The following is a 57671-nucleotide window of genomic DNA, read 5'->3' on the forward strand; positions in this document are numbered from 1 at the left end:
GCGGCCCCAGGATTGATGCGCAACAGTTGAAATTGCTGGGGCTGCTTTGCAGCCCTTTCGCGACACAAGGCCGCTCCTACAGGGAACGCGCCAGTATTTAGAATGGGCTAGAAACCCACTGTCGCCGACAGCAGGTAGGTACGCGGCGTGGAGAGCGTCAGCCCCGGCTCGCTGTCATCCGAGGCCCCGGCCGAACTCCAGTAGCGGTCGTCCAGCACGTTCTCGACACTGGCACGCAAGGTCACCTGAGTGGCATCCACCTTGAACGCATAACGCGCGCCCACGTCATAACGCTCCCAACCGTCGATCTGCTTGCTGTTGTTCTGGTCCAGATACTGCGAGCTCGAGTGGATGCCCCGCGCCGTCAGGGTCAGGCCGTTCACCCCAGGCACGTCCCATTCGGCGCCAAGGTTGACGTTGTACTCGGGCGTGGCCGGCGCGCGGTTGCCATCGTAGGCGCCACCGATGGTGTCGGTCAGTTCGCTGTCGATGTACATCACCCCGCCCAGCACGCGCACGCCTTGCACGGGCTCGCCGAACACGCTCAGTTCGATACCGCGGTTGTCGCGCTTGCCATTGGGGCCGAACACCCGCGACGTGGGGTTGGTTTCGTAGGCGGGCTGGCGGATGCGGAAGGCACTGGCGGTAAAGGCGACCTGGCCCAGGTCGTACTTGGCCCCCACCTCGACCTGGCGGCTGGTGAACGGCGGAAAGATCTGGTCTTCGTTGACCGATGTCGACGGCGCGATCTTGCCCTGGCTCAGGCCCTCCATGTAGTTGGCATACAACGACAGCTGGTCGGTAACCTTGAGCAGCACACCGCCCGAGGGCGATACCTTCTCTTCATCGTAGGCGGTATCCCCCTTGATACCGTCGCTCCAGTCATCCACCTGCACCCGCTGCCAGCGCGCGCCCAGGGTCAGCAGCAGGCGGTCGTCGAAAAAGCCCAGGGTGTCGGCCAGGGCCACGCCGGAAAAGCGGTTTTCCGTGTACACCTCAGGGTCGATGCGGGTTGGCGTGCCCGGTGTCGGCGTGGCCACCGGGTGGTAGAGGTTACTGGGCGCCGAGGCGTAGCGGGCGCCACCGTTGGTGAAGTCCATGTAAAAGTAGGTGGCGGCCAGGTTCAGTTCGTGGCTGACCGGCCCGGTATGGAACCAGTTGCGCACGCCGGCCATGGCGGTACGCACGGTTTCATCCCGGGTGAAGTCGCGCGGCTGCACGGTGAAGTCGCCGGCATCGTTGCTGATGGACACGTTGTGGCGCAGGAAGTCATGGTTGCTCTTGCGCGCACCGACCGCGCCATAGGCCAGCAGCGACTCGCTGATATCGTACTCGGCATGCAGCGCACCGAAGGTGTCGTTGGTGCGCGCCTTGCTCCAGGCCTGGGCGTAATTGTGGCGTACGTCGTTGGCATCCGGCACCTTGGCGTTGGCACCGATCAGCACCCGCTCCTGCGGTGCATCGGTGTCGCGCTCGGTATGGCCGAGGTCTGCCGAAAGCCGCAGGCGCTCGCCACGAAAGTCCAGGCCCAGCACCGCCATTTCGCGCTCGACACGCTGGTGGTCCCATTCGGTATCGCCTGCCTGTTTCACGCCATTGAAACGCACGCCGAACTGCTGGCCTTCGCCAAAGCGCCGGCCAATGTCCACCGCACCGCCTGCCTGGCCCGCCGAAGCATAACTGCCGGTAAACTCGGTGAGCGGCTGGTCGCCGGCCCGCTTGGGCTGCACATTGATGCCGCCGCCGACACTGCCTCGCGGCGAAATGCCGTTGATCAGCTGGCTGGGGCCTTTGATGATGTCGACCCGGTCGGCCATTTCCATGTCGATCGAGTAGGTCGGCAGGATGCCGTACAGGCCGTTGTAGGCCACATCGCTGTTGAACAGGCTGAAGCCGCGAATGGTGAACTGCTCGAAGCGCCCACCCGCCGGGTTGGTGGCGCGCACCGATGGGTCGCTGGCGATCAGTTCGCCCAAGGTCCGCGCCTGCTGATTCTTCACCAGTTCGCTGGTGTAACTGGTGATGCTGAACGGGGTTTCCATGAAATCGCGCGTGCCGAGCAAGCCCTGTGAACCCTGACGGGCCACCTGGCCACCGGCATAGGGCTGCGTTTCGTTGCCTGCGGCCAGGCCACCGACGATGCTGGTCGGGGCGATTTCCAGCGCACCACTCGCCTGGGGGGCCGGCATCAACGTGAAAGCACCCTCGCCCACCGGCAGCAACTGCAGGCCACTGCCGCGCAGCAGCTGGGTGAAGCCTTCGTCGACACTGAAGCTGCCGGACAAGCCATTGCTCTGCCGGCCGTTGACCAGCGCCGGGTCCAGCGACAGGCTGACCCCGGCCTGGTCGGCAAACTGGGTAAGTGCCGCACCCAGGCTTGCGGCCGGCACCTGATAGCTGCGCCGGGCAGGTTCATCGGCCCAGGCCGGTGCACACAACAACAGGCTCATGGCGAACAACGGATGTGCCGCACGCGCCAGTGGGCGCAGGCGGCAGGACATGACAACAGGCATTGAACAAGGCTCCCCTTTATTTGCTCCTACCGGTAATGACCGGTGAGTGAAAAAAAGGGGACAGCCTCATGCGCGATTTTCTTGCGCGGCCAGGCTCACCCAGTAACGCGTGCGCGTGTGCACCTGCAACGGCAGGCTGGCGGCGAGCAAGGCCAGCACCCGGTCGGTGTCGTCGAGGCGGAAGGTACCGGTCACGCGCAGGGCCTCCAGTTCGGGCGCCCAGCGCAGCACGCCGGGGCGGTACCTGCGCAGCTCGTGCAGCAGCTCGCCCAAGGGGCGGTCCTCCAGGCGCAGCACGCCTTCGCGCCAGCCCAGCGGCCAGGCGTCCAGGCCGGTGACAGGGCCAACTCCGGCCACTTGCAGGCTGGCTTGCTGCCCGGCCTGCAGCAGCAGTGCCGGGCCTTGCCTCGGCTGCAGGTTGGCCGTGCCCTTGAGCACCGATACCCGGCAAGCCTGATCGACCAGGCGCAGGCACACCTCGCCGGCATCCAGCGCGACCTGGCCATAGGGCACCTGCAACGTCAGGCTCAGGTTGCCGGGCAACCTGACTGCCACTTCGCCACGCAGCAATGTCAGGCGACGCGCGCCCAGGTCGATATCCACCGCACTGTCGGTGTTCAACTGCACGAATGTGCCATCGCTCAGCAGCACCTGCCGGCGCTCCCCGACCGCGGTGTGCATGTCGGCGGTCCAGGCCTCCAGCGGCAGCTCGCGGCTTGCCAGCCAGGCCGCCGGCAACAATGCCGCCACGCCCAGGGCCTGCTTGAGCAGCGCCCGGCGGCCGCTATCCGGGCGGTCCAGGGTGGCCATGGCCAATGCGCCGGGTAGCGCGGAAAAGCGCTGGCGCAACAGCAGTGCCTTTTGCCAGGCGTGTTCGTGCAAGGTGCTGCTGGTGCGCCATTGTTCCAGGCGCTGCAGGTCACCCTCGCTGGCAGTGCCAGAGTCCACCAGCGCCAGCCAGCGCGCGGCGGCCTGCAGTGCCTCGCGGGTTTCGGGGGAATGGCTGGTCATTACAGTTCGGCCAGCAGGCAATGCTCGTAGGCCTGCGCCATGTAGCGTTTGACCGAGCGCTCGCAAACGCCCAGGCGCTTGCCGATCTCGGCATAGCCCAGGCCCTCCAGCTGGCTCCAGAGAAAGGCCTTGCGTACCGGCGCCTTGAGGCCGTCGAGCAACTCGTCGAGGGCTTGCAGGGTTTCCAGCAGCAGCCAACGCTGCTCTGGCGAGGGCACATGCTGCTCGGGCAACTGCGCCAGTGCATCGAGGTAGGCTTGTTCCAGGCTGCGCCGTTGGTGGAAGTTGCTCAGCAGGCGCTTGCCCACGGTCAGCAGGTAGGCACGCGGTTCGCGAATGTCTGCCAGCGGCTGGGCGCTGGTTAGGATACGCAGGAAGGTATCCTGGCTGAGGTCGGCGGCATCCCAGGCATTGCCCATGCGCCGCCGCAGCCAGGTTTCCAGCCAGCCACGATGTTCCCGGTACAGGGCAGGCAGGCTATGCTCCGGTGGCGGCGCGGCGTCGATCATGGGGAAGGCCCTGCGGTGGCGTAAATAAGATTAATTCTAATTTACACCATGCCGCAGAACCAAGCGGTTTGTTACCTGTCAGGCAATCGCCGCATCCACCAGCACCTGCGCTTCCTGCACCAGGCGCTGCAGGTGCGCCTCGTCGATGAAGCTTTCGGCGTAGATCTTGTAGATGTCCTCGGTGCCCGAAGGGCGCGCGGCGAACCAGCCATTGGCAGTCATCACCTTCAGCCCGCCAATCGCCTGGCCGTTGCCCGGTGCATGGCTGAGGATCTGCACGATCGGCTCACCCGCCAATTCGGTCGACTTCACCTGCTCCGGCGCCAGCTTGCTCAACAAAGCCTTTTGCCGGGCATCGGCCTTGGCTTCGACACGGGTGGCGAACGGCTTGCCCAGCGCCTCGGTCAGGTCGGCGTAGGCCTGGCTCGGGTTGCGCCCGGTGCGGGCAGTCATCTCGGCAGCCAGCAAGGCCGGGATCAGCCCGTCCTTGTCGGTGGCCCAGACCGAGCCATCGCGGCGCAGGAACGAAGCCCCCGCGCTTTCCTCGCCACCAAAGCCCAACGTGCCGTCGAACAGGCCCTGGGCGAAGAACTTGAAGCCCACCGGCACTTCGTACAGCTCACGGCCCAGGCGCTGGGTGACGCGGTCGATCAGGCCGCTGGAGACCACGGTCTTGCCGACGGCGGCATCGCTGCGCCATTGCGGGCGGTGGCGGTACAGGTAGTCGATGGCCACGGCCAGGTAGTTGTTCGGCTGCAGCAGGCCATCGGGGGTGACGATGCCATGGCGGTCGTGGTCCGGGTCGCAGGCGAAGGCCACGTCGAAGCGTTCGCGCAGGCCGATCAGGCCCTGCATGGCATAGGGCGAGGACGGGTCCATGCGGATCTGGCCGTCCCAGTCGACGGTCATGAAGCGGAAGGTCGGGTCGACCTCGGTGTTCACCACTTCCAGGTCCAGCTGGTAATGCTCGGCAATCGCCGACCAGTAGCGCACCCCTGCCCCGCCCAGCGGGTCGACGCCCAGGCGCAGCTTGGCGCCGCGGATGACGTCGAAGTCGATGACGTTTTCCAGGTCGGCCACGTAGTTGCTCACGTAGTCGTGGCGCTGGGTGGTGGATGCTTGCAGCGCCCGGGCATGGTCCATGCGCTTGACGCCCGCCAGGTCAGCGGCCAGCAGTTCGTTGGCCTTGGCCTCGATCCACTTGGTCACGTCGCTGTCGGCCGGGCCGCCATTGGGCGGGTTGTACTTGAAGCCACCACTCTGCGGCGGGTTGTGCGATGGGGTGATGACGATGCCGTCGGCCAGGCCCTGCTCGCGGCCACGGTTATGGCAGAGGATGGCATGGGAAACAGCCGGCGTCGGCGTGTATTCGTCGTCCTTGGACAGCATTACCTGCACGCCATTGGCTGCCAGCACTTCCAGGGCGCTGGCAGTAGCCGGTGCCGACAGTGCGTGGGTGTCGGCGCCGATGAACAGTGGGCCATCGATGCCCTTCTCCTGGCGATACAGGCAGATGGCCTGGGTAATGGCCAGGACGTGGTACTCGTTGAAACTCAATTCAAGCGAAGTGCCACGGTGCCCCGAGGTGCCGAAGGCCACCCGCTGGGCCGCCACGGCAGCGTCGGGGCGGCCGGTGTAGTAGGCGGTGAGCAGTCGGGGAATATCGACCAGCACGCTGGCCGGAGCCGGCTTGCCTGCCAAAGGACTGAGCGTCATGCAGAAACCTCGAGTTCAACGGATGTTGGTGTTGGAGCGTGCAGTTTACTGAGAGTTGCTTTGCCGCGCGATGGGCGGCAGCAAAGAAACATCAGGCCACGTAGCCCGCTTTTTGTAGGAGCGGCCTTGTGTCGCGATAGGGGTGCGAAGCGCCCCCAGGATCTTCGCGCCTCCAGGAATTGTCGGGGCCGCTTTGCGGCCCTTTCGCGACACAAGGCCGCTCCTACATGGACCGCGCATGCCGCTCATCTGCCTCATGACGGTCTAGAGTAGAAGCCATGCACCCCGCAAAAGAGGCCCCATGGCTTTCCACCGCCTGACCCACACCCACCCACGCCTGAGCATCGCCACCGTGGTCGGCCTGCTCGGCGCCTGGCTGATCCCTGCCGGCGACAGCGTTCAGCACATCCTCGCCGGCTGGAACCTTGGCGTGTGGCTTTACCTGCTGCTGGTGCTCTACCTGAGCTTGAGCGCCAATGCGGAAAAGGTGCGCAAGATCGCCCGTGTCGAAGACGAAAACGCCGGCCTGGTCCTGCTTACCGTGTGCATCGCCGCCATCGCCAGCCTCGCCGCCGTCACCTTGCAACTGGTGTCCAGCCGTGGCCTGCAAGGCACGGCGCTGGCCCTGCACTACCTCTATACCGGCCTGACCGTGGCTGGCTCCTGGCTGCTGATCGGCTGCATTTTCAGCCTGCACTACGCGCGGCTGTTCTATACCGGACAAAATCACGAACCGCCGCTGCGCTTCACCGATGGCGAACGCAACCCCGATTACTGGGACTTTCACTACTTCTCGTTCACCATCAGCATGGCCGTGCAAACCTCCGATGTGGGCGTCGCTGGGCGGGGCCTACGGCGGGTAGTGCTGGCACATTCACTAGTGGGGTTCGTATTCAACACGGCGATCCTGGGATTCACCATCAACATCGCTGCGGGGTTGCTCGGCTGATTGCACCGCTCGTCCGAAAACATCGTGCGGAGATGTCGATCAAAGTGGCAGAACCTGGCGGGTTATCTGCCCTCAACGTGCCGGGAAAACGTTTGCCTTGCGGGCCTGCGCCAGATGCCCTGCATGACAAGGATGTGACCGCTGTCATGCATTAGCACATTTGTCGTATTTGCAGCCGAGAATACTCCGTAGCAGGTGCTATGGTTACTTTCCCGGCGGCCGCATCGATGTGGCCACCCGCTCACCACGTCCAGGTACGGACAAGGAGGCTGGCATGAACAAGATGACGTTCCCCAACGCCTGCCAGGTGATGCGCTGGCATTTCCACCCGCTGGGCTTCGAAGCCAGCATGGATGCGCCGCGCAGCATGGTCGCGCGGCTGTTCGACCGCGCCACCGGCGAAACCCTGCTGGCGATTGCCGGCATTCCCTGCTCGGCGATCATGGCCGCCGCCGATGTAGAGCGCATCATCGAGGCCGTCGAGGCGGAGATGGATACCTTCATGCCCGCCTTCGCCTTGCGCGACGCGGTCTAACCCACTGCGGTACTTTCCTGGCGCATGGCCTGCAACTTGCCCATGAACTGCTCGGCCGGCACCGGCTGGCCCAGCAGGTAGCCTTGCAGCGAATCGCAGCCCAGGCGGGTCAGGAAGTCCTGCTGCCTGTCAGTCTCCACCCCTTCAGCGACGATGCGCAGGCCCAGCGCCTGGCCCAGCGCCACGATTGCCGAAACGATCGCCGCATCGTCGCTGTCCTGCTCCAGGTCGCGCACGAAACCGCGGTCGATCTTCAGCTCGTTGGCCGGCAGGCGCTTGAGGTACATCAGGCTGGAATAGCCGGTGCCAAAGTCATCGATGGACAGGTCCACACCCATGTCGGACAGCCGCTGCAGCACCGTCAGGCTGGCATCGGCGTCGTGCATGGCGGTGGTTTCGGTAATTTCCAGGGTCAGGCAGTTGGCCGGCAGGCTGTTCTGTTGCAGGGCCCGGGCCACGCTCTCGACCAGCCCGGCATGGCAGAACTGGATGGCAGACAGGTTCACCGCCATGCGCCAGCCGTGGTGCCCCTGGTCCAGCCACTGGCGCATCTGCCGGCAGGCCTCGATGAGCACCCATTCGCCAATGGGAATGATCAGGCCGGTCTTTTCCGCCAGGCCGATGAAACGGTCGGGCAGCAACAGGCCCTGCTGCGGGTGCTCCCAGCGCAGCAAGGCCTCGGCACCGATCGGCTGGCAATTCTGGGCGTCGAACTTGGGCTGGTAGTGCAGGCGGAACTGACGCTGCTCCAGGGCCTGGCGCAGGTCCTGCAGTAGCTGCAATTGCTGGCGGGCGTTGCTGTTCATCGACACGTCGAAGAAGCTATAGCCATTCTTGCCGGCGCTCTTGGCGTGGTACATGGCGGCGTCGGCATTGCGCAACAGCTCGTGCTGGTCCTGGCCATTGCCCGGGTACAGGACGATGCCCAGGCTCGCCGTCAGCTGCAGGTCATGCTCGGCCACGCGGAACGGCCGAGATACCAGGTTGACCTGCTTGACCGCCACATCCATGGCATCGTTCGGCTCGCGCAGCTGCACCAGCAGCACGAATTCGTCACCGCCGATGCGCGCCAGCGTGTCCTGGCTGTGCAGGTGCCCGCGCAGGCGGGTCGCCACCGCCTTGAGCAGCAAGTCGCCGACGTGGTGGCCGAAGGCATCGTTGACGGGCTTGAAGCCGTCCAGGTCGATGAACATCAGGGCAAAGCAGCCGCCCTGCTCCGCTACCTTGGCGATGGCCTGCTCGATGCGGTCGGCCAGCAGAGTACGGTTGGGCAGGTCGGTGAGGGTGTCGTGCAGGGCCAGCTGGGTCAGCTCCTGGTTGGCCAGGGTCAGCGAACGGGCCAGCTCGGCGGTGCGTGCCTCCAGGCGGGCATCCAGCACCGAGGTGAGCAAGGCCACCGCCAGTACCGCCAGGGTGGTGATCAGCACCAGGTAGACCAGGCCGTCGCCTTGCAGGCCTCCCCCGGCCAGCGCACCGCAGAAGCTGCCTTCGGGGAAATTCGCCGCGGCCATGCCGGTGTAGTGCATGCCGACGATGGCAAAGCCCATCACTACTGCCGCCAGGCCGCGAATCTGCCGCACATAAGGGGTGTGCGCGCGCAGACGGAAGGCGATCCACAAGGCCGCTGCCGAGGCGCCCACGGCAATCAGCAGCGAGGCCCCGAACAGCGTCGGGTCATAGTCGATGCCCGGCAACATGCGCAGCGCGGCCATGCCGGTGTAGTGCATGCAGGCGATGCCGGCGCCCATGATCAGCGCACCAAACGCCAGCTGCTGCCACGGCAGGCTCGGCTGGCTGACCAGCCACAAGGCAAAGCCCGAGGACAACACGGCAATCAGCAGGGAGAACGCGGTCAGGGCAAGGTCGTAGCCCAGGTCGATGGGCAGGCTGAAGGCGAGCATGCCGATGAAGTGCATCGACCACACGCCGATGCCCATGGCCAGCGCGCCACCCCCCATCCACAGGCAGGCAGCCCGGCCTTTGGCCGTGGCGATGCGGCCGGTCAGGTCAAGGGCGGTATAGGACGCCAGGATCGCCACGCACAGCGAAATCAACACCAGCGAAGAGGAGTAGCTACCGGTCAGCATTGGGAGTTCCAGCGACGGGACGGGAGGCCCGGAAAAAGCTGACGATTGTACTCAAGCTTAGGCGAAACGCACGGGGTTTTTGCGAATGGGAATGGATCCAAAGACTGCGAGAGCCTGGACGGATGCGCGGTAGCTGTAGGAGCGGCCTTGTGTCGCGATCGGGCTGCGAAGCGGCCCCAGCGATCTGTGCTTGTACACAGAGTTCTGGGGCCGCTCTGCGGCCCGGTCGCGACACAAGGCCGCTCCTACAGGGGGACGCGTCTACGGGTCGGTTCAATCCTGCTCGGCGAAGGCTTGCCCGGCATCCCAGCCACCACCCAGCGCGGCAACCAGCTGCACGCTTGCCACCAGGCGCCCCTGCAGCAGGTTCAACACACTGCGCTCGTTGCTCAGCGCCGTGGTCTGCACGTTGACCACATCCAGGTAGCCGATCAGCCCGGCGCGGTACTGGTTCTCGGTCAGGCGCAGCGACTCGCGAGCGGCATCCAGTGCCTCCTGGCGCACCACCGCCTCATCGCCATACACCTTCAACTGCACCAGCAGGTTTTCCACTTCCTTGAAGCCGTCGAGCACGGTCTGGCGGTACTGCGCCACGGTCTGGTCATATACCGCCACCGTGCGGTCCACCTCGGCACTGCGCTTGCCGGCGTCGAACAAGGTCAGCGCCAGCTGCGGGCCCACCGACCAGTAGCGGTTGGGCAGTTCGATCCAGTTGCTGAAGCTGCTGCTGGAGTAACCGCCACTCATGCTCAGGCTCAGGTCCGGGAAATACGCCGCCCGCGACACGCCGATGTTGGCGTTGGCAGCCATCACGTTGCGCTCGGCCGCAGCGATGTCCGGGCGTCGCTCCAGCAACTGCGAAGGCAAGGCCACCGGAATTTGCGGCAGCGCCGGAATGGCCTTGCTGTCGGCCAGGGCGAAGTCCGCCGGGGCCTTGCCCAGCAACACGGCAATGGCGTTCTCGAACTGCGCGCGCTGCCAGATCAGGTCGATCAGGTCGGCCTGGGTGCTCTTTAGCTGGGTACGCGCCTGGGCCACCGCATCCGGGCCGGCGACGCCGGCGCGGTACTGGTTTTCGTTCATTCGCAGGGAACGCTCATAAGCTGCCACGGTGGCTTCCAACAGGCGCTTCTGCTCGTCGATCACCCGCAACTGCAGGTAGTTCTGCACCAGTTCCGACTGCTGGCTGAGGCGGATCGAGGCCAGGTCGGCCAGGCTGGCTTCGGCACTGGCTTCGTTGGCATTGAGGGTTTCGCGCAGCTTGCCCCACAGGTCGATTTCCCAGCTGACGCCGAGCTGGGCGTTGTAGGTGTTGCGAATGCCGCTGCTGTTGTTGGACAGGCTCGAACTGGAGCTGCCGGTGCCCTGGGCCGAGCGGTTCTTGCTGACGCTCAGGTCCAGGCTGGGGAACAGTGCCGCTCGGCTGCTGCGCACCAGCGCCTGGGCCTGGCGGTACTGGGCCTCCGATTGCGCCACGGTCTGGTTGCTGCGGTTGAGCTCTTCGACCAGCGCATTGAGCCCGGCATCGCCGTAGATTTCCCACCAGGCGCCGCGGGCAATGGCATCGGACGGCGTGGCCTGGGTCCAGCCTTCGGCATGCTTGAACTGCGCCGTGCTGCTCAGCTCCGGGCGGTGGTAGTCCGGGCTCAGGGTGCAGGCGCTGAGCAAGGCGACGCACAACCCGGCGCCGAGCAGGCGCGAGCCACGCCCACGGGTCAGCGTCTGCAGGGCGCGGTGAAGTGGGGTCTGGGCAAAAGTCATAGCGGGGTTTCCAGGGCGGCGTCGGTGCGCACGCCACGCCAACGGTTGAAACGGTGACGCAGGCGGTCCAGGTACAGGTAGACCACCGGTGTCGTGTAAAGGGTGAGGATCTGGCTGAACACCAGGCCGCCAATGATGGTCAGGCCCAGTGGCTGGCGCATTTCCGCGCCTTCGGCGCGGCTCAGCAGCAGCGGCAAGGCACCGAGGATGGCCGCCAGGGTAGTCATCAGGATCGGCCGCAGACGCAGCAGGCAGGCCCGGCGGATCGACTCTTCCGGTGTCAGGCCCTGGTGGCGCTCCAGCTGCAAGGCCAGGTCGATCATCAGGATGGCGTTCTTCTTCACCACGCCGATCAGCAGGAACAGCCCCAGCAGCGAGATCAGGCTGAACTCGCCGCCGGTGACGTACAGCGCCAGCAAGGCACCGACGCCGGCCGAGGGCAGTGTCGAGAGGATGGTCAGCGGGTGAATGTAGCTTTCGTAGAGGATGCCCAGCACCAGGTAGACCAGCACCAGCGCGCCAAGGATCATCAGCGGCTGGCCTTCCTGGGTCTTGGCGAAGGCATCGGCGGTACCACCAAGCTTGGCGATCACTTCCTCGGGCAAGCCCAGCTTGGCCACCGCACGCTCCAGCGCCGCCATGGCCTGGTCGGGGCTGTAGCCTTCGGCGACGTCGAAGGCGATGCTTTCGGCGGCGAACTGGCCTTCGTGGCTGACCCGGTCGTTGGCCAGGCTGTTCTCGTAGTGGGCGATGGTCGACAGCGGTACGCGGGCACCGTCGGCGGTAATCACCTGTACCTGCTCGAGGGTGCTCGGGTCCCAGGCGTACTTCGGGTTGATCTCCAGCACTACCTGGTACTGGTTGAGGCTGTCGTAGATGGTGGAGATCTGGCGCTGGCTGTAGGCGTTGTTCAGCACCGTGGTGACCATGTCCATGTCGATGCCCAGGCGCTTGGCCTGGTCGCGGTCGACCACCAGGGTCACCTGCTGGGTGCCGGCACCGTCGCGGGCGTCGATGGCCGTCAGTTGCGGCAGTGCACGCAGCGCCGCCACCACTTTCGGGAACCATTCGCGCAACGCCGTCAGGTCACCGCTCTGCAGGGAATACAGGTACTGCGAGGAGGTCTGGTCGCGGCCCCCGCCGCCCAGTTGCAGGTCCTGGTCGGCCATCAGGAACAGGCGCCCGCCAGGTACCTTGGGCATTTCCTTGCGCAGGCGCTCGATCACCTTCTGCGCGTCGATCTTGCGCTCGTTGATCGGTTTCAGGCGCACCAGCACCATGGCGTTGTTGGTGCCACTGTTGCCGCCGATGAAGCCGGCAACGCTCTGCACCGCCGGGTCGGCCAGCAAGGCGCGGCGGTAGATTTCCATTTTCGGCTGCATCACGCTGAACGACAGGCCGTCGTCGCCACGGATGAAGCCCATCAGCTGGCCGGTGTCCTGCTGCGGCATCAGCGTCTTGGGCACCACCACGTACAGGGCGATGTTGATGCCGATGGTGGCCAGCAGGCTGATCAGCGTCAGGCGCTTGTGGCGCAAGGCCCAGCCCAGGCTGCGGTCATAGGCATCGACCATGCGCTGGTGCAACTGTTCGCTCCAGCGCTGCAGGCGGTTCGGCTCGGCCTGGTGCGGCTTGAGCCAGCGGGCGCACAGCATCGGCGTCAGGGTCAGCGACACCACCAGCGACACGATGATCGCCGCCGCCAGGGTGATGGAGAACTCCTGGAACAGGTTGCGCACGATGCCGCCCATGAACAGGATGGAGACGAACACCGCCACCAGCGACACGTTCATCGACAGCAAGGTGAAACCCACTTCCTTGGCACCCAGGAAGGCCGCCTTCATCGGCGGCTGGCCGTCCTCGATGTGCCGAGAGATGTTCTCCAGCACCACGATGGCGTCGTCCACCACCAGGCCGGTGGCAAGAATAAGCGCCATCAGCGACAGGTTGTTGAGCGAGAACCCGCACAGGTACATGACCGCGAAGGTGCCCACCAGCGACACCGGCACCGCCAGGCTGGGGATCAGCGAGGCGCGCAGGCTGCCGAGGAACAGGTAGACCACCAGGATCACCAGCACCACGGCGATCAGCAGGGTGTGCTCGGCTTCCTTGAGGGTTGCCTTGATCACTGGCGAGCGGTCCATGGCCACGTTCAGTTGCACGCTGGCCGGCAGCAGCGACTGCAGGGCCGGCAGCTGCGCCTTGATCTGGTCGACCGTTTCGATGATGTTGGCGCCGGTCTGGCGGTTGACCACCAGCAGCACCGCGCTCTGGTCATTGAAGAAGCCGCTGTTGTAGCGGTTCTCGACGCCGTCGGTGATGGTCGCCACGTCGGACAGGCGCAGGATGGTGCCGTTCTGCTGGCGGATCACCACGGGCTCGTAGTCCTTGGCGCTTTCCAGCTGGTCGTTGGCACGCACCTGCCAGTTGCGCTCGGCGTCCTCGACAAAGCCCATCGGCCGGCGCTGGTTGGCGTTGGACACCGCAGTGCGCACTTCATCCAGCGACAGGCCGTACTGGTTGAGCAATTGCGGCTCGACGGCAATGCGCACCGCCGGCAACGAACTGCCGCCGATCTGCACCTCCCCTACCCCGGGCACTTGGGCCAGGCTCTGCGACAGGATGGTGTCGGCCAGGTCGTACAGCTGGCCCTTCTGCAGCACGTCCGAAGTCAGCGACAGCACCATGATCGGTGCCTGCGACGGGTTGATCTTCTTGTAGGTGGGCATGCTGCGCATACCGCTGGGCAGCAGGTTGCGGGTGGCGTTGATCGCCGCCTGCACCTCGCGCGCCGCACCGTCGATGTCGCGGCCCATCTCGAAGCCGATGATCACCCGTGTGGAGCCCTGGTTGGAGCTGCTGGTCAGGGTGGTCACGCCGGCAATGCTGCCCAGCTTGCGCTCCAGCGGCGTGGCCACGGTGGAGGCCATCACCTCCGGGCTGGCGCCGGACAGGTTGGCCGACACCACGATCACCGGGAAGTCCATCTGTGGCAGCGGCGCCACCGGCAGCAGGCCGAAGCTGACCCCGCCCAAAAGCATGATCGCCAGGCTCAACAGCATGGTCGCCACCGGGCGACGGATGAAAGGACCGGACAGGTTCATGCCTCGGCCTGCTTCACGTCAGTGGCCGGGCGCCAGCGGCGGGCCAGGCGGTCGAAGTACAGGTAGATGACCGGGGTGGTGAACAACGTCAGCACCTGACTGACCAGCAACCCGCCGACCATCACCAGGCCCAGCGGCTGGCGCAGCTCGGCGCCGGAACCGGTGGCGAGCATCAGCGGCACGGCGCCGAACAGCGCGGCCAGGGTGGTCATCAGGATCGGCCGGAAGCGCAGCAGCGCCGCCTGGTAGATGGCATCGCGCGGGCTCATGCCCTGCTGGCGCTCGGCCTCGAGGGCGAAGTCGATCATCATGATCGCGTTCTTCTTGACGATGCCGATCAGCAGGATGATGCCGATGATGGCGATCATGCCCAGGTCGTTGCCGCTGATGAGCAAGGCCAGCAAGGCGCCGACCGCTGCCGACGGCAGGGTCGAAAGAATGGTCACTGGGTGGATGTAGCTCTCGTACAGCACGCCCAGCACGATGTACATGGTCACCACCGCCGCCAGGATCAACAGCAAGGTGCTCGACAGCGATGCCTGGAAGGCTTCCGCCGCGCCCTGGAAGCGGGTTTGCACGCCCAGCGGCATGCCGATGTCCTTTTGCACCTGCTCGATCACCTGCACCGCCTCGCCCAGCGAAGCGCCGTGGGCCAGGTTGAACGACAGGGTCACCGCCGGGAACTGGCCGATGTGGGAAATGGCCAGCTGGGCCTGGCGCTGTTCGATGCGCGCCAGCGCCGACAGGCGCACCTGGCCGCCATCGGTGGCCTTGACGTGGATCGACTCCAGCGCCTGCGGGCCGATCACCGCCGCATCCTGCGACTGCAGCACCACGCGGTACTGGCTGGCCTGGGTGTAGATGGTCGAGATCTGGCGCTGGCCGAAGGCGTCGTACAGGGCGTTGGTGATCTGCGACACGCTGATGCCCAGGCGGCTGGCCATGTCGCGGTCGATCACCAGGTACACCTGCAGGCCCTTGTCCTGCAGGTCGCTGGCCACGTCGGCCAGTTCCGGGCGCTGCTGCAGCGCCTGCACCAGCTTGCCGCTCCACTGCGCCAGCAGGTCGGCGTCCGGCGACGACAGGCTGAACTGGTACTGGGTACGACTGACCCGGTCTTCGATGCTCAGGTCCTGCACCGGCTGCATGAACAGGCGGATGCCCACCAGCCGGTCGACTTGCGGCTGCAGGCGGTTGATCACTTCGCTGGCAGTGACATCACGCTCGCCATGGGGCTTGAGGTTGATCAGCAGGCGGCCGCTGTTGAGCGTGGCGTTGTCGCCATCGACACCGATGTAGGACGACAGGCTCTGTACCGCCGGGTCCTGCAGGATCACCTTGCTCAGGGCTTGCTGGCGTTCGCTCATGGCGGCGAACGAGGTGGACTGCGGCGCTTCGGAAATGCCCTGGATCACCCCGGTGTCCTGCACCGGGAAGAAGCCCTTGGGCACCACCATGTACAGGAATACGGTGAGCGCCAGGCTGGCTACGGCCACCAGCAGCGTCAGCGGCTGGCGCTTGAGTACCCACTGCAGGGCGCTGCCGTAGTGCCTGATCAGCCAGTCGATCCAGGCGCCACTGGCGCGGTAGAACCGGCCCTGTTCCTCTTCCTTGGGCTCGCGCTTGAGCAGGCGCGCGCACATCATCGGCGTGAGGGTCAGCGACACCACCAGGGAAATCAGGATGGCCACCGCCAGGGTAATGGCGAACTCGCGGAACAGGCGGCCGACCACATCGGCCATGAACAGCAGCGGGATCAGTACTGCAATCAGCGAGAAGGTCAGCGAGATCAGGGTGAAGCCGATTTGCCGGGCGCCCTTGAGCGCAGCCTGCATGGGCGTCTCGCCCTCCTCGATGTGCCGGGAGATGTTCTCCAGCATGACGATGGCGTCGTCCACCACGAAACCGGTGGCGATGGTCAGGGCCATCAGCGTCAGGTTGTTGACCGAGAAGCCGGCCAGGTACATCACGCCGAAGGTGCCGATCAGCGACAACGGCACGGCGATCGACGGAATGAGGGTGGCACTGAAACGGCGCAGGAAGACGAACGTGACCATTACCACCAGGGCGATGGCGATCAGCAGTTCGTGCTGCACGTCCTTGACCGCGGCGCGGATGGTCTGGGTGCGGTCGGTGAGCACCGAAACATCCAGGCCGGCCGGCAGGTTGTCGGTGATCGAAGGCAGCAGGGCCTTGATGCGGTCGACCACTTCGATGACGTTGGCGCCCGGCTGGCGCTGGATGTTCAGCAGCACCGCATGGTTTTCATTGGCCCAGGCAGCCAGGCGCTCGTTCTCCGCGCCGTCGACGATTTCCGCGACGTCCTTCAGGCGCAGCGGTGCACCGTTGTTGTAGGCCAGGATCAGGTTGGCGTACTCCTCAGGGGAGCGCAGCTGGTCGTTGGCATCGAGCATCGACACCCGGGTCGGGCCGTCGAAGTTGCCCTTGGGCTGGTTGACGTTGGAGGCGCCGATCAGGGTGCGTACGTCCTCCAGGTTCAGGCCGTTGGCGGCCAGGGCATCGACGTTGACCTTGATCCGCACCGCCTGGCGCTGGCCGCCGGCGATGCTGACCATGCCCACACCGCTGATCTGCGCGAGCTTCTGGGCCACGCGGGTATCGACCAGGTCGTTGAGCTTGGGCAGCGGCATGGTCTTGCTGGAGATGGCCAGGGTCAGCACCGGGGTGTCGGCCGGGTTGACCTTGTTGTACACCGGCGGCGCCGGCAGGTCGCTGGGCAGCAGGTTGCTGGCGGCGTTGATCGCGGCCTGCACCTGTTGCTCGGCAACGTCCATGTTCATGTCGAGGTTGAAGCGCAGGGTCAGCACCGAGGCGCCGCCGGAGCTGGTCGAAGCCATCTGCTCCAGGCCCGGCATCTGCCCGAACTGGCGTTCCAGCGGTGCGGTAACGGCGCTGGTCATGACCTGCGGGCTGGCACCGGGGTAAAGGGTCATGACCCGGATGGTCGGGTAATCCACCTGCGGCAAGGCGGAAACCGGCAGCAGCTTGTAGGCGATCAGGCCGGCCAGGACGATGGCCAGCATGCTCAGCGTGGTGGCAACCGGCCGCAGGATGAACAGACGCGAGAGGTTCATGCGCCCGCCTTGCCTGCTGCGCTACCAGGCTGTGCTTTACCGGGCTGCACATCACCAGTGCTTGCCGAACCCTTGGCCTCCTGGCCTTGCAGGTGCTGGCCCGGGGTGGTCGGCACCCGCGAGCTGTCTTCGACCACTTCCACCTTGGTGCCTTCGCGCAGGCGGTCGGTGCCTTCCAGCACCAGGCGGTCGCCGGCCTTCAGGCCTTCGAGGATGACGCTGTTCTCGCCGTCGCTGGCGCCCACCTTGAGCTTGCGCACATTCACCTTGCTCTCGGCGTTGACCACATAGGCGAAGGTGCCGTCGTTGCCGAACTGGATGGCCGCCGCCGGGGCCATGGTCACCTGCTTGAGGGTGTCGGCCAGCAGGCGCACGTTGACGAACTGGTTGGGGAACAGGGCCAGGTCCTTGTTTTCGAAGCGGCCCTTGAACTTGAGGGTGCCGGTGGTGGTGTCGATCTGGTTGTCGATGCTGCCCAGCACGCCGGTGGACTGCAGCTTGCTGTCACTGCGGTCCCAGGCCTCGACCGGCAGGCTGGCGCCGCTGCGGTAGCGTTCCAGCACGGTGCTCAACTCGGTTTCCGGCAGGGTGAAGGCGACGCTGATCGGCTCGGTCTGGGTGATCACCACCAGCGCGGTGGTGTCGTTGGCCGCCACCAGGTTGCCCAGGTCGAGCTGGCGCAGGCCCACGCGGCCGTTGATCGGCGCGCGGATCTGGGTGAAATCGAGGTTCAGGCGGGCGTCGTTGACCTGCGCCTGGTTGGTCTTCACCAGCCCCTGGAACTGCGCCACCTGCGCTTCGGCGGTGTCGAGGGTTTGCTTGGCGATGCTGTCTTCGGCGTACAGGCCTTTATAGCGGGCCAGGTCGACCTGGGCGTTCTTCAGCTGCGCCTGGTTCTGCGCCAGGGTGCCTTCGGCCTGTTGCAGGGCGATGCGGTACGAGCGCGGGTCGATCTCGGCGAGCAGGTCGCCGGCCTTGACCTGCTGGCCTTCTTTGAAGTGGATCTTGACCAGCTCGCCAGCCACGCGGCTGCGCACGTTGACGGTGTTGGTCGCGGTGACTGTGCCCAAGGCCTTGTAGTAAAGCGGGAAGTCACCCACCCGCACCGGCTCGACGCGCACCGGCACCGGGTCGCTGGAGCCGCCGAAGCCCGGGCGACCGCCCATCATGCCCATGCCCTTGCCACCGCGCCCGCCACCGGCTTCTTTAGGCGCAGGCGCCGCTGCGGGCCACAGCCACCAGGCCAGTGAAGCCACCAGCAGCAGGATCAGCAGGCCTACGAGCCAGCGACGAGGGGAACGGGAATTGGACGCTTGCATGGGTTGAACGAACCTTGTTCGGAATGACGACTTGGGGAGGATGAACGATAAGCACTGGCATCGTTTTAGCAAAGCGCCTTTACCAGAGGTTTACCTTTGCCTGACGTTGCCAAGGGGTTGAACTTTAAATGAAAACGGCCCGGAACGCGTTCCGGGCCGTTTACAGGGTGTTGCTTGGAGCGGTGGCGGGCTGAAAGGTTTCGGTTGCCTGTGCCGGCCTCTTCGCGGGTAAACCCGCTCCCACAGGGATATCACAGCTTTTGAAACCTGTGCCGTACCTGTGGGAGCGGGTTTACCCGCGAAGAGGCCGGTACAGGACTCAGCCGACCTACCCCACAACCCTTACTTCAGCACCGCCAGCGCTGCATCGTAGTTCGGCTCATCAGCGATTTCGCCAACCAGCTCGCTGTGCAGCACCTTGTCGTTTTCGTCCAGCACCACCACGGCACGGGCAGCCAGGCCGGCCAGCGGGCCATCGGCGATGGCCACGCCGTAGTTTTCGAGGAACTCGCGGCCACGCAGGGTCGACAGGTTCTTCACGTTGTCCAGGCCTTCGGCGCCGCAGAAGCGTGCCTGGGCGAACGGCAGATCGGCAGAGATGCACAGCACCACGGTGTTGGCCACATCATTGGCCTGGGCGTTGAACTTGCGCACGGAGGTAGCGCAGGTCGGGGTGTCGACGCTCGGGAAGATGTTCAGCACCTTGCGCTTGCCGGCGTAGTCTTTCAGCGACTTGTCAGCCAGGCCTTCACCTACCAGGGAGAAAGCCGGAGCCTGGGCGCCGGTTTTCGGCAGTTCGCCGTTGACCTGAACCGGGTTGCCTTTGAGAGTCACTTGAGCCATGACGAAATCCTTATGCGGGGTTTGAAAAGGACACTGAGTTAAGCATGAAGGCGGCCGGGTGCCTATGGGGGCAGGTGAAATTGTTCTGTTGCCGGACAATTCTTGTGGACAAAAAAATGCCCGGGTGGCAACAAGCGACCCGGGCATTACTGTTGCAGATGGCGTATCAGCCCAGCAGGCCGTATACCACCGAGGTCAGCGCAACCAGGCCGACTACCACCACGAACACGTTGGAGGCAGCACCGCTGTACTTGCGCATGGATGGCACGCGGCGAATGGCGTACATCGGCATCAGGAACAGCAGCACCGCGAGGATCGGGCCACCGAGCGACTCGATCATGCCGAGGATGCTTGGGTTGAGGGTGGCGACGATCCAGCACACCACCAGCATCAGCGCGGCGACCACGCGGTCCAGGGCCTTGGCGCTCGGGCGAGCACCGGCCTTGGTGATGATGCCCTTCAGGCCTTCGCTGGCGCCGATGTAGTGGCCGAGGAACGACTTGGCGATGGCCACGAAGGCGATCAGCGGTGCAGCGAACGCGATGGTCGGGTTGCTGAAGTGGTTGGCCAGGTACGACAGGATCGACAGGTTCTGCGCCTTGGCCTCGGCCAGCTGGGCGCTGCTCAGGGTGAGCACGCAGCTGAACACGAAGAACAGCACCATCACCACCATCAGCAGGTGGGCACGGCGCAGGATCTGTCCGCTACGCTCATCGGCATGCTCGCCGTAGCGGCGCTTCTGGTCGACGGCAAAGGCGGAGATGATCGGCGAGTGGTTGAACGAGAACACCATCACCGGAATTGCCAGCCACAGGGTGTGCAGGAAGGCCGAGGCCGGTGGCACCTGGGTGGCGCTGTCGAGAATGCCACCGGTCCAGTGCGGCACCAGGTACAGGCCCAGCAATGCCAGGGCGACGATGAACGGGTAGACCAGCAGGCTCATGACCTTGACCGTGGCCTGCTCCCCGCAGCGCACGATGGCCAGCAGGCCGAGGATCAGCACGAACGACAGGATGGCCCGTGGCGGCGGCTGCATGTGCAGCTGGTGCTCCATGAAGCTGGACACGGTGTTGGTCAGCGCCACGCTATAGATAAGCAGGATCGGGAAGATCGCGAAGAAGTACAGCACGGTGATCGAGGCGCCGGCGGTAATGCCGAAGTGCTCCTTGACCACTTCGGTGATATCGCCGTCATTGCGCCCGGAAAGGACGAAACGGGTCAGCCCGCGGTGAGCGAAATAGGTCATCGGGAAGGCCAGTATGGCCAGGATCAGCAACGGCCAGAAGCCGCCAAGGCCGGCGTTGATCGGCAGGAACAGGGTTCCGGCGCCGATCGCTGTGCCGAACAGGCCCAGCATCCAGGTGGTGTCGTGACGCGACCAGCTGCCGAGGGTGGCGGGGGTCGATTCTGCAAAGCGTTGTTCAACGCTTGGGGCCTGCTCATTCATTCCGGGTGAAGCTCCACTCGCAAGACTGCAACAGGCTGAGAATGGCGAAATAGACGTTTCGCCCAACTCAACCGAAAAAGGGAGCGCGATTGTGCACGGAAAGGTTGCACTTGCGAAGCCCTTTTCCGAGGAGCGGTTGCACTTGTCTTTACAAGCGGGTTGTGCCGGTGGACTGCAGGAGGGATTTGGGAGGTGTAGGAGCGGCCTTGTGTCGCGAAAGGGCCGCAAAGCGGCCCCGGCAATATTCGCGGCGAAGCTGCAAACGTTGGGGGCGCTGCGCCCCCCTTTCGCGACACAAGGCCGCTCCTACAAAGGCCGCACCCCACAGAAGCGGCCTTGTGCGGTGTTACTTCTGGACGGCGGCGAAGGCTTCGGCAACCCGTTGCAGGTTGGCCGGGCGCAGGCCGGACATGCATACGCGACCGCTGTCGATCAGGTACACGCCGAACTCGTCACGCAGGCGGCGCACCTGCTCGACGCTGAAGCCGGTGTAGCTGAACATGCCGCGCTGGCGCAGGAAGAACTGGAAGTCCTGGCCTGGCAGCAGCACGGCCAGGGCATCGACCAGCGCCTGGCGCATGTCGAGGATACGTTTGCGCATCACTTCGACTTCCTCGGCCCACTGGGCATTGAGGGCGGCATCGCTGAGCACGCCAGCGACCAGCTGGGCGCCGAAGTTGGGCGGGCTGGAGTAGTTGCGGCGCACGGTAGCCTTGAGCTGGCCGAGCACGCTCTGGGCAGTGGCGTCATCGTCGCAGACCACCGACAGGCCGCCGACACGCTCGCCGTACAGCGAGAAGATCTTCGAGAACGAGTTGCTGACCAGGCACGGCACGCCGGCGCGGGCCATTTCACGGATGGCGTAGGCGTCTTCCACCAGGCCTTCGGCGAAGCCCTGGTAGGCGATGTCGAGGAACGGGATCAGCTGGCGTGCCTTGACCACTTCAACCACCTGTTGCCACTGGTGCTGTTCCAGGTCGGCGCCGGTGGGGTTGTGGCAGCACGGGTGCAGCAGCACCACGCTGTTGGCCGGCAGGGTCTGCAGGGTAGCCAGCATGCCGTCGAAGTCCACGCCACGGGTGGCCTGGTCGAAGTACGGGTAGGTGTGCACCTTGAAGCCGGCGCCTTCGAAGATGGCGCGGTGGTTGTCCCAGGTCGGGTTGCTGACCCAGACTTCGGACTGCGGGAAGTAGCGCTTGAGGAAGTCGGCACCGACCTTGAGGGCGCCGGAACCGCCCACGGTCTGCACGGTGGCCACACGCCCGCCGGTCACGGCTGGGTGATCGGCACCGAACAGCAGTGCCTGGATCGCCTGGCGGTAGCTGGCCAGGCCTTCCATCGGCAGGTACAGCGAGGCTTCGTGGTCCTGGCCGGCGATGCGTTTTTCCACCGCATCCACAGCCGCCAGTTGCGGCACCACGCCGGCCTCATCGTAGTACAGGCCGATACTCAGGTTGACCTTGTCGGCGCGCGGGTCGGCCTTGAAGGTTTCCATCAACGAGAGGATCGGGTCGCCGGCATAGGCATCGACATGTTTGAACACAGCGTGCAGCTCCTTGGATCAGGACAGTTCGAAAAGGCAGCCCTGAGCATACCCGGAGTGCGGGCTCAGGAACATCAACTATTGTGCAAGGTTGTCTATGCAACATTGCATGGCTGAGGATTGGTGCTGGATTCTTCGCGGGCATGCCCGCTCCCACAGGTACTGCACAGGTCTCGAGGGCGGTGATACCACTGTGGGAGCGGGCGCGCCCGCGAAGAGGCCGGGTCAGCCAAGCAGCTCTTTCAGGCCTTGCAACTCCTGCTCGGTCACCGCCACCCCCTCCTCCTCGGCCACCTCGCGCTCGCGGTAACGCCGCTCGCCCGGCATGCGCGTCAGCCCTACCGCCTGCATCTGCTCGACCAGTTCGCGGCTGCGCTGGGCAAACCGCTCGCCCTCGGCCTTGTTCGGGTCGATGACAATGATCAGCTGCCCGGTCCACGGCGTCTTCGCCCCCGGGTGCCCCGACCAGTCGAACTCCCAGGAAAAATGCCCGCCGGTCAGCGCCGCCGCCAGCAACTCGACCATCATCGACAAGGCCGAGCCCTTGTGCCCGCCAAATGGCAGCAAGGCGCCGCCTTCCAGAATCGCCTTGGGGTCGGTGGTCGGCTCACCATTGGCATCCACCCCCATGCCCTGCGGCAATTGCTGGCCAGCGCGCGCGGCAATCTGCACGTCGCCATGGGCCATGGCGCTGGTGGCCATGTCGAAGACGATCGGGTCATGTTCGGCGCAAGGTGCGGCAAAGGCGATGGGGTTGGTGCCGAACAGCGGCTTGCGGGCGCCGTGCGGCACCACGCAGGTCATGCTGTTGACCACGCTCAGGGCTACCAGGCCTTCGTCGGCGAATGGCTCCACATCCGGCCACAGCGCGGCGAAGTGGTGCGAGTTGTGGATCGCCAACACGGCGATACCAGCGTTGCGCGCCTTCGCCACCAGAAGTTCACGGGCCGCCGCCAGCGCCGGCTGGGCGAAGCCGCCTGCGGCATCGACGCGAACATAACCGGGCGCCACGTCGCTGACCTTCGGCTTGGCCTGGCCATCGACCCAGCCGCTGGCCAATGTCGAAACATAGCCGGGCATGCGGAACACCCCGTGGCTATGGGCACCATCGCGCTGGGCGCTGGCGCAGTTGTGGGCCAGCACCCGGGCCACGCTTTCGCTGCAGCCATGGCGCTGGAAAATGCTCTGCAACAGGCCCTGCAGCTCGGTAAAAGGCACACGCACGGTGCTGGTGGAAGGTGCGGACATCTGAAGCTCCTTGTTGGAATTGGAATGGCTACAGCGTTGCAACGACAAAAACTTTCCTGCATGTGACAGCTATCTGTCAAATGTTGACTTGATGACAGAAAACAGCCATTTTCTTTCGCAAGCCTTACCCCTGGAGCCGCAGCATGAGCCAACCGATCAAGCAACGCCTGGAAAACAGCCTCGAAGGGGCCGCTGCTTCGGGCCGCAAGATCGCCAGCTACATGCTCGCCAACCTGCATGAACTGCCGTTCCAGACCTCGGCCAGCATTGCCGTCAAGCTGGGCGTCAGCGAATCCAGCGTCGGCCGTTTCTGCCGCTCATTGGGTTATGCCCATCTCAAGGCGTTGAAGCAAGACCTGCAGAACGACCTGGGCGATGGCCCGTGGCTGGTGGGCGACCGCCTGCAAGATTACCGCCAGAACCAGGACGCCAGCGACAACGCCGGCAGCCTGGAACTGGAAATCGCCGCCCTGGTGCGCGTGCACGAGTATCGCCAGAGCAGCGCCTGGCACAGCGTCGCCCAGCGCCTGGCGAGCAAGCAGCGGGTGTTCATTGCCGGCTTCCAGACCGAGCGCGGCATCGCCATGTGCATGAGCCACCTGCTGCAGTACCTGCGCGATGGCGTGCAGCTGGTGGATATGAGTGCCGGGCACTTTGGCGAAGTATTGCTGGGCCGCGCCGAAGACAGCGCCCTGGTGGTGTTCGAAGCCCGCCGTTATTCCCGCCATGCCCTGCTGTTGTGCCAGAAGGCGCGCGAGGCTGGCATTGCGGTCACCCTGGTGACCGACCCCTTCTGTGACTGGGCCGATGCCAACGCCGACGAGGTGTTCCGCATCCCCACCGAGTTCAACCTGTTCTGGGAGTCCACCTCGACCATGCTGTCGTGGGTGCACCTGATGGTCAACGAGGTCTGCAAGAAGCTCGGACCGGATGTTGAAAAACGCTTGGAAGCAACTGCCGCTCTACATAACGAATTCGTCGGCTACACCTCGTGGTCGACGGGAAAACAACAATAGCAAGAGTGCAATGAGGTGCGAGATGAACAAGACCATGGCCTTGGTGGGTGCGTGCGCCCTGCTGCTGTCGGGTGCCGCCAGTGCCGAAACCCTGCGCTTCGCCACCGAGGGCGCCTACCCGCCCTTCAACTATGTCGACGCCAATAACCAGTTGCACGGCTTCGACGTCGACATCACCCATGCCCTGTGCGAGCAGATGAAAGTCGAGTGCACGCTGGTGGCCCAGGACTGGGAAGGCATCATCCCGGCGCTGATGGCACGCAAGTACGACGCGGTGGTCGCGTCGATGATCAATACCGAAGAACGGCGCAAGAAAATCGCCTTCACCGACCACTACTACCGCACCCCGCTGACCGTCGCCGTGGCCAAGGACAGCAAGATCAGCGACGCCCAGACCAACTTCGACGGCTACACCGTTGGCGCCCAGTCGTCGTCCACCCAGGCCATCTACGCCGAAGACGTCTACGCCAAGGCCGGTGCCGACGTGAAACTGTACCCGACCATGGACGAAGCCAACGCCGACCTGGCCGCGGGCCGCCTGGACGGGGTGATTGCCGACAAATTCCCACTGAACGAGTGGATGACCAAGAACGGCGGGGACTGCTGCAAGATCCTCGGCGACGTGGCCAACACCAAGGCCGATGCCGCCATTGCCGTGCGTAAGGACGACGAAGCCCTGCGCCAGCGCCTGAACACCGCGCTGCAGCAGATCGTCGCCAACGGCACCTACCAGAAGATCGCCAGCAAGTACTTCGCTTTCGATATCTACAACTGATCTTCAGGAAACTGCGCAATTTCTGTAGGAGCGGCCTTGTGTCGCGACAGGGCCGCAAGGCGGCCCCGGCAATCCCTGCTGCGGCATAGATCCTGGGGCTGCTCCGCAGCCCTTTCGCGACACAAGGCCGCTCCTACAAAAAGTCCGCGTTGCCCATCCTAGGGGTTCGTCATGCTCGATCAATTATCCTTGCTGTCCTTCGCCAGTGGAGGCTGGGGCCAGGCGCTGCTGGCCGGCGCGCTGGTCACCGTTTCCCTGGCCCTGGCCTGCCTGCCCATCGGCCTGCCGCTGGGCCTGGTGGTCGCCCTTGCAGCACGCTCGCGCAAGCGCTTGCCGCGCGCCTGGGCCACCACCTTCTCCACCGTGTTCCGTGGCCTGCCCGAACTGCTGACGCTGCTGATCATCTATTACGGCTGCCAGATCGCCGCACAGAAGATCCTCGCAGCCATGGGCTACCAAGGTGAGTTCCTGATCAATACCTTCCTCGCCGCAATGATCGCCTTCAGCCTGGTATTCGCCGCGTTCTCCAGCGAGATCTGGCTGGCAGCCTTCAAGACCCTGCCCAAGGGCCAGCTGGAAGCCTGCTCGGCACTGGGCCTGAGCAAGCGCACCGGCTTCTTCAAGGTGCTGCTGCCGCAATTGACCCGCATCGCCCTGCCCGGCCTGTCCAACAACTGGCTGTCGCTGCTCAAGGACACCTCGCTGGTCTCCACCATCTCGCTGGTCGACCTGATGCGCCAGACCAACCTGGCTGTCAGCGTGACCAAAGAGCCGATGTTCTTCTATGGCGTGGCCTGCCTGGGCTACCTGCTGTTCGCCGCCATTTCCGGGCGCGTGTTCGCCTTCATCGAACGGCGCAGCAACCGCCACCTGCAAGGAGCACGCGCATGAGCTTCGAACAACTGCTGGCGCTGGTCCTCGACCCCGACCTGCTGGACCGCTACGGCCCGCGCTTCCTCGATGGCCTGCTGGTAACGGCCAAGCTGGTGGCGATTTCCTTCAGCCTGGGTGCCGTGCTCGGCCTGTTGCTGGCCCTGGCGCGCATGTCGCGCAGCCTGCTGCTGCAGCGCATGGCCGCCGGCTACGTGTACTTCTTCCGCGGCTCGCCGCTGCTGGCCCAGCTGTTCCTGCTGTATTACGGCCTGGGCTCGCTCAAGGGCTTCTGGCAAGACGTCGGCCTGTGGTGGTTCTTCCGCGAGGCGTGGTTCTGCACGCTGCTGGCGTTCACCCTGAACACCGCCGCCTACCAGGCCGAAATCTTCCGCGGCAGCCTGATGGCCGTCGCCCCCGGCCAGCATGAGGCGGCGCGGGCGCTGAACCTGAAGCGCTCGACCACCTTCTTCAAGGTGATCCTGCCGCAGTCGCTGCTGGTGGCCATCGGCCCGCTGGGCAACGAACTGATCCTGATGATCAAGGCCAGCGCGATCGCCTCGCTGGTGACCATCTACGACCTGATGGGCGTGACCAAACTGGCCTTCTCGCGCAGTTTCGACTTCCAGATCTACCTGTGGGCCGCCGTGCTCTACCTGCTGATCGTCGAACTGGTGCGGCGCCTGCTGAAACACCTGGAAGCCCGCCTGGGCCGCCACCTGAACTGACCGAAGGATACGTTCCATGCATTGCCAGACCCTTGTCCTCGGCGCCGGCATCGTCGGCGTCAGCACCGCCCTGCACCTGCAGGCCCGCGGGCGCCAGGTGATCCTGATCGACCGCGACGAACCGGGCAGCGGCACCAGCCACGGCAACGCCGGGCTGATCGAGCGCTCCAGCGTGATCCCCTATGCCTTCCCGCGGCAACTGGGCGCGCTGCTGCGTTACGGCCTGAACCGCCAGCCCGATGTGCGCTACAGCCTGCTGCACCTGCCCAAGGCCGCCCCCTGGCTGTGGCGCTACTGGCGCCAGTCGGCCCCCGGGCGCCTGGCCGGGGCCGCCGCCGACATGCTGCCGCTGGTGCAGCGCTGCGTCGAGGAGCACGACGCATTCATTGCTGCCGCCGGCCTGGAAGGGCTGGTGCAGGCCAAAGGCTGGATCGAAGTGTTCCGTGACCCGGCGCTGTTCGAGCAGGCCAAGGCCGACGCCAAGGGCCTGAGCCGTTATGGCCTGCAGTTCGAAATCCTCGAATGCGGGCAATTGCAGGCCCGCGAGCACCAGCTGGACGCCAGCGTGGTCGGCGGCATTCACTGGCTCGACCCCAAGACCGTGAACAACCCCGGCGCCCTCACCCGCGGCTATGCCACCCTGTTCATGCAGCGCGGCGGGCAGTTCCTGCATGGCGATGCGCGCAGCTTGCGCCAGGTCGACGGCCAATGGCGGGTCGACAGCCGCCGCGGTCCGATCACCGCCAACGAGGTGGTGGCCTGCCTCGGCCCGCAGTCGGCCGACCTGTTCAGCGGCCTTGGCTATCAGATCCCGCTGGCGATCAAGCGTGGCTACCACATGCACTACAGCACCCGTGACGGCGCGCAACTGGAGCATTCCATCTGCGACACCCAGGGCGGCTACGTGCTGGCGCCAATGGCCCGCGGCGTGCGCCTGACCACCGGCATCGAGTTCGACGCCAGCACCGCGCCGGGCAACCAGATCCAGCTGGGCCGCTGCGAGGCCCTGGCGCGCAAGCTGTTCCCGGCCCTTGGCGAGCGCCTGGACGACACCCCCTGGCTGGGCCGCCGCCCATGCCTGCCCGACATGCGCCCGGTGATCGGCCCGGCGCCGCGCCACCCGGGGCTGTGGTTCAACTTCGGCCACGCCCACCACGGCCTCACCCTGGGCCCGGTCAGTGGCCGGCTGGTGGCCGAACTGGTCACCGGCGAACGCCCCTTCACCGACCCCGCGCCCTACAGCGCGACTCGTTTCGACTGAACCCCTGCGGGAGAACAACAAGATGACCGCACCACTGAGCCTTGCCACCCTTGCCCCCGAACCCGACCCACGCCCGGTGCTGATCCGCATCGAAGGCCTGAACAAGCACTACGGCGCGTTCCACGTGCTGCGCGACATCGACCTGCAGGTGCGCGAAGGCGAACGCATCGTGCTGTGCGGGCCGTCCGGCTCGGGCAAGTCGACCCTGATCCGCTGCATCAACCGCCTGGAAGTGGCCCAGCAGGGCAGCATCAAGGTGGATGGCATCGACCTGGCGGCCACCACCCGCGAAGCGGCGCAGGTGCGCAGCGACATCGGCATGGTGTTCCAGCACTTCAACCTGTTCCCGCACATGAGCGTGCTCGACAACTGCCTGCTGGCCCCCACCAGCGTGCGCGGGCTGTCGCGCAAGGACGCCGAGGAGCGGGCGCGCATGTACCTGAGCAAGGTCGGCATCGAAAGCCAGGCGCACAAGTACCCCAGCCAGCTGTCCGGCGGCCAGCAGCAGCGCGTGGCGATTGCCCGGGCGCTGTGCATGAAGCCGCGGATCATGCTGTTCGACGAGCCCACCTCGGCGCTGGACCCGGAGATGGTCGCCGAGGTGCTGGATGTGCTGGTGCAACTGGCCGGCACTGGCATGACCATGCTTTGCGTCACCCATGAAATGGGCTTTGCCCGCCAGGTGGCCGAGCGGGTGCTGTTCCTCGAGGGTGGGCAGATCATCGAAGACAGCCCGCCACAGGTGTTCTTCAACCAGCCGCGTACCGAGCGGGCCAAGGGGTTCCTGGCGCAGATACTGCACTGATTGAAAATGATGAAAGCTGGCGCGATATCTGTGTAGGAGCGGCCTTGTGTCGCGAAAGGGCTGCGCAGCAGCCCCAGGGTTTCAGCGCAGGTGCACAAATTGCCGGGGCTGCTTTGCAGCCCTTTCGCGACACAAGGCCGCTCCTACAGGTTCCGCGTGAGCCGAAGGAGTGAGCGACTCTGCCGGCCCTTCATTGCACCGCTGCAAAGACCCAACTGCATCGTTAAATATTATTGACCTTAACCCCCGCCAAACCCACGCCACCACAGGCCCGCATCGGTTTCAGCCCCCAAAAACCGGCGCATTCCCGGCCATCAAGCCCTGCTCCGTCGTTTGACATATCGAACGGCTCTGGCAAGCTATCTACAAGCCCCGACCGGAATCGTCGCCTCCGACGAGCCGGCAGTGCTCGGGGCTACAGGTTGCACCCATGGCCCCGCGCCGTGCACCTGCACAACAACGACAGGCCGAACCTGTCCCAAGGTGACATATGTCCAACAGCAACATTGGCAACAAGCAACCCTCCCTGCGCAAACCCGTCGTCCTGATGACCATGGGCAGCCAAGAGCGCAAAGGCCATGACTACCAGGTCATGACCCACAAATACATCACCCCGCTGGTCGAGTTTTCCGATTGCGTCCCGGTGCTGGTGCCCACCTGCTGCGGCATCGAAGACCTCGAGACCTATCTGGACATGGCCGACGGCGTGTACCTGACCGGCGCCGGCAGCAACATCGACCCGGCCCTGTACGGCCAGGAGAACGAGACCCCCGGCAAAGGCCAGGACCAGAACCGCGACCTGTTCGACATCCCGCTGGTCAAGGCCGCGATCAAGCGTGGCCTGCCGATCTTCGGCATCTGCCGTGGCATGCAGGAAATCAACGTGGCCCTGGGGGGCGACATCTACCAGAAGGTGTACGCCGAGCCTGGCTTCAACGACCACCGGGAAAACCCGGAAGACCCGGTCGAGGTGCAATACGCCCAGGTGCACGGCGTGAAGATCAAGCCGGACAGCTGGCTGCGCGACACCCTGGGTACCGACGAGATTCGCGTCAACTCGCTGCATGGCCAAGGCCTGCACAAGCTCGGCGCCGGCATCGAGGCCATCGCCCACGCCGAAGACGGCCTGGTCGAGGCGATCCATGCCCCGAGCATCTCGCCGTTCCTGTTCGCCGTGCAGTGGCACCCGGAGTGGCAAGCGGCGAAGAACCCGGATTCGATCAAGATCTTCCAGGCTTTCGGCGACGCTTGCCGGGCCCAGGTACGCAAGGCGCAGATCAAGCGCCAGCAAGCTGCCTGACCCCAGTTTCCTCTGCTTTGATCGCGGGGCGGCGCAAGGCCGCCCCCGTTTTCCCCGGTCACCCTCTGCTGGTCCCAGAACACTTCCCGTGGAAACGGGCGGCGGGCTTGTGCCTGTCTCCGCGATCTTTTTTTCCTGCCCCTCCAGAGATACGATGACTGATCGCGATTGGTCTGCCATCTGCGTCTCGTGCATCTGTTGTTGTCGCCTGTTCTGGCCTCTTCGCGGGTAAACCCGCTCCTACAGGGATCTCCGCAAATTTCAAGCGCGACGCGGTCCCTGTGGGAGCGGGTTTACCCGCGAAGAGGCCGGCACAGGCAATAACATTCCTTCCGCCCCTCCACAAAAAAATCTCTCAAGGGGACTAGTCATCGTACAAGTTGTACGATAACTTACCTCCAACGCAAAACAACACCCTTCACCCAAGCGCCACAGGATGCCAACAACAATGACTCCACAAGAACTCAAATCCATCCTCTCCCACGGCCTGCTGTCTTTCCCGGTCACCGACTTCAACGCCCAGGGCGACTTCAACCCGGCTGGCTACGTCAAGCGCCTGGAATGGCTGGCCCCGTACGGCGCCAGCGCCCTGTTCGCCGCCGGCGGCACCGGTGAGTTCTTCTCCCTGGCTGCCAGCGAATACAGCCAGGTAATCAAGACCGCCGTCGACACCTGCGCCAAGTCGGTACCTATCCTCGCCGGCGTCGGCGGCTCCACCCGCCAGGCCATCGAATACGCGCAAGAAGCCGAGCGCCTGGGTGCCAAGGGCCTGCTGCTGCTGCCGCACTACCTGACCGAAGCCAGCCAGGAAGGTGTCGCCGCCCACGTCGAAGCAGTGTGCAAATCGGTAAACATCGGCGTAGTCGTCTACAACCGCAACGTCTGCCGCCTGAACGCCGACCTGCTGGAAAAACTGGCCGAACGCTGCCCGAACCTGATCGGCTACAAGGACGGCCTGGGTGACATCGAGCTGATGGTGTCGATCCGTCGCCGCCTGGGCGACCGCTTCAGCTACCTGGGTGGCCTGCCGACCGCCGAGGTGTATGCTGCTGCCTACAAGGCCCTGGGCGTGCCGGTGTACTCCTCCGCCGTGTTCAACTTCGTGCCGAAGACCGCCATGGACTTCTACAACGCCATCGCCCGTGACGACCACGCCACCGTGGCCAAGCTGATCGACGACTTCTTCCTGCCGTACCTGGACATCCGCAACCGCAAGGCCGGCTATGCCGTGAGCATCGTCAAGGCTGGCGCCAGGATCGCCGGTTACGACGCCGGCCCGGTGCGTACTCCGCTTACCGACCTCACCGCCGACGAGTACGAAAAACTCGCCGCGCTGATGGACAAGATGGGCCCGCAGTAAGCGCCGCCCGCGGCCTGCCAGATGCCGCGCCCGGAGTGGGCCAGCCCCACTCCGGTTACAATTCGTGAGCCCGCACAAAAATAACTAGTGGGAGTACTACCAGCATGCAAGCGACGAAGAAGACGCATGTGCGCTACCTGATCCTGTTCATGCTGTTCCTGGTGACCACGATCAACTACGCTGACCGCGCCACCATTGCAATCGCGGGCTCCAGCCTGCAGAAAGACCTCGGCATCGATGCCGTGACCCTCGGCTACATCTTCTCCGCCTTCGGATGGGCATACGTGGCTGGCCAGATTCCTGGTGGCTGGCTGCTCGACCGCTTCGGTTCCAAGAACGTCTACGCCTTCAGCATCTTCACCTGGTCGCTGTTCACCCTGCTGCAGGGCTTTGTCGGTGGCCTGCCGGTGGCCTGGGCGGTGGTGACGCTGTTCACCCTGCGCTTTTTGGTCGGTTTTGCCGAAGCCCCGTCGTTCCCGGGCAATGCGCGCATCGTCGCGGCCTGGTTCCCGACCCAGGAACGCGGCACCGCCTCGGCCATCTTCAACTCGGCGCAGTACTTCGCCACCGCACTGTTCGCACCGATCATGGGCTGGATCGTGTTCAGCTTCGGCTGGGAGCACGTGTTCGTGGTCATGGGCGCACTGGGCATCGTGTTCTCCATGGTGTGGCTGAAGACCATCTACAACCCGCGCCAACACCCACGCATCAGCCCGGGTGAACTCGAGCACATCGAGCAGAACGGCGGCCTGGTGGACATGGACCAGAAGCGCGGCAACGACGGCCCGAAATGGGGCTACATCAAGCAACTGCTGACCAGCCGCATGCTGCTGGGCGTGTACCTGGGCCAGTACTGCATCAATGCCATCACCTACTTCTTCCTCACCTGGTTCCCGGTGTACCTGGTGCAGGAGCGCGGCATGACCATCCTCAAGGCCGGGTTCATCGCCTCGCTGCCGGCGGTCTGCGGCTTCATCGGTGGTGTGCTGGGCGGGGTGATCTCCGACTGGCTACTGCGCCGCGGCAACTCGCTGACCTTCTCGCGCAAGCTGCCGATCGTCTGCGGCCTGCTGCTGTCGACCACCATGGTGTTCTGCAACTACGTCGACGCCGAGTGGATGGTGGTCGGTTTCATGACCCTGGCGTTCTTCGGCAAAGGCATCGGCGCACTGGGCTGGGCGGTAGTCGCCGACACCTCGCCGAAACAGATCGCCGGGCTGTCGGGCGGGCTGTTCAACACCTTCGGCAACATCGCCTCGATCACCACGCCGATCGTGATCGGCTACATCATCAGTGCCACCGGCTCGTTCAAGTGGGCCCTGGTGTATGTCGGCGCCAACGCCCTGGTGGCGGTGTTCAGCTACCTGGTGATCGTCGGCCCGATCAAGCGCATCGAGCTGCGTGAAAGCCCAAAGCCTGACGCCGAGCCAGCGGCCGGCAGCGAACTGGCCGGCTCGCGCCACTGAGTGAACACGCCCGCGTCGGCCACCCCGCCGCGGGCGGATGTACAAAAGCCTGAGAACCTGACAAGTAGGGCCCGAACATGCAGTTGATCGAACATTCCGACTCGCCCCGCTACGTCCGCCTGCACGACGACGACAATGTCGTGGTGGTGGTCAATGATGGCGGCCTGGGCGAAGGCGCCCGCTTCGCCGACGGCCTGACCCTGGTCGAAGGCGTGCCACAGAGCCACAAGGTGGCCACCGTAGCCATCGCCAAGGGCGAACCGGTGCGCCGCTACGGGCAGATCATAGGCTACGCGCTGGAAGACCTGCGCCAGGGCAGCTGGGTGCAGGAGAGCCAGCTGGCCATGCCGGCCGCGCCGGAGCTGGACAGCCTGCCACGCTGCGACGCCGTCCCGCAGCCGCTGCCGCCGCTCGAAGGCTTCACCTTCGAAGGCTACCGCAACGCCGACGGCACCGTCGGCACCCGCAACATCCTCGGCATCACCACCACCGTGCAGTGCGTGGCCGGCGTGCTGGAGCATGCGGTAAAGCGCATTCGCAGCGAGTTGCTGCCCAAGTACCCCAATGTCGATGACGTGGTGGCCATCACCCACAGCTATGGTTGCGGCGTGGCGATCAACGCGCGCGATGCCTACATCCCGATCCGCACGGTGCGCAACCTGGCGCGCAACCCCAACCTGGGCGGCGAGGCCCTGGTCATCAGCCTGGGCTGCGAAAAGCTGCAGGCCGGCCAGGTGATGCACGACAACGACCCGTCGGTGGACCTCAGCGACCCGTGGCTGTACCGCCTGCAGGACGCCAGCCTGGGCTTTGTGGAAATGATCGAACAGATCATGGAACTGGCCGAGACCCGCCTGAAGAAACTCGACCAGCGCCGCCGCGAAAGCGTGCCGGCCAGCGAACTGATCCTGGGTATGCAGTGCGGGGGCAGCGATGCCTTCTCGGGCATCACCGCCAACCCGGCGCTGGGCTACGCCGCCGACCTGCTGGTACGCGCTGGCGCCACCGTGCTGTTCTCGGAAGTGACCGAAGTGCGCGACGCCATCTACATGCTCACCTCACGGGCGGAAAACCAGGAGGTCGCAGACGCCCTGGTGCGCGAAATGGACTGGTACGACCGCTACCTGCAGCAAGGCGCCGCCGACCGCAGCGCCAACACCACGCCGGGCAACAAGAAAGGCGGCTTGTCGAATATCGTCGAGAAGTCCCTGGGGTCGATCGTCAAGTCCGGTAGCGGCGCCATTCAGGGCGTGCTCGGCCCGGGCGAGCGGGTCAATCGCAAAGGCCTGATATTCTGCGCCACCCCGGCCAGCGACTTCGTCTGCGGCACCCTGCAACTGGCTGCCGGCATGAACCTGCATGTGTTCACCACCGGCCGCGGCACCCCGTACGGCCTGGCCATGGCGCCAGTGGTCAAGGTATGCACCCGCAGCGAGCTGGCCCAGCGCTGGCCCGACCTGATCGACATCGACGCCGGGCGCATCGCCAGCGGCCGCTCGACCATCGAGGAGCTGGGCTGGGAGCTGTTCCACTACTACCTGGACGTGGCCAGCGGCCGCAAGCAGACCTGGGCCGAACAGCATCGCCTGCACAACGACATCACCCTGTTCAACCCGGCACCGATTACCTGATGACCCGGCTTCTCGACAGTGTCGCGATCCCTGTGGGAGCGGGCGCGCCCGCGAACACCCGCGCAGCCGGTGCCATACACCGGGTTGCCTGCTTCGCGGGCTCGCCCGCTCCCACAGGTCATGCGACAACCTGCCAGATTTTCTCTCAACCTACAGGAGCACCCCATGCCTGAAATCCTCGGCCACAACTTCATCGCCGGCCAGCGCAGCGCCGCTGGCCCGCAGCGCCTGCAGAGCCTGGACGCCAGCACCGGCGAGGCCCTGCCCTACAGCTTCGCCCAGGCCACCGAAAGTGAAGTGGACCAGGCCGCCAAGGCCGCCGCCGCCGCCTTCGCCGAATTCCGCCAGCTGGCTCCGGCGCGGCGCGCCGAGTTCCTCGACGCCATCGCCGCCGAGCTGGACGAACTGGACGACACCTTCGTCGCCATCGTCTGCCGTGAAACCGCCCTGCCCCCCGCCCGTATCCAGGGCGAGCGCGGCCGCACCAGCGGCCAGATGCGCCTGTTCGCCCAGGTGCTGCGCCGTGGTGACTTCCTCGGGGCGCGCATCGACCTGGCCCTGCCCGAGCGCCAGCCCCTGCCACGCGTAGACCTGCGCCAGATGCGCATCGGCGTCGGCCCGGTCGCCGTGTTCGGCGCCAGCAACTTCCCGCTGGCCTTCTCCACCGCCGGTGGCGATACCGCCGCGGCCCTGGCCGCCGGTTGCCCAGTGGTGTTCAAGGCCCACAGCGGCCACATGGCCACCGCCGACCTGGTCGGCTGCGCCATCCAGCGCGCCGCCGAGCGCACCGGCATGCCCAAGGGCGTGTTCAACATGGTGTTCGGTGGCGGCGTCGGCGAGTGGCTGGTCAAGCACCCGGCCATCCAGGCCGTCGGCTTCACCGGCTCGCTGAAAGGCGGTGACGCCCTGTGCCGCATGGCCGCCGAGCGCCCGCAGCCGATCCCGGTGTTCGCCGAGATGTCCAGCATCAACCCGGTCATCATCCTGCCGGGCGCCCTGGCCAAGCGTGGCGAAGCCATCGCCCGAGAACTGGCCGGTTCGGTGTGCCTGGGCGCAGGCCAGTTCTGCACCAACCCGGGCCTGGTGATCGGCCTGCAGTCGCCGCAGTACAGCCAACTGCTGGCAGAGCTTGGCCAGCACCTGGACCAGCAGGCCGGCCAGACCATGCTCAACGCCGGTGGCCTGCGCAGCTACGTCGGTGGCCTGGAGCACCTGCACGCCCATGCCGGTATCGAGCACCTGGCCGGCCAGGCGCAGGCAGGCAGCCAGGCGCGCGCCCAGCTGTTCAAGGCCGATGCCCGCCTGCTGGTGGAATCTGACCCGCTGCTGCAGGAAGAAGTGTTCGGCCCGACCACCGTTGCCGTGGAAGTGCAGGACAACGACCAGTTGCGCGCCGCCCTGCTCGGCCTGCGCGGCCAGCTGACCGCGACCCTGATCGGCGAGCCGGAAGACCTGCAGGCCTTCGCCTGGCTGGTGCCGCTACTGGAGGAGAAAGTCGGGCGGATCCTGGTAAACGGCTACCCGACCGGTGTCGAGGTGTGTGATGCGATGGTACACGGCGGGCCTTACCCGGCCACGTCGGATGCGCGCGGCACGTCGGTCGGCACCCTGGCCATCGACCGCTTCCTGCGCCCGGTGTGCTACCAGAACTACCCGCAGGCGCTGTTGCCTGAGGCACTGCGCGACGGCAACCCGCTTGGGCTGCGCCGGTTGGTGAATGGCCAGTGGAGGGAGGGCGCGATCTGACTGATTGACTGAAACAGGAAAGCCCCGCGCATGGCGGGGCTTTCTTTTTGGCTGTGCCGGCCTCTTCGCGGGTGAACCCGCTCCCACAAGATTATCCATAACCTGTAAGTACGGCGCGGCCCCTGTGGGAGCGGGTTTACCCGCGAAGAGGCCAGGTCAGGCAACAGAGAAGCCTCAGGCCCCCTGCGCCTCGGCCTCTGCATGCGCCTGGCGCAAGCGCTCGCGGCTGTTGCTCAGGTGCATGCGCATGGCCATCTTCGCCCCTTCGCTATCACGCCGGGCGATGGCTTCGTAGATCGCCTCGTGCTCGTGCATCAGCCGGCTCATGTAGTGCGCCTGGTCATCGTGGGCCAGCCGCGCCGAATTCAACCGGGTACGCGGGATGATACTGGTGCCCAGGTGGTTGATGATGTCGGCGAAGTAGTGGTTGCCGCTGGCCTGGGCAATGCGCAGGTGGAACTGGAAATCCGCCGACACCGCATCCGTGGCGTGGGCAGCCCCTTCGTTGAGTTCGTCCAGCGCCGCACGCATGCCGGTCAGCTCTTCATCGCTGCGCCGCTGCGCCGCCAGGCCCGCCGATTCGATCTCCAGGGCAATGCGCAATTCCAGCACCGCCAATACTTCGCGCAGGGTGACCACGGTCGCCGGGTCGATACGGAAACCACCCGTGGCTGGCGCGTCCAGCACGAAGGTGCCAATGCCGTGGCGGGTCTCGACCTGCCCGGCGGCCTGCAGCCGCGAGATCGCTTCACGCACCACCGTGCGGCTGACACCCTCTTCGGCCATGATCTGCGATTCGGTCGGCAGCTTGTCGCCGCGCTTGAGCTGGCCGCTGCGAATGCGCTCGGTCAGCACCGTGACCAGTTCCTGGGCCAGACTGCGCGGCTTGCGCCGGGTCTTTGCCTGTACCTGCTGCTCTGTCATTGCCCTGTATTTCACCTTGAAAGACAGCGCTCATCATAGCGCAAGCAGTTGTACGATCACATACACGCAGTGCGGTATTTATTCGCTGGCTTGCACGCCACCAGTCGATTGCGAGCGACCATGGTCTGACGGCAAATTGCTGGCCCCCAGTGCCTGCTTGTGAAGGCAAACTTCGTTTTCCTTCAGATGCTTAGGACAGCAACATGCGAGTACTTCTAGCAACGATGGCCGGCTGCCTGCTGGCCACGCTCGCTTTCGGCGCCCAGGCTCGGGCGCTGAGCCAGAACGATCGCCACACTTGCGGCTGGGGCGCGCAGATAGCCGCCGAGGCGCAGCAGGCCAAGCTTTCCGGGGTAACCCTGTATGCCACGCGCAAGAAGCTGCAGGCGCGCAAATTCCCCAAACCGTGGATGCGCATGACCGCCTTCGGCATTACCGAACAAACCTACAACAGCCGCTCGCGGCTCAAGCCTGCAGCGATCAAGCAGACCTATTACGAGCAGTGCGTGCAGCATGCCGTAGCAAGGCGATAACGATTGCCCGCGTACCCTGTGGGAGCGGCTTTAGCCGCGAAGAAGCCAACGCGGTGCATGGCACCGGCTACGCCGGTGTTCGCGGCTAAAGCCGCTCCCACAGAGTCTCTGCTAATTCAATTAGTTATGTGCAATTCTATAGCCGCCATGGTGCGCCGGCCTCGAAGTGTGCTTCCAGCCACGCCTTGAAAGCCACCAGGGCGGCAGTGTTGAGGCGCGCGGTCGGCCGTACCAGGTAAATGCCTGCCGCCACATCCAGCTGCCATTGCGGCAGCACCCGCACCAAGCGCCCGGCAGTGAGGTCCTCGCCCATCAGCCAGTCCCCTCCCGCCAGGATGCCAACGCCACGCCGCGCCGCTTCCAGCAGGGCTTCGTTGTCGTTGCTGCGCAGGCTGCCGGCAACCTTGACACTCACCTGCTGCCCACCACTCATCAGTCGCCATTCAGGAAAGCTTCGCAAGCCACTGAAACCCAAGCAATTGTGCCCAGCAAGATCCTCCGGTTGCCCAGGTGCGCCATGCCGGGCCAGGTACTCGGGCGACGCACACAGGATGCGCAGGTGATCGCACAGCTTCCTGGCCACCAGGCGGTTGTCAGCCAGCTCACCAATGCGGATGGCGGCGTCGAAACCCTCGCCGATCAGGTCGACGAAACGATCGGCATACTCGGCCTCCACCATCACCTGCGGGTAGGCCAGCACGAAATCGGCCAGCATCCCGCTCAACCAGCGCCGGCCCATGGCTGCCGGCAATGCCAGGCGCAGGCGCCCACGTACCGTCGCCGCCCCTTCGGCCGCTTCCTGTTCGGCCTCGGCGATCAGCCGGTTGGCCTCGCGCACCTTGGCCACCAGCCGCTCGCCTTCATCGGTAAAGCGCAGTTGCCGCGTGCTGCGCTCCACCAGGCGAATGCCCAGGCGCACCTCCAGTGCACTCAGGCGCTTCGACAGCACCGTGGGGTGGCGCTCCAGCTGCCGCCCGGCAGCGGCAAACGAGCCCTGCTCGTGCAGCGCCAGCAAGGTGGCAAGTTCATCGGCGCGGCGGCTGTCGAAGGCATCCATGGCAAGGCTCGGCACAAGGCAGTAGGGGTGGAAGTCGGGTATCAGGCAGTAAGGACCAGCGCGCCCTCCGACTGCCCTTGCTCCAGGTCCCCGTGGGCCCTGGCCGCGTCGGCCAGCGGGTAGGCACGCCAGACCCGAGGCTGGATGATACCCTCGGCGACCGCCGCCAGCACATCGGCGGCGCGCTGCTGGTACTCATCGACCGTGCGGGTGTGCGCTGCCAGCGAGGGCCGGGTCAGGTACAGCGAGCCCTTGGCGTTGAGCGTGGCAACCTCGATGGCCGCCGGCGCGCCGGAGGTGCCGCCGAACGACACCAGCAAGCCACGCACCCGCAGGCTGTCCAGCGAGGCTTGCAGCGACACCTTGCCGACACAGTCATAGGCCACGTCCACGCCCTGGCCCTGGGTCAGCTCGCGGACCTGGCCGGCCAAGGTTGCCGCGTCGAACACCAGCACATGGTGGCAACCCGCTGCCTGCGCCCTTTCCACACTCTGCGGCCGTGATACCACGCCGATCACCGTCGCCCCCAGGTGCCGCGCCCAAGGCGCCATCAGCTGGCCCAAGGCACCGGCGGCACCGTACAACAATACTTGGCTACCCGGGCCCACGGCATAGGTGGTCTTCAGCAGGTACTGCGCCGTGATGCCCTTGAACAGCACGGCGGCGGCGGCCTGGTCATCCAGCTGCGGCGGCAGCTTGATCAGGCGCTCGGCCGGGTACAGGCGGCCGCTGGCGTAACCGCCAACCGGGCCCATGGCATAGGCGACCCGGTCGCCCACCTGCAGATCATGTACCCCTTCGCCGACGGCAGCGACCCGCCCAGCCCCTTCCAGCCCCAGCCCGGAAGGCAAGTCCAGTGGGGCACCGCCCTTGCGCTGCAACAGGTCGAGCGGGTTGACACCCATGGCCGTCTGTTCCAGCCAGACCTGGCCGGGCCCTGGGGCTTGTGCGTGCAAGTGTTCAAGCTGCATGACATCGGCAGTGCCGGTGCTGTTGAGAACGATACGGGTAGCCATGATCGAATCCTGTTGGATGGGTGTTCGAGTCAGGCTAATCAGGCGGGGAAAGTTGAACAATCAGGCGGGATGCAGATGATTTATGCACCCCTTGCAGCAATTCGCTCAGTGCCTCAGCACCCGGTCAGCGCTACAGGCCGACGCTCGCCGGCAAAGTGTCGCGATGGGCCGCAACGCGGCCCCGACAATGTCAGCCATGATGCCGAAATCCTGGGCCCTCGACAGCCCTGGGCATTTGTTAAGCTGATGAAAACTGCCAGACACAACCAAGACCATTCGCACCATGGATGAACTACGCAAGATCGACCTCAACCTGCTGCTCGCCCTGCACGCCCTGCTGAGCGAAAAGCACGTGACCCGCGCCGCCCTGCGCCTGCACCGCAGCCAACCGGCGGTAAGCCACGCCCTGGCGCAGTTGCGCAAGCACTTCGACGACCCCTTGCTGGTGCGCCAGAACGGCCGCATGGCCTTGACCGCCCGCGCCCAATCGCTGGCCAAACCGCTGCACGACGCCCTGGGCAACCTCAACGGCCTGCTGGCCGCCCCACAGTTCGAACCGGCCAAGGCCCAGCGTCGCTTCAGGCTCTCGCTGTCCGACTATTCCTCGCGGATCATCCTGCCACCCCTGCTGCGCCATCTGCGCCAGGTCGCGCCCGGGGTGGACCTGGCCATCAGCCAGGCCAGCCGCGAAACCATGCTGGCCCAGTTGCTCGATGGTGAACTGGACTTGGCCCTGGGCATCTTCCCGGACCTGCCCCAGGCGATCACTGCGCAGCCGCTGTTCACCGACAGCTTCATCAGCGTTGCCGACCGCCAAGTGCTGCCGGCCAGCGGCGGCCTGGCCCTGGCCGACTGGCTGGCCCGCCCGCATGTGCTGATGGCCATGCACCCGGATGCCTTCGATGAAATCGAACGCGCCCTGGCCGCGCAAGGCCTGCGTCGGCGGATTGCCCTGGCCTTGCCGCACTGGAGTGCGGCAGTCGAAGTGCTGGCCGGCACCGACCTGGTCCTGACCGTGGCCAGCCGCGCGGTGGGCTCGCTGCACCAGCACAGGACATTGCGCCAGTTCGAGCCGCCACTGGCGATTCCTTCGTTCGATTACCAGCAAGCCTGGCATAGCCGCAAGGACGACGACCCCGGGCATCGCTGGCTGCGGGAAACCGTGTGGGCGTGCAGCCAGCCGGGGCGCTGATCAGCCTTCCGGCTGTTTCACCACGGCAGTGGCACTGGCCGGCGTGCCTGCTGCCCAGGTGCCCTGCACCAGCAGCACGCCGCAGAGGATCAGCACCACACCCGCCAACCTGGCCAGGTTGAGCGGCTTGCCCCCCAACCCCATCACCCCGAAGTGGTCTGCGACCACCGCCGTGATGATCTGCCCCGCCACCACCAGCACCAGGAAACCCGCTGCGCCCAGCCTGGGGGTGAGCGCCGCGGCACCGGCCACGTACAACGCCCCGAGCACACCGCCAACCCACAGCCACCAGGGCCCCTGCAAGGCCTTGCCCATGTCCGGCGCCGGCACCCTGAGGATCAGCAGTGCGGCGATCACTACCAGCGAACTTACCGTCAATGACGTGAACGCACCCCACAACCAGTGCCCCAGCGCCCGGCCGACGGCGGCATTACCCGCAGCCTGGAACGGCAGCACGGCACCGGCAAGCAACGCCAGGGCAAAGGGAAGCACCAGAAGGCACAAGGTCTTGCTGAACATGGCAGTCCTCATTCGTGACAGATGTTCAGGCGATGATCGGAAAATTCCCTTTATCCATGGAAATCGAAAGTGTGCACGCATGCTATTCGCCACATGGATACCAGCCAATTGGGCTAGGATGCTGCGCAGCCTCGGCGCCCGCGGCCTGAGCCGGCGGGTTCACGGCTGAGGCCAGACCAAACCGTATGTGATGGAGCACATTCGATGACAGATGAACGTACAACCCTGATCGACCATGGGCAGTTGCCCACCCGCAACCTGGCCGAATGCCTGGCAGTGGATCAAAGGACCTTGGTCAGTGCACTGGCAGGCCAGTTGCCCGACACGCTGATCGAACAACTGGCTACCTGCGCCGAAGAAACATGCTCGCAGGGCCTGTCAAAAAAAATCACGGGGATCGGCCTTGCCCTTGGGCAGTGGCTGGAACCCGCACCTGCGCCCCAGCGCCAGCAGGTGTTGGAGCAGTGCAGTGCACACAGCTCCGATACGGTGCGCAGCTGGGCGGCCTTCGCCCAGGCGCACCTGTCGCGCACGCTCGATCTCGAAGCCGCATTGCTGGCCCAGCTGCATTTTGCTCGCGATGAACATTTTGGTGTGCGCGAATGGGCCTGGATAGCCCTGCGCCCGCGCCTGGCTCAAGCGCTGGATGATGCCCTGGCCCTGCTTGCCCGACATGCCGGCGACAGCAACCCACTGGTACGACGCTTCTGTATCGAGGTGCTGCGCCCACGTGGCGTCTGGTGCGAGCACATCGCCGCACTCAAGCAAGCGCCCGAAGTGGCCGAGCCACTGTTGGTGCCGCGCCTGGCCGAAGCAGACAAGTATGCCCAGGACTCGGTTGCCAATTGGCTCAACGATGCCAGCAAGACTCGGCCCGATTGGGTGATACAGCTGTTCGAACGACATCCGCCGTCATGCAAGGCATCACGGCGGATCCATGCGCGGGCAACTCGTAGCCTGCCCCAATGAAGGGTCAGCGCGAGGTTTCGACGCGCAGCACTTCGGTGTAGATCGCGTCGACCGTCTGGCCGACCTTGAGGTTCTTCATGCGTGCCTGCAGGTCAGGGTTCTCGACCTTGACCACCTGCAGCTTGCCCTCCGGCGGCAACAGGCTCACCTCATGCGTCTTGAGGTCGATCTTCTTGATCTGCGAGGTCACCTTGACCTGGCGGAACGCCTCGCCGCCCGGGTTGGGGTTGTCCGCCGTGGCGCGAATGGTACCGGACTCTTCAGTCGCCTTCGGTGCACCGCCCACTTCGGGATTGAGCACATAGGCCACAGCACGGGTCACGTAGATGTCGACCTGGTCCCCCACTTTGAGGTTGGGCAGCGCCTTGGCCTTTTCCGTGAGCTGGAAGGTCACATCCTTCTTGGCGTCGGGGCCTTTCACCGTGACCTGGCGGCTGGCCAGGTCGATGGCCGTGACCTGCGTGGTGACGTGGCTTTCCAGCGCCTCGCTACCAATGGGAATACCGGCAGCCTGCACCGTGAAGCTGGCGGCGGACGCCAGGGTGGCAAGAGCAACAGCACGAGCGAGAGAACGAATCGGATTCATAGGCCTGCTTCCATGTGATCAAGACCGGATGGGGGCGTGAAATGTTCACGCGCCAACAAGCATAGCCCTTGCCTGGCACATTGCCGGCCCTCCCCCTTGCGACGCGTTTTGTCGTTTTTTTTGCCACGAGCGCCCTTGCAACAGCAAATGCGAACTCTTTACACTTGCTTTACATTTACAAATCATTACTATTCGTGACCTCCAAATACAACAAAGAGTCACCTGTAATGGCAAAAAAGTCTGTTGCCCCAGCATCCATTTCCATGCTGGGCCTGTTGGTTGTGCCTGCGGTTCACGCAGCTGTCCAACCTGAATCGCAGGGTTCCCTCGCCTTACCCGCCACTGCCGTCACCAGCGCCTACGAGCAGCAAAGCTACAAGGCCAGCGAAAGCCGCAGCGCCATGAAGATCGACGCCCCGCTGCGCGACATCCCGCAAACCGTCAACGTCGTGCCCGAAAGCGTGATCAAGGACCAGGGTGCGCAGTCCATGGAAGACGTGCTGAAGAACGTGCCCGGCGTCGGCCTGTCCAACGGCGACGGCCAGCGTGACCAGGTGACCATTCGCGGCTTCAGCGCCATTGGCGACATGTACATCGACGGCGTGCGCGACGACGCCCTGTACTTCCGTGACCTGTCCAACATCGAGCGGGTCGAGGTGATCAAGGGCCCTGCCGCCGTGCTGTATGGTCGTGGCTCTTCGGGCGGTCTGATCAACAGCATCAGCAAGAAGCCGAGCTTCACGCCCAAGCGCGAAGTCGGCATGAGCTTCGACAGCGAAGGCAAGCGCCGCACCCAGTTCGACACCGGCTGGGCCGACCCGCAAAGCAACCAGGCCTACCGCGTGACCGGTGCCTTCGAAGACAGCGACACCTTCCGCGACGATGGCTACATCGACCGCAAGGCCATCGCGCCGTCGGCCTACTTCCGCCTGTCCGACGACCTGGAACTGAACCTGGGCGCCACCTATCTGTACGACAAGCGCCTGATCGACTTCGGCATCCCGGCGCTGGGCAACCGCCCGGTAGATGTGGACCGCGACAAGCGCTTCGGCTCCGGCGATGCCGACCAGGACTACGCCCGCAGCGAGGTGTTCTCGCTGACTGCCAGCCTGGACTACCGCATCAACGACGACTTCACCCTGACCAACACCAGCCGGTACTACCGCTACGACCTGGACCGCAACAACACCTTGGCCGACAGCAGCCCGACGCGCTTCGTCACCGCGCCTGACGGCGAACTGCTGGTCAAGCTCAACCGTGGCAACGTCGCCCGCGACGAGTACGGCATGTTCAACCAGACCGAACTCAAGCAACAGGCGCAGCTTGCCGGCATGCAGCACAACCTGCTGTATGGCGTGGAAGTGGGCTTCCAGGACAAGTACCAGCGGGTGCTGAGCCAGAACAACGTGGCCCAGGTGCCGGTGTATCGCGACGCCCTGGTGCCGGTGCCGGAGCACGCCGCCAACCTGTCGTCCAAGGGCACCAACTTCCAGCAGACCACCGGCCTGTACGTGCAGGACATGATCGAGTTGAACGAGCACTGGAAGGCCCTGGTCGGCGTGCGTTATGACATCTTTGGCCAGGAGTACGACGACGACCGCGCGCAGAACGTAGACCTCGACCGTACAGACAAGACCTGGAGCCCACGTGCCGGCCTGGTCTACCAGCCGGATAACATCCAGTCCTACTATGTGTCGGTCAGCCGCAGCTACCAGCCTTCGGGCGAAGTATTCGCGGTCAGCCCGACCAACCAGCACCTGGAGCCGGAAGAAACCACCAACTACGAAATCGGCGCCAAGTGGGACCTGCTCGACAGCCGCCTGTCGCTGACCGCAGCGGTATTCCGCCTCGAGCGCACCAACATGAAGACCGCCGACCCGGCCAACCCCAACCTGACCGTGCTGGCCGGCGAGCAGCGCACCGACGGCTTCGAGGCCACCGTCAGCGGGCAGCTCACGGACAAGTGGCAGATCTACGCCGGCTACGCCTACCTGGATGCCGAGATCACCAAGTCCAACAGCAAGACCAACGGCGTTGCCAACGAAGGCCAGACCCCTACCCTGACGCCGCGTAACAGCGCCAACGTCTGGCTGGTGCGTGCCCTGACCCCGGAATGGCGCGTGGCCGCCGGCGCCAACTACGTCGACGAGCGCTACACCGCACTCGACAACGTGGTGGTGATGCCGGGCTACACCACCTTCGACGCCGCGCTGCTGTACAGCGTGCCGCAGTGGGACGCCGCACTGCGCCTGAAGAACGTGTTCGACCGCGACTACTATGCCTCCGCGCACGGTTCGGTTGACCTGATCACCCCGGGTGCACCGCGTACGCTGGAAGCCAGCTTCAACTACCGCTTCTGATCGTTGCCCCAGGCGCAAGGCCTTGCCATGGTGCAAGGCCTTGCGCTGCATCTGGTGCAACGCAAGCGTTCACCGCTTCGCTTGAATGCAATATCCTGTGCAGAGTATGGCAGCGGTCTTGCCGGTGTTCGCGGCGGGGAGTCCTGCGCCTCGGTAAGGAGAGCATATGAGCAGTAAACCGATTCGCCCCTACACGTCCTGGGCGCTGACCACCCTGCTTGCCTTCAGCCTGGCACTCACCGCCGGCTGCTCCAGCAAAGCCAGCAAGGCCAGGTACGCGACGCCCGCAACGGGCTCCAACTGCTTCGCCAAAGCCGTGCCCACCACCGGCGAAGGCGGCCTCGCGTGGGGCAATACGCTGAGCATTGCCCGGCAGAAATCGCTGAACAACTGCGTGCGTTATGCAAGCCGGTCAGGGGGCACACCGAAGACTTGCCAGGTGGTGATGGCCAAGTGCAAGAACTGAGCACTTGGCCCGTGGGCTCAACCTCGAATGATCACCACTTCAAGGTACTCACTCGGCACCACCAACGACGACGCGCCGCCCACATTGCTTTCATTCAGCAACTGGGTCAGATCCCGCTCCAGCGCCCCGGCCGCCTCCGGCTCCAGCGAGGCAAACGCCTTGTGCACCGGCCCATACCAGGTGCGGAACACCTCGATGAAATGCGCCGCCGAGCGATAGCGGAAGTTGAAGTGCTGGCGGCTGACCTTCAATTCGCCCAGCGCCCCCTCGAACATCACGCGCAACTGTTCTTCATCACCCCAGCGTGAAGGCGGCAGAGCCCCGGCTGGTGGCGGTACATGCCGCCCGAGGGTCTTGAACATCTGCCCGACGAACCCTTGCGGGGTCCAGTTAGCCAGGCCGATCCGGCCACCGGGCCGGCACACCCGGCCCAGTTCACGCGCGGCCCGGGCCTGGTCGGGCGCGAACATCACGCCGAAGGTGGACAGCACCGCATCGAATGTTCCATCGCCAAATGGCAGCGCTTCGGCATCGGCGGTCTGGAACACCACATTGAGGTGCTCGGCCCGCGCACGTTCTTCACCGCGCTTTAGCAGCTCGGGCACGTAGTCGGTGGAGGTGACGCGGCAGCCGCGCCGGGCAGCAGCCAAGGTGGCATTGCCGTTACCGGCGGCGACATCCAGCACCTGCTCGTCCCAGCGCAGGTCACAGGCTTCGGCCAGGCGCTCGCCAACCAGTTGCAGGGTGGTGCCGATTACCGCGTAGTCGCCACTGGCCCACGCGGCTTGCTGACGGGCTTTGAGGGCATTGGTATCCAAAGGGGTGCTCATGGTCTGCGCCTTCTTGTTGTGCGCGGCCGAGGTCCTTCTGGCGGTCAACGCGCCATGGATCGAGGGGATGGGAGCAAAACGCTACGCGCCTGGCAGGCGAAGCGGCAAGAAATAATAAGCGGTGAAACAAGATCGATTTGGTGTAAACACCAGAGATAAAAGGCATATGAGCTCTATTGGCTCATGCTACCCCTGTGGGAGCGGCCTTGTGTCGCGAAAGGGCCGCACAGCGGCCCCAGCAATATTCGCGTCACCGCAGAAATCCTGGGGCTGCTACGCAGCCCTTTCGCGACACAAGGCCGCTCCCACAAGGCCTTGCGTTCTGCGGGGGGGAAAGAATACCTGTCAGATATCAGGCGAACTTGGCCCGGGCCGCGTGCAGCTTCTTGTAGCTTTCGATCAGGCGCAGGTGGCGATCGAGGCCTTCGAGCTTCATGCTGGTCGGGGTCAGGCCATGGAAACGCACGCTGCCGTCCACCGAACCCAGCACCGCGTCCATGCGCGGGTTACCGAACATGCGGCGGAAGTTGGCTTCGTAGTCGTCCATTTCCAGTTCGTCGTCCAGCAGCACTTCCAGCACCACGTTCAGCGCCTGGTAGAACAGGCCGCGCTCGACGGTGTTGTCGTTGAACTGCAGGAACGCCTCGACCAGTTCCTTGGCGTCCTCGAAGCGCTGTACCGCCAGGCAGATCAGCAGCTTCAACTCGAGAATGGTCAGCTGGCCCCACACCGTGTTCTCGTCGAACTCCACGCCGATCAGCGTGGTGATGGTGGTGTAGTCATCCACATCGCAGTTGTCCAGGCGCTTGAGCAGCAGCTTGAGGGAACGGTTGTCCAGGCTGTGCAGGTTGAGGATGTCGGCGCGGAACGACAAGGCGCGGTTGGTGTTGTCCCAGATCAGGTCCTCGACCGGGTAGATCTCCGAGTAACCCGGCACCAGGATGCGGCAGGCGGTGGCGCCAAGGTTGTCGTACACCGCCATGTACACTTCCTTGCCCAGGTCCTCGAGGATGCCGAACAGGGTCGCGGCTTCCTGCACGTTGGAGTCCTCGCCGTGGCCGGAGAAGTCCCACTCGACGAACTCGAAGTCGGCCTTGGCACTGAAGAACCGCCACGACACCACGCCACTGGAGTCGATGAAGTGCTCGACGAAGTTGTTCGGCTCGGTCAGCGCGTGGCTTTCGAAGGTCGGTTGCGGCAGGTCGTTCAAGCCTTCGAAGCTGCGGCCCTGCAGCAGTTCGGTGAGGCTGCGCTCCAGCGCCACTTTCAGGCTCGGGTGGGCACCGAACGAGGCGAACACGCCACCGGTGCGTGGGTTCATCAAGGTCACGCACATGACCGGGAACTCGCCCCCCAGCGACGCATCCTTGACCAGCACCGGGAAGCCCTGCTCTTCCAGGCCCTGGATGCCGGCGACGATAGCCGGGTACTTGGCCAGCACTTCCTGCGGCACATCCGGCAGGCACAGCTCGCCTTCGAGGATTTCACGCTTCACGGCGCGCTCGAAGATTTCCGACAGGCACTGCACCTGCGCCTCGGCCAGGGTGTTGCCGGCGCTCATGCCGTTGCTGAGGAACAGGTTCTCGATCAGGTTGGACGGGAAGTACACCACCTGCTGGTCGGACTGGCGCACGAACGGCAACGAACAGATGCCGCGCGCGGTGTTGCCCGAGTTGGTGTCGTACAGGTGCGAGCCACGCAACTCGCCGTCCGGGTTGTAGATTGCCAGGCAGTGCTCATCGAGGATCTCGGCCGGCAGCGCATCGCGCGGGCCGGGTTTGAACCACTGCTCGTTCGGGTAGTGCACGAACGACGCGTTGGCCAGGTCCTCGCCCCAGAACTGGTCGTTGTAGAAGAAGTTGCAGTTCAGCCGCTCGATGAACTCGCCCAGCGCCGAGGCCAGTGCGGCCTCCTTGGTCGCGCCCTTGCCGTTGGTGAAGCACATCGGCGACTGGGCGTCGCGCACATGCAGCGACCACACGTTGGGCACGATGTTGCGCCACGAGGCGATCTCGATCTTCATCCCCAGCCCGGCGAGGATGCCCGACATGTTGGCGATGGTCTGCTCCAGCGGCAGGTCCTTGCCGGGGATGTAGGTGCTGGTGTCCGCCACCGGCATCAGCAGGCCCTGGGCATCGGCATCGAGGTTGTCGACCACTTCGATCACGAACTCGGGGCCGGTCTGCACTACCTTCTTCACGGTGCAGCGGTCGATGGAGCGCAGGATGCCCTGGCGGTCCTTCTCGGAAATGTCCTCGGGCAGCTCGACCTGGATCTTGAAGACCTGGTTGTAGCGGTTTTCCGGGTCGACGATGTTGTTCTGCGACAGGCGAATGTTTTCGGTGGGGATGTCGCGGGTCTGGCAGTACAGCTTGACGAAGTAAGCCGCGCACAAGGCCGAAGACGCCAGGAAATAGTCGAACGGCCCCGGGGCCGAGCCATCACCCTTGTAGCGGATCGGTTGGTCGGCGATCACCGTGAAGTCGTCGAACTTGGCTTCGAGACGGAGATTGTCGAGAAAATTGACCTTGATTTCCATGCGGGATTACCGTGATTTAAGCGTGCAAAACGAAATTGGCCGGCATTATCCGGGTTTTCGCTGCGGAAGTCCTCTTCAACTCCGAACGCGGTCTTTATTTGTGGGAGCGGCCTTGCGTCGCGAAAGGGCCGCTAAGCGGCCCCAGGATTTCAGCAACATGCAAGATTGCCGGGGCCGCTTTGCGGCCCTTTCGCGACGCAAGGCCGCTCCCACAGGTACTCCACTTGTCTCTGATTTAGCGAAACGCCTGTAGGGGCCGACACAGACTTGCGCATTTCACCGAATTGCTTGCCTGATCCTCTGAACCTGCCCCCGCCAGCAGACCAGCGGTCACCCCGCTGTGCTAGCGTTTCTGCACTGGGGAGCACCGTATTCCCCGATCAGAAGAAACCAAGCGACAGCAACCGTTGACGGGCAGGTGAACCATGGAACTACGCATCAACCAGAAGACCTACCAGGTCGAGGCAGACGCCGACACGCCCCTGCTGTGGGTGATCCGCGATGACCTGGGGCTGACCGGCACCAAGTATGGCTGCGGCCTGGCCCAGTGCGGCGCCTGTTCGGTGCTGGTGGACGGCAACGTGGTGCGCGCCTGCGTCACCCCGGTGGCCGGCGTGGTCGGGCGCGAGGTGACCACCATCGAGGCGATCGAGGCCGATGCCGTCGGCAAACGGGTGGTCGCGGCCTGGGTCGAGCACCAGGTGGCCCAGTGCGGCTACTGCCAGTCCGGCCAGGTAATGGCGGCCACGGCGCTGCTCAAGCACACGCCCAAGCCCAGTGACGCGCAGATCGAGGCAGCCATGGTCAACCTGTGCCGCTGCGGCACCTACAACGCCATCCATGCCGCCGTGCATGAGCTGGCCCAAGGGGAGAAGGCCTGATGAACACACCTGTCGATACCCCCGCCGAACTGCTCAAGCTGCAACTGGGCGAAACGGTCAACCTGTCGCGTCGGCGCTTTCTTGCCGGCACGGCTGTCGGTGCCCTGGTGCTGGGCTTCGGCCTGCCCATGGGGTCGGCCCGCGTACAGGCAGCCGCCGCAGCAACCCCGGAGCGCGGTACCCAGGTGCCGGCGTTTCTGGAGATCCGCCCGGACGGCAAAGTACGCCTGCTCAGCCCGTTCATGGAAGGTGGCCAAGGCCCCTTCACCGCCATGGCGCAGATCGTTGGTGAAGAGCTGGACGTCGACCCGGCCAATTTCGTGGTCGACAGCGCGCCGCCCGGCGAAGCCTATGTAGTGATGGAAAACGGCATGCGCATCACTGGCGGCAGCATGTCGGTGCGCATGAGCTACCCGACCATGCGCCGCCTGGGCGCCCTCGCCCGGGCCATGCTGCTGCAGGCGGGCGCCGAGCAGCTGGGCGTGCCGGTCGAAGAACTCTCCACCACGCCGGGTAACGTGGTACATACCACGACTGGCCGCTCCATCCCCTACGGTGAACTGGCCGGGCGGGCCATGGACCTGCCGGTGCCGGACCCGGCCAGCGTCAAGCTGCGCGACCCCAGCCAGTTTCGCTGGATCGGCAAGCCGGTACGTCGCCTGGATGCCTACGACAAGTCCACCGGCAAGGCTGTGTACAGCATCGATATCAAGGTCGACGGCATGCTCCACGCTGCCGTGCAGCACGCGCCACGCCTGGGCATGACCGTTGGCAGCCTGCGCAACGAAGACCAGGTCAAGGCCATGAAGGGCGTGCATTCGGTGCATCAGCTGCCGGGTGCCGTGGCGGTGGTTGCCGAACGCTGGTGGCACGCCAAGCGCGCGGTCGAAGCCATCCAGGTGGACTGGAAGGAGCCCGCGGCCGACAGCCCGGTACGGCCAATGCCGGCCGACTTCTCCAGCGATGGCTGGCGCGAGCACCTGGCCACGGTCACGGGCCCGGCGCGCGACGACGAAAACCAGGGCGATGTGGCCGGCATGCTGGCCAGTGCCAAGACCCGGGTCGAGGCAACCTACCACAACCAGTACCTCAACCACGCCCAGCTGGAGCCGCCGTCGGCACTGGCGCGCTTCAACCCGGACGGCAGCCTGGAAGTGTGGCTGCCCAACCAGGCGCCGGACATGTTCCGTGACGACATTGCCAAGCGCACCGGCCTGGCCCCGGCGCAGATCACCCTGCATTCGCCGTTGCTGGGCGGTTTCTTTGGCCGCCACTTCCTGTACGACTCGGCCAACCCCTACCCACAGGCCATTGCCTTGGCCAAGGCGGTCGGCCGGCCGGTGAAACTTATCTGGAGCCGCGAAGAGGAATTCCTCCGAGATGTGCTGCGCCCGGTCGCCGTGGTGAAGTTCCGCGCCGGGCTGGATGCCGACGGCCTGCCGGTGGCCCTCGAAGCCGTGAGCGCCACCGAAGGCCCGACCGAAGCCATCGCTGGCAAGCAAGGCGAAAAACTCGACCCGACCGCGCTCGAAGGGCTGTCGGGCAAGTCCTACGCCATCGCCAACAAGCGCATCGCGCAGATCTACGTGAAAGGCCCGGCCATGCTCGGCTACTGGCGCTCGGTGGGCAACTCGCTGAACGACTTCTTCTATGAGTCGTTCCTCGACGAACTGGCCGACAAAGGCGGCAAGGACCCGTTCGAACTGCGCCTGCACCTGCTGCGCGACAACCAGCGCCTGACCAACCTGTTGCAGGCCGTCGCCGAACTGTCCGGCGGCTGGAAACGTGGGCCGTTCACTGCCGAGGATGGCAGCAAGCGAGCGCGTGGCGTGGCCATGGCCTCGCCGTTCGGCTCGGAGGCAGCGGTCATTGCCGAGGTGTCGATCGAGAATGGCCAGGTCAAGGTGCACGACATCTGGCAGGCCATCGACCCGGGCAGCATCGTCAACCCGGCGATCATCGAGCATCAGGTCAACGGCGCCGTCGCCCTGGGCCTGTCGCAGACGCTGTTGGAAGAAGCGGTGTACGTGGATGGCAAGCCGCGCGCGCGCAACTACGACCTGTACCCGATCCTGCCGCCGTCGCGCATGGCCAGGGTGCATGTGCGCATTGTCGAAAGCGGGGCGAAGATGGGTGGCATCGGCGAGCCACCGTTGCCCGCGGTGGCACCGGCGGTGGCCAACGCAGTCGCACAGTTGACCGGCCAGCGCGTGCGCAGTCTGCCATTGAGCCGCCATACCTTCAGCTGAGCAGACAAGGACGCCCCATGACCCACCGTTTCGCAAGAACCGCTGGCTGGCTGGCGCTGCCGTGCCTGGTCGCGGCAGGCCTGCTGGCCTGGTACGTCACCCGCGAGCCCGCCTCGCCATTTGCCGATGCGCAGGCCACCACTGCCGACCCGGCTTTGGTCAGCCGTGGCGAGTACGTGGCCCGCCTCAGCGACTGCGTGGCCTGCCACAGCCTGCCGGACGGCAAACCGTTCGCCGGCGGGCTGGAAATGGCCACCCCGCTGGGAGCAATCCACGCCACCAACATCACCCCCGACCGCGACACCGGCATCGGTGGCTACAGCCTGGCCGACTTCGACCGTGCCGTGCGTCAGGGCGTCGCGCCCGGTGGCCGGCGGCTGTACCCGGCCATGCCCTACCCGTCCTACGCCAAGCTCAGCGATGACGATGTAAAGGCGCTGTACGCCTTCTTCATGCAGGGCGTGCAACCCGTGCAACAGGCCAACCTTGCCAGCGACATTCCCTGGCCGCTGAACTGGCGTTGGCCCATTGCCATGTGGAACGGCCTGTTCGCCGCCACCACGCCATACGCCGACCAGGCCGGGCAGGATGCCCAGTGGAACCGCGGCGCCTACATCGTCCAGGGCCCTGGCCACTGTGGCAGCTGCCATACGCCACGCGGCCTGGCCTTCAACGAAAAGGCCCTGGATGACAGCGGCAAGCCGTTCCTCGCTGGTGCCCTGCTCGATGGCTGGTATGCACCGAGCCTGCGTGCCGACCCTAACACCGGGCTGGGGCGCTGGAGCGAGGCCGAGATCGCGCAGTTCCTCAAGACCGGGCGCAACCGGCATGCGGTGGTATTCGGCTCGATGACCGAGGCATTCAACAACTCCACGCAGTTCATGAGTGACGACGACCTGGCCGCCATCGCCCGCTACCTGAAGTCGCTGCCCGGCGACCCGCAACGCGACGGTGAGCCGTGGCAGTACCAGGCCGAAACGACGGCGGCGCGGCTCGACAGCCCTGGGGCGCATACCTATGTAACCCGCTGTGCGTCGTGCCACGGCCTGGACGGCAAGGGCCAGGCCGAATGGATGCCGCCTTTGGCCGGCGCTACTTCGGCACTGGCCAAGGAAGACGCCTCGGCGATCAATATCACCCTCAATGGTTCGCAGCGGGTGGTGACGGCCGGGTTGCCCGATGCCTATCGCATGCCGGCCTTCCGTGAGCAATTGAGTGATCAGGAAATTGCTGATGTGCTGGGTTTCGTGCGCAGTGCCTGGGGGAACAATGGTGGCGCGGTGAATGCCCAGGCGGTGGGCAAGTTGCGTGGGCATACCGACCCGGCCAGCAGTAGCCCGATCATTTTGCATATGCGATGAATTTGGTGGCTGTACCGGCCTCTTCGCGGGTGAACCCGCTCCCACAGGTACTGCACAGGTCTTAGGGGTGATGCAAATCCTGTGGGAGCGGGTTCACCCGCGAAGAGGCCGGTACAGCCACCCATGAACACCAGGCTTTACCGGAGTACCCATGGAAAGCATCGACCTGCTGGTCCTGCGCACCACCCGAGACTGGCTCGCCGCCGGCCACCGCACCCTGCTCGCCACGGTCGCCCGCACCTGGGGCTCTTCCCCCCGCCCAGTGGGCTCGATGATGGCCCTGCGCAGTGACGGCCGTGTGGTTGGCAGTGTTTCTGGCGGCTGCATCGAGGACGACCTCATTCACCGCTACACCAGTGCCTACGGCGGCCCCGGCATGCCCGGCGGCCTTCCCCAGGTGGTGCGCTATGGCGTCAGCGCCGACGAGGCCCACCGCTTCGGCCTGCCCTGTGGCGGCACCCTCGAACTGGTGCTGGAATTCGCCCCGTCGCTGCCACACGTGGAGCAACTGCTCGCCGGCCTCGACGGCGGCAATCTGGTACGCCGTGGGCTCGACCTGCGCAGCGGCGAGGCCAGCCTCACCGCCACCACCACGCCCGAACTGTTCAGCTTCGATGGCCAGCACATGCTCAGCACCCTTGGCCCCGGCTACCGCCTGCTGCTGATCGGTGCCGGCGCGCTGGCCGAATACCTGGCGACCATGGCCCTGTTCAATGGCTTCAGCGTTTCACTGTGCGACCCGCGCCCCGAGTACACGGCAGGCTGGAACGTTGCCGGCGTCAACCACCTGGCCGGCATGCCGGACGACGTGGTCCGCGCCTTCGCCCCAGACCTGCGCAGCGCCATCGTCGCCGTCAGCCACGACCCCAAGCTGGACGACCTGGCCCTGCTCGAAGCCCTGCACAGCCCGGCATTCTACATCGGTGCCATCGGCTCACGGCGCAACAGCCAGCTGCGCCGCGAGCGGCTGATCGAACACTTTGGCGAAAGCGAAGCGTCGTTGCAGCGCCTGCACGGCCCTATCGGCATTTATATCGGTAGCAAGACCCCGGCCGAGATTGCCGTCAGCGTCATGGCCGAGATCCTCGCGGCGAAGAACGATGTCACCCTGCCCGGCGCAGTCAGCGTGACCCGGGCCAAGGAAGCCGAGCAACTGGCCCGGTCCTTGTAGGAGCGGCCTTGTGTCGCGATGGGGCGCGAAGCGGCCCCGGCGATATCTGCGGCGAAGCTGAAAACAGGGGGCGCTGCGCGCCCCATCGCGACACAAGGCCGCTCCTACAAGGACCGCATACCAGGCTGCTATTTATTGCCAACGCTCCAGGTTTTGCTGCAACAGCTGCTCCGGCAACGCTCCGGCAACGATCTTTTCCATCTCCCTCGCCAGCGCCTCACGCAGCTTCGGCTGGTTGCAGGGCGAGTCATGCGACAGCGCCAGGTACAGCCCTTCGCTGGATATCGGTGGCTCCAGCACCTGCAAAGTGTCGGCAATCCCCAATGTGCGCGCCAGCGCCAAGCCGGGATACTGCTCGTACACCACATAATCGCTGCGCTTGTGCATCAACTTCTCGAATGCCTGCCTGGCACCGGGTACCGCTTCGAGGGTGAGGTTGGTCCTGGCGTAGTCGTCGAACTGCTGGCCGTGGCTGTTGTTGACCAGCGTGCCACCTTTGCGCCCCTTCAGGTCGGCCCATTGCCGGTAGGCAAAGGTATTGTCCTGGCGCACCCAGACAACACTTGGGGTATGCAGGAATGCCGGGGCAATGAAGTCCATCTGTTGCCGGCGGGCCTCGGTCAGGAAATACCCGGCCATCAGATCGATCCGGCCCGTGCGCACTTCTTCCTGGGCGCGCGACCACGGCCCGCCGTAGACCACCTCGATTTCCAGCCCCAGCTGCTTGCCCAGGTACTTGAGCAGGTCGGCATTGGCACCGATCAGTTGCTCGGGGTTCTGCGGGTCGCGCCACAGGTAGGGGGGGTATTCCGGGTTGCCGGTGGCAGTCAGCCGCCGGCATTCCTCATGCGCTACCGCCGCCAGCGGCAGCAGCAGGCACGGCAGCAGCAACAAGGCGTGGCGAAAGCAGCGCTCGATCATCGACAACCCTCGGCACATGTGACATCCGCAGACCCGGAGCGGTGGCCAAAGGCTGCCACATCCTGTGGTCGACTGCAGCACCCATCTGTGCGTGCTGTAGACAGTCTGGACCATGTATGGCCATCAGGTTGGCCTTTTATCGGCCAGAAGGAGCGGCCCTCGTACTTCAGGCCCCCTGCCGGCGCATCGCCAGGATCGCTGCGCCAAAACCGATGAAGGTGGTGCCCACCACCCGGCTGACCCAGCGCGACAGCGACGGCCGGGTCAGCACGCCCTTGGCCCGCGCCGCCAGCGCGGCATACAGACTCAGCGAAACCAGCGACAACGCCACGAATATCCCGGTCAGGATCAGGAACTGCGGCAGCAGCGCCGCCCCCTGGTCGATGAACTGCGGGAACAGTGCGGTGAAGAACATGGTCGCCTTGGGGTTGGTCACTGCCGTGAGGAAGGCCGACTTGTAGAGCTTCAGCGGCGTGGGCCGGACCTTGGCCACACCCTCTGCGGCGCCCTGCGCCAGCATCGGGCTCTTTTTCAGCAATTGCCGCGCCCCCAGGTAGAACAGGTAGCCCGCCCCCAGGATCTTCACGGCGTTGAACAGCATTTCGGAACTGGCCAGCAGCGCGCCCAAGCCCAGCATGGCTGCAGCAGAAAGGCAGAACAGGCCCGAACCATTGCCCAGCGACGACCAGATCGCGCTGCGCTGGCCATGGGCCAGGCTGTTGTTGATGGCCATCAGGGTGGCAGGGCCGGGGCTGGCGATCGCGATGGCAGCGACCAGGGTAAAGGCAAACAGCGAGTGAGAATCCATTTTCAGGCTCGTCAGACAATCAGGAAAGGCCGCGCACTGGGTGCGCAGGTTCAGTCGGCATTCTGCCGCTTGGCCGCCTTCTTGGCGATAGCCTTCATCCGCGTTGCCGCCCGCTGCACGGTGGCCATCTTCTCGGGGCGTTTCATGCCCCGCCATTTGCGGATTTCGTCACGGGTGCGGCCGCAGCTCACGCACAGCTCGCTATTGAGCTGGCACAGCGAGACGCAAGGGTTGTCGATGTCTTTGGCCATGCCGCCATTCAGCCGGGCATTTCTGCCCGCGCACGCTCGGCGGCGCCGTGGAACACCTGGCGCACTTCCTCGGCCTTGACCTTGCTGACCGACCTGGCGGCCAGCAGCTCGTCGACCACGCGCAAGCCCTGTTCCAGGGCGGTGGCCAGTTGCTCGGGGTCGGAGGCGTCAGCGATATCACCCAGATAAGGAGCGATGAGATACACGTAACGGTCCTGCAGCTTGAGCGCTTCCAGCGCGTCGAGGGCTTTCTGGAACCGATCGGCAGCGGCAGGGCTCATGCTCAATTTATCGAAATGAATCAGGCTCACACGGTCAGTGGCCATTTGGACGAATCTCCGTTTCCTGGTACGGCCAGGCCCACAAGCAGCAGCGCGTCTACGGTGCTCGGATGTGCAGG

Annotated in this window: 46 protein-coding genes; 22 read left to right on the forward strand and 24 right to left on the reverse strand. The window is 65.0% G+C overall.

From position 1 onward, the window contains the following. Nucleotides 1–107: 107 nt before the first annotated feature. From ACGLHT_RS23500 to pgm, 4 genes are all read right to left on the reverse strand, one after another. Nucleotides 108–2513: a TonB-dependent receptor gene (locus tag ACGLHT_RS23500; protein ID WP_137163728.1), complete on the reverse strand. Its 2406-nt coding sequence runs from the start codon at nucleotides 2511–2513 to the stop codon at nucleotides 108–110. Between the two features lie 66 nt (nucleotides 2514–2579). Beyond that, the gene (locus ACGLHT_RS23505; RefSeq protein ID WP_274078793.1) at nucleotides 2580–3524 is read right to left on the reverse strand and encodes a FecR domain-containing protein; all 945 of its coding nucleotides are present in this window, start codon (nucleotides 3522–3524) and stop codon (nucleotides 2580–2582) included. Next, nucleotides 3524–4033 (reverse strand): sigma-70 family RNA polymerase sigma factor, encoded by a 510-nt coding sequence (locus tag ACGLHT_RS23510; RefSeq protein WP_274078792.1) that lies wholly within the window; start codon nucleotides 4031–4033, stop codon nucleotides 3524–3526. The genes ACGLHT_RS23505 and ACGLHT_RS23510 overlap by 1 nt, the downstream gene beginning before the upstream one ends. Nucleotides 4034–4111: 78 nt before the next feature. Continuing rightward, complete coding sequence (pgm, locus tag ACGLHT_RS23515; protein WP_137163726.1) at nucleotides 4112–5749, reverse strand: phosphoglucomutase (alpha-D-glucose-1,6-bisphosphate-dependent); 1638 nt, start codon at nucleotides 5747–5749, stop codon at nucleotides 4112–4114. Nucleotides 5750–6050: 301 nt separating this feature from the next. Between pgm and ACGLHT_RS23520 the strand changes: the two genes are divergently transcribed. Both ACGLHT_RS23520 and ACGLHT_RS23525 read left to right on the forward strand, forming a co-directional pair. After that, nucleotides 6051–6698 (forward strand): DUF1345 domain-containing protein, encoded by a 648-nt coding sequence (locus ACGLHT_RS23520; RefSeq protein ID WP_137163725.1) that lies wholly within the window; start codon nucleotides 6051–6053, stop codon nucleotides 6696–6698. Between the two features lie 274 nt (nucleotides 6699–6972). Further along, the gene (locus ACGLHT_RS23525; RefSeq protein WP_046615421.1) at nucleotides 6973–7233 is read left to right on the forward strand and encodes a DUF1652 domain-containing protein; all 261 of its coding nucleotides are present in this window, start codon (nucleotides 6973–6975) and stop codon (nucleotides 7231–7233) included. Here the strand turns inward: ACGLHT_RS23525 and ACGLHT_RS23530 are convergent. From ACGLHT_RS23530 to ACGLHT_RS23570, 9 genes are all read right to left on the reverse strand, one after another. Continuing rightward, a complete protein-coding gene (locus tag ACGLHT_RS23530) occupies nucleotides 7230–9320 on the reverse strand; it encodes a bifunctional diguanylate cyclase/phosphodiesterase (protein WP_274120703.1) in 2091 nt (696 codons plus the stop codon). The two genes, ACGLHT_RS23525 and ACGLHT_RS23530, sit on opposite strands and share 4 nt — an antisense overlap. Nucleotides 9321–9593: 273 nt before the next feature. Further along, nucleotides 9594–11081: an efflux transporter outer membrane subunit gene (locus ACGLHT_RS23535; RefSeq protein ID WP_274120705.1), complete on the reverse strand. Its 1488-nt coding sequence runs from the start codon at nucleotides 11079–11081 to the stop codon at nucleotides 9594–9596. Beyond that, nucleotides 11078–14185 carry an efflux RND transporter permease subunit gene (locus ACGLHT_RS23540; RefSeq protein WP_274120706.1) on the reverse strand — a complete coding sequence of 1036 codons (3108 nt, stop codon included), beginning with the start codon at nucleotides 14183–14185 and terminating at the stop codon, nucleotides 11078–11080. Before ACGLHT_RS23540 ends, ACGLHT_RS23535 begins: the two co-directional genes overlap by 4 nt. Next, nucleotides 14182–17280 carry an MdtB/MuxB family multidrug efflux RND transporter permease subunit gene (locus tag ACGLHT_RS23545; RefSeq protein WP_025338841.1) on the reverse strand — a complete coding sequence of 1033 codons (3099 nt, stop codon included), beginning with the start codon at nucleotides 17278–17280 and terminating at the stop codon, nucleotides 14182–14184. Before ACGLHT_RS23545 ends, ACGLHT_RS23540 begins: the two co-directional genes overlap by 4 nt. Next, complete coding sequence (locus ACGLHT_RS23550; RefSeq protein ID WP_274120707.1) at nucleotides 17277–18599, reverse strand: MdtA/MuxA family multidrug efflux RND transporter periplasmic adaptor subunit; 1323 nt, start codon at nucleotides 18597–18599, stop codon at nucleotides 17277–17279. The genes ACGLHT_RS23545 and ACGLHT_RS23550 overlap by 4 nt, the downstream gene beginning before the upstream one ends. Before the next feature lie 342 nt (nucleotides 18600–18941). Beyond that, a complete protein-coding gene (tpx, locus tag ACGLHT_RS23555) occupies nucleotides 18942–19442 on the reverse strand; it encodes a thiol peroxidase (protein ID WP_025338839.1) in 501 nt (166 codons plus the stop codon). Nucleotides 19443–19608: 166 nt separating this feature from the next. Then, nucleotides 19609–20889, reverse strand: coding sequence for a serine/threonine transporter (locus ACGLHT_RS23560; protein WP_025338838.1), 1281 nt, complete (start codon nucleotides 20887–20889; stop codon nucleotides 19609–19611). A gap of 346 nt (nucleotides 20890–21235) precedes the next feature. Next, nucleotides 21236–22432, reverse strand: coding sequence for an amino acid aminotransferase (locus tag ACGLHT_RS23565; protein WP_063915003.1), 1197 nt, complete (start codon nucleotides 22430–22432; stop codon nucleotides 21236–21238). A 225-nt stretch (nucleotides 22433–22657) separates the two neighbouring features. After that, nucleotides 22658–23680 carry an Ldh family oxidoreductase gene (locus tag ACGLHT_RS23570; protein ID WP_274120708.1) on the reverse strand — a complete coding sequence of 341 codons (1023 nt, stop codon included), beginning with the start codon at nucleotides 23678–23680 and terminating at the stop codon, nucleotides 22658–22660. A gap of 143 nt (nucleotides 23681–23823) precedes the next feature. On the opposite strand from ACGLHT_RS23570, the gene ACGLHT_RS23575 reads away from it, so the two are divergent. From ACGLHT_RS23575 to ACGLHT_RS23625, 11 genes are all read left to right on the forward strand, one after another. Continuing rightward, entirely contained in the window at nucleotides 23824–24696 is an 873-nt protein-coding gene (locus ACGLHT_RS23575; RefSeq protein WP_025338835.1) for a MurR/RpiR family transcriptional regulator, read from the forward strand. A gap of 22 nt (nucleotides 24697–24718) precedes the next feature. Next, nucleotides 24719–25471, forward strand: a complete 753-nt coding sequence (locus tag ACGLHT_RS23580) for a transporter substrate-binding domain-containing protein (protein WP_025338834.1) — start codon at nucleotides 24719–24721, stop codon at nucleotides 25469–25471. Between the two features lie 171 nt (nucleotides 25472–25642). After that, nucleotides 25643–26362: an ABC transporter permease gene (locus ACGLHT_RS23585; protein ID WP_004376260.1), complete on the forward strand. Its 720-nt coding sequence runs from the start codon at nucleotides 25643–25645 to the stop codon at nucleotides 26360–26362. Further along, on the forward strand, nucleotides 26359–27069 hold the full coding sequence (locus tag ACGLHT_RS23590) for an ABC transporter permease (RefSeq protein ID WP_025338833.1): 711 nt from the start codon (nucleotides 26359–26361) through the stop codon (nucleotides 27067–27069). Before ACGLHT_RS23585 ends, ACGLHT_RS23590 begins: the two co-directional genes overlap by 4 nt. Nucleotides 27070–27085: 16 nt before the next feature. Further along, nucleotides 27086–28330, forward strand: coding sequence for an FAD-binding oxidoreductase (locus ACGLHT_RS23595; protein WP_274120709.1), 1245 nt, complete (start codon nucleotides 27086–27088; stop codon nucleotides 28328–28330). A 22-nt stretch (nucleotides 28331–28352) separates the two neighbouring features. Next, complete coding sequence (locus ACGLHT_RS23600) at nucleotides 28353–29135, forward strand: amino acid ABC transporter ATP-binding protein (protein WP_013972988.1); 783 nt, start codon at nucleotides 28353–28355, stop codon at nucleotides 29133–29135. A gap of 490 nt (nucleotides 29136–29625) precedes the next feature. Next, complete coding sequence (locus ACGLHT_RS23605) at nucleotides 29626–30435, forward strand: gamma-glutamyl-gamma-aminobutyrate hydrolase family protein (RefSeq protein ID WP_085591542.1); 810 nt, start codon at nucleotides 29626–29628, stop codon at nucleotides 30433–30435. A 448-nt stretch (nucleotides 30436–30883) separates the two neighbouring features. Further along, a complete protein-coding gene (gene kdgD / locus ACGLHT_RS23610; RefSeq protein ID WP_025338830.1) occupies nucleotides 30884–31795 on the forward strand; it encodes a 5-dehydro-4-deoxyglucarate dehydratase in 912 nt (303 codons plus the stop codon). 104 nt (nucleotides 31796–31899) lie between these two features. Continuing rightward, nucleotides 31900–33261 carry an MFS transporter gene (locus ACGLHT_RS23615; RefSeq protein WP_015270698.1) on the forward strand — a complete coding sequence of 454 codons (1362 nt, stop codon included), beginning with the start codon at nucleotides 31900–31902 and terminating at the stop codon, nucleotides 33259–33261. A gap of 77 nt (nucleotides 33262–33338) precedes the next feature. Next, on the forward strand, nucleotides 33339–34892 hold the full coding sequence (gene garD / locus ACGLHT_RS23620) for a galactarate dehydratase (RefSeq protein WP_025338828.1): 1554 nt from the start codon (nucleotides 33339–33341) through the stop codon (nucleotides 34890–34892). Nucleotides 34893–35057: 165 nt separating this feature from the next. Continuing rightward, entirely contained in the window at nucleotides 35058–36638 is a 1581-nt protein-coding gene (locus ACGLHT_RS23625) for an aldehyde dehydrogenase (NADP(+)) (protein ID WP_274120711.1), read from the forward strand. Nucleotides 36639–36812: 174 nt separating this feature from the next. Here ACGLHT_RS23625 and ACGLHT_RS23630 read toward each other — a convergent pair whose 3' ends face one another. Further along, nucleotides 36813–37562 carry a FadR/GntR family transcriptional regulator gene (locus tag ACGLHT_RS23630; RefSeq protein WP_013972994.1) on the reverse strand — a complete coding sequence of 250 codons (750 nt, stop codon included), beginning with the start codon at nucleotides 37560–37562 and terminating at the stop codon, nucleotides 36813–36815. Nucleotides 37563–37765: 203 nt separating this feature from the next. Between ACGLHT_RS23630 and ACGLHT_RS23635 the strand changes: the two genes are divergently transcribed. Further along, entirely contained in the window at nucleotides 37766–38095 is a 330-nt protein-coding gene (locus ACGLHT_RS23635; RefSeq protein WP_023660807.1) for a hypothetical protein, read from the forward strand. A 136-nt stretch (nucleotides 38096–38231) separates the two neighbouring features. Here ACGLHT_RS23635 and ACGLHT_RS23640 read toward each other — a convergent pair whose 3' ends face one another. Both ACGLHT_RS23640 and ACGLHT_RS23645 read right to left on the reverse strand, forming a co-directional pair. Beyond that, a complete protein-coding gene (locus ACGLHT_RS23640; RefSeq protein ID WP_137163714.1) occupies nucleotides 38232–39152 on the reverse strand; it encodes a LysR family transcriptional regulator in 921 nt (306 codons plus the stop codon). A 41-nt stretch (nucleotides 39153–39193) separates the two neighbouring features. Further along, nucleotides 39194–40168 carry a quinone oxidoreductase gene (locus tag ACGLHT_RS23645; protein WP_274120712.1) on the reverse strand — a complete coding sequence of 325 codons (975 nt, stop codon included), beginning with the start codon at nucleotides 40166–40168 and terminating at the stop codon, nucleotides 39194–39196. 283 nt (nucleotides 40169–40451) lie between these two features. Here ACGLHT_RS23645 and ACGLHT_RS23650 point away from each other — a divergent pair, with 283 nt between their 5' ends. Next, entirely contained in the window at nucleotides 40452–41360 is a 909-nt protein-coding gene (locus tag ACGLHT_RS23650) for a LysR family transcriptional regulator (protein WP_137163712.1), read from the forward strand. Here the strand turns inward: ACGLHT_RS23650 and ACGLHT_RS23655 are convergent, their stop codons facing one another. Continuing rightward, a complete protein-coding gene (locus ACGLHT_RS23655) occupies nucleotides 41361–41879 on the reverse strand; it encodes a DMT family transporter (protein WP_025338822.1) in 519 nt (172 codons plus the stop codon). It abuts the gene before it with no gap. 204 nt (nucleotides 41880–42083) lie between these two features. Here ACGLHT_RS23655 and ACGLHT_RS23660 point away from each other — a divergent pair, with 204 nt between their 5' ends. Further along, entirely contained in the window at nucleotides 42084–42848 is a 765-nt protein-coding gene (locus tag ACGLHT_RS23660) for a hypothetical protein (RefSeq protein ID WP_137163711.1), read from the forward strand. A 4-nt stretch (nucleotides 42849–42852) separates the two neighbouring features. Here ACGLHT_RS23660 and ACGLHT_RS23665 read toward each other — a convergent pair whose 3' ends face one another. Then, complete coding sequence (locus ACGLHT_RS23665) at nucleotides 42853–43434, reverse strand: hypothetical protein (RefSeq protein WP_137163710.1); 582 nt, start codon at nucleotides 43432–43434, stop codon at nucleotides 42853–42855. A gap of 227 nt (nucleotides 43435–43661) precedes the next feature. On the opposite strand from ACGLHT_RS23665, the gene ACGLHT_RS23670 reads away from it, so the two are divergent. Together ACGLHT_RS23670 and ACGLHT_RS23675 are read left to right on the forward strand one after the other, a co-directional pair. Further along, a complete protein-coding gene (locus ACGLHT_RS23670) occupies nucleotides 43662–45794 on the forward strand; it encodes a TonB-dependent siderophore receptor (RefSeq protein ID WP_170978834.1) in 2133 nt (710 codons plus the stop codon). A gap of 166 nt (nucleotides 45795–45960) precedes the next feature. Then, complete coding sequence (locus ACGLHT_RS23675) at nucleotides 45961–46260, forward strand: hypothetical protein (RefSeq protein ID WP_025338818.1); 300 nt, start codon at nucleotides 45961–45963, stop codon at nucleotides 46258–46260. 17 nt (nucleotides 46261–46277) lie between these two features. Here the strand turns inward: ACGLHT_RS23675 and ACGLHT_RS23680 are convergent, their stop codons facing one another. Both ACGLHT_RS23680 and ACGLHT_RS23685 read right to left on the reverse strand, forming a co-directional pair. Continuing rightward, the gene (locus ACGLHT_RS23680) at nucleotides 46278–47090 is read right to left on the reverse strand and encodes a class I SAM-dependent methyltransferase (protein ID WP_137163709.1); all 813 of its coding nucleotides are present in this window, start codon (nucleotides 47088–47090) and stop codon (nucleotides 46278–46280) included. A gap of 352 nt (nucleotides 47091–47442) precedes the next feature. Further along, on the reverse strand, nucleotides 47443–49629 hold the full coding sequence (locus ACGLHT_RS23685) for an OsmC domain/YcaO domain-containing protein (protein WP_274120713.1): 2187 nt from the start codon (nucleotides 49627–49629) through the stop codon (nucleotides 47443–47445). 425 nt (nucleotides 49630–50054) lie between these two features. Between ACGLHT_RS23685 and ACGLHT_RS23690 the strand changes: the two genes are divergently transcribed. From ACGLHT_RS23690 to ACGLHT_RS23705, 4 genes are all read left to right on the forward strand, one after another. Continuing rightward, nucleotides 50055–50510, forward strand: coding sequence for a (2Fe-2S)-binding protein (locus ACGLHT_RS23690; protein WP_003259224.1), 456 nt, complete (start codon nucleotides 50055–50057; stop codon nucleotides 50508–50510). Beyond that, entirely contained in the window at nucleotides 50510–52759 is a 2250-nt protein-coding gene (locus tag ACGLHT_RS23695; RefSeq protein WP_137163706.1) for a molybdopterin cofactor-binding domain-containing protein, read from the forward strand. Before ACGLHT_RS23690 ends, ACGLHT_RS23695 begins: the two co-directional genes overlap by 1 nt. Before the next feature lie 17 nt (nucleotides 52760–52776). Continuing rightward, entirely contained in the window at nucleotides 52777–54120 is a 1344-nt protein-coding gene (locus ACGLHT_RS23700) for a cytochrome c (RefSeq protein WP_274078787.1), read from the forward strand. A 151-nt stretch (nucleotides 54121–54271) separates the two neighbouring features. Then, entirely contained in the window at nucleotides 54272–55291 is a 1020-nt protein-coding gene (locus tag ACGLHT_RS23705; RefSeq protein ID WP_085665658.1) for an XdhC family protein, read from the forward strand. Between the two features lie 132 nt (nucleotides 55292–55423). Here the strand turns inward: ACGLHT_RS23705 and ACGLHT_RS23710 are convergent, their stop codons facing one another. The 4 genes from ACGLHT_RS23710 to ACGLHT_RS23725 form a co-directional block, all read right to left on the reverse strand. Next, nucleotides 55424–56212 (reverse strand): ABC transporter substrate-binding protein, encoded by a 789-nt coding sequence (locus ACGLHT_RS23710; RefSeq protein ID WP_075044978.1) that lies wholly within the window; start codon nucleotides 56210–56212, stop codon nucleotides 55424–55426. A 166-nt stretch (nucleotides 56213–56378) separates the two neighbouring features. Then, nucleotides 56379–57020: a LysE family translocator gene (locus tag ACGLHT_RS23715; RefSeq protein WP_025338811.1), complete on the reverse strand. Its 642-nt coding sequence runs from the start codon at nucleotides 57018–57020 to the stop codon at nucleotides 56379–56381. Nucleotides 57021–57070: 50 nt separating this feature from the next. Next, nucleotides 57071–57271: a DUF1289 domain-containing protein gene (locus tag ACGLHT_RS23720; RefSeq protein WP_012271937.1), complete on the reverse strand. Its 201-nt coding sequence runs from the start codon at nucleotides 57269–57271 to the stop codon at nucleotides 57071–57073. An 8-nt stretch (nucleotides 57272–57279) separates the two neighbouring features. Then, nucleotides 57280–57597 carry a hypothetical protein gene (locus ACGLHT_RS23725; RefSeq protein ID WP_025338810.1) on the reverse strand — a complete coding sequence of 106 codons (318 nt, stop codon included), beginning with the start codon at nucleotides 57595–57597 and terminating at the stop codon, nucleotides 57280–57282. Nucleotides 57598–57671 lie beyond the last annotated feature (74 nt).

The organism is Pseudomonas sp. PsB, from assembly GCF_043658375.1.
Taxonomy (GTDB): Bacteria; Pseudomonadota; Gammaproteobacteria; order Pseudomonadales; family Pseudomonadaceae; genus Aquipseudomonas; species Aquipseudomonas putida_Z.

Coding starts and splice junctions, on each gene's coding strand:
- ACGLHT_RS23500 (WP_137163728.1), bottom strand. CDS start 2,513: ATGCCTGTTGTCATGTCCTGCCGCCTGCGCCCACTGGCGCGTGCGGCA.
- ACGLHT_RS23505 (WP_274078793.1), bottom strand. CDS start 3,524: ATGACCAGCCATTCCCCCGAAACCCGCGAGGCACTGCAGGCCGCCGCG.
- ACGLHT_RS23510 (WP_274078792.1), bottom strand. CDS start 4,033: ATGATCGACGCCGCGCCGCCACCGGAGCATAGCCTGCCTGCCCTGTAC.
- pgm (WP_137163726.1), bottom strand. CDS start 5,749: ATGACGCTCAGTCCTTTGGCAGGCAAGCCGGCTCCGGCCAGCGTGCTG.
- ACGLHT_RS23520 (WP_137163725.1), top strand. CDS start 6,051: ATGGCTTTCCACCGCCTGACCCACACCCACCCACGCCTGAGCATCGCC.
- ACGLHT_RS23525 (WP_046615421.1), top strand. CDS start 6,973: ATGAACAAGATGACGTTCCCCAACGCCTGCCAGGTGATGCGCTGGCAT.
- ACGLHT_RS23530 (WP_274120703.1), bottom strand. CDS start 9,320: ATGCTGACCGGTAGCTACTCCTCTTCGCTGGTGTTGATTTCGCTGTGC.
- ACGLHT_RS23535 (WP_274120705.1), bottom strand. CDS start 11,081: ATGACTTTTGCCCAGACCCCACTTCACCGCGCCCTGCAGACGCTGACC.
- ACGLHT_RS23540 (WP_274120706.1), bottom strand. CDS start 14,185: ATGAACCTGTCCGGTCCTTTCATCCGTCGCCCGGTGGCGACCATGCTG.
- ACGLHT_RS23545 (WP_025338841.1), bottom strand. CDS start 17,280: ATGAACCTCTCGCGTCTGTTCATCCTGCGGCCGGTTGCCACCACGCTG.
- ACGLHT_RS23550 (WP_274120707.1), bottom strand. CDS start 18,599: ATGCAAGCGTCCAATTCCCGTTCCCCTCGTCGCTGGCTCGTAGGCCTG.
- tpx (WP_025338839.1), bottom strand. CDS start 19,442: ATGGCTCAAGTGACTCTCAAAGGCAACCCGGTTCAGGTCAACGGCGAA.
- ACGLHT_RS23560 (WP_025338838.1), bottom strand. CDS start 20,889: ATGAATGAGCAGGCCCCAAGCGTTGAACAACGCTTTGCAGAATCGACC.
- ACGLHT_RS23570 (WP_274120708.1), bottom strand. CDS start 23,680: ATGTCCGCACCTTCCACCAGCACCGTGCGTGTGCCTTTTACCGAGCTG.
- ACGLHT_RS23575 (WP_025338835.1), top strand. CDS start 23,824: ATGAGCCAACCGATCAAGCAACGCCTGGAAAACAGCCTCGAAGGGGCC.
- ACGLHT_RS23580 (WP_025338834.1), top strand. CDS start 24,719: ATGAACAAGACCATGGCCTTGGTGGGTGCGTGCGCCCTGCTGCTGTCG.
- ACGLHT_RS23585 (WP_004376260.1), top strand. CDS start 25,643: ATGCTCGATCAATTATCCTTGCTGTCCTTCGCCAGTGGAGGCTGGGGC.
- ACGLHT_RS23590 (WP_025338833.1), top strand. CDS start 26,359: ATGAGCTTCGAACAACTGCTGGCGCTGGTCCTCGACCCCGACCTGCTG.
- ACGLHT_RS23595 (WP_274120709.1), top strand. CDS start 27,086: ATGCATTGCCAGACCCTTGTCCTCGGCGCCGGCATCGTCGGCGTCAGC.
- ACGLHT_RS23600 (WP_013972988.1), top strand. CDS start 28,353: ATGACCGCACCACTGAGCCTTGCCACCCTTGCCCCCGAACCCGACCCA.
- ACGLHT_RS23605 (WP_085591542.1), top strand. CDS start 29,626: ATGTCCAACAGCAACATTGGCAACAAGCAACCCTCCCTGCGCAAACCC.
- kdgD (WP_025338830.1), top strand. CDS start 30,884: ATGACTCCACAAGAACTCAAATCCATCCTCTCCCACGGCCTGCTGTCT.
- ACGLHT_RS23615 (WP_015270698.1), top strand. CDS start 31,900: ATGCAAGCGACGAAGAAGACGCATGTGCGCTACCTGATCCTGTTCATG.
- garD (WP_025338828.1), top strand. CDS start 33,339: ATGCAGTTGATCGAACATTCCGACTCGCCCCGCTACGTCCGCCTGCAC.
- ACGLHT_RS23625 (WP_274120711.1), top strand. CDS start 35,058: ATGCCTGAAATCCTCGGCCACAACTTCATCGCCGGCCAGCGCAGCGCC.
- ACGLHT_RS23630 (WP_013972994.1), bottom strand. CDS start 37,562: ATGACAGAGCAGCAGGTACAGGCAAAGACCCGGCGCAAGCCGCGCAGT.
- ACGLHT_RS23635 (WP_023660807.1), top strand. CDS start 37,766: ATGCGAGTACTTCTAGCAACGATGGCCGGCTGCCTGCTGGCCACGCTC.
- ACGLHT_RS23640 (WP_137163714.1), bottom strand. CDS start 39,152: ATGGATGCCTTCGACAGCCGCCGCGCCGATGAACTTGCCACCTTGCTG.
- ACGLHT_RS23645 (WP_274120712.1), bottom strand. CDS start 40,168: ATGGCTACCCGTATCGTTCTCAACAGCACCGGCACTGCCGATGTCATG.
- ACGLHT_RS23650 (WP_137163712.1), top strand. CDS start 40,452: ATGGATGAACTACGCAAGATCGACCTCAACCTGCTGCTCGCCCTGCAC.
- ACGLHT_RS23655 (WP_025338822.1), bottom strand. CDS start 41,879: ATGTTCAGCAAGACCTTGTGCCTTCTGGTGCTTCCCTTTGCCCTGGCG.
- ACGLHT_RS23660 (WP_137163711.1), top strand. CDS start 42,084: ATGACAGATGAACGTACAACCCTGATCGACCATGGGCAGTTGCCCACC.
- ACGLHT_RS23665 (WP_137163710.1), bottom strand. CDS start 43,434: ATGAATCCGATTCGTTCTCTCGCTCGTGCTGTTGCTCTTGCCACCCTG.
- ACGLHT_RS23670 (WP_170978834.1), top strand. CDS start 43,662: ATGGCAAAAAAGTCTGTTGCCCCAGCATCCATTTCCATGCTGGGCCTG.
- ACGLHT_RS23675 (WP_025338818.1), top strand. CDS start 45,961: ATGAGCAGTAAACCGATTCGCCCCTACACGTCCTGGGCGCTGACCACC.
- ACGLHT_RS23680 (WP_137163709.1), bottom strand. CDS start 47,090: ATGAGCACCCCTTTGGATACCAATGCCCTCAAAGCCCGTCAGCAAGCC.
- ACGLHT_RS23685 (WP_274120713.1), bottom strand. CDS start 49,629: ATGGAAATCAAGGTCAATTTTCTCGACAATCTCCGTCTCGAAGCCAAG.
- ACGLHT_RS23690 (WP_003259224.1), top strand. CDS start 50,055: ATGGAACTACGCATCAACCAGAAGACCTACCAGGTCGAGGCAGACGCC.
- ACGLHT_RS23695 (WP_137163706.1), top strand. CDS start 50,510: ATGAACACACCTGTCGATACCCCCGCCGAACTGCTCAAGCTGCAACTG.
- ACGLHT_RS23700 (WP_274078787.1), top strand. CDS start 52,777: ATGACCCACCGTTTCGCAAGAACCGCTGGCTGGCTGGCGCTGCCGTGC.
- ACGLHT_RS23705 (WP_085665658.1), top strand. CDS start 54,272: ATGGAAAGCATCGACCTGCTGGTCCTGCGCACCACCCGAGACTGGCTC.
- ACGLHT_RS23710 (WP_075044978.1), bottom strand. CDS start 56,212: ATGATCGAGCGCTGCTTTCGCCACGCCTTGTTGCTGCTGCCGTGCCTG.
- ACGLHT_RS23715 (WP_025338811.1), bottom strand. CDS start 57,020: ATGGATTCTCACTCGCTGTTTGCCTTTACCCTGGTCGCTGCCATCGCG.
- ACGLHT_RS23720 (WP_012271937.1), bottom strand. CDS start 57,271: ATGGCCAAAGACATCGACAACCCTTGCGTCTCGCTGTGCCAGCTCAAT.
- ACGLHT_RS23725 (WP_025338810.1), bottom strand. CDS start 57,597: ATGGCCACTGACCGTGTGAGCCTGATTCATTTCGATAAATTGAGCATG.